This is a genomic window from Achromobacter sp. 1011791174 (assembly GCF_059760925.1).
Genome location: NZ_JCBANH010000043.1, coordinates 1 through 48,945, shown reverse-complemented (window position 1 = coordinate 48,945; position 48,945 = coordinate 1). Strand labels below are relative to the sequence as shown.

Sequence of the window (48,945 nt, the reverse complement as noted above, 5' to 3'; positions counted from 1 at the left end):
GCCGGTGCGCGTGCACGTCGTCGGCGTGGATCGGCTCTTCCAGCCAGGCAATGTCCAGCGGCTCGAAGGCGCGCGCGCAGGTCCCACAGCGCCGTGTCGATGGCGGCCAGCGCGATCGAGGTCAGCGCGCCCACCGTGGTGGCGTGCACCCGGTACATCAGCTCGCGCCACAACCCTTCCACATCGCCGGCCTCGCGGCCCGGCAGCATCGGCGCCAGGTGCTCGTCCAGCAGGCGCGCCACGGCCGAGCCGCCGGTGCCGATGGTGTAGCTGTAGCCCACCCCGACCGCGCCATCGCTGTCGGTGATGCGCACGATGGGCGTTTCCTGCCGCTCGAAGCTCTGCACCGCGTCGGTGCGCACGACCTTGGGCAACAGGTCGACCAGGAAGATCTCCACGGATGCGATGCGTGCCATGGTCGCCTCCGGCCGCTCAGCGGCTGGCCCCCTGCACCTCGGGCGGCAGGTTCACGCCATGGAATTCCTTGTAGACGGCGTTGAGCTTGCCGTTCTGCAGGTTGTCGCGCACCCAGCCGTCCAGCCTGGCCTTCAGGGCCGGCTCGTTCTTGCGCAGGCCGATGCCCAGCATGTTCAGCCGCATGACGAACTTGGACTCCATCTGCTTGGCCGGCGCCTTGTCGTTGATGGTGCGCAGCAGCGCCGGCGCCGTGGCGAAGATGTCGGCCTGGCCGCTGACCACGGCGGTGATCGAGGTGGCGTCGTCATCGAAGCGGATGATCTGCGCGTCCTTCGGCGCGATCTTGGTCAGCTCGGCGTCGTTGGTGGTGCCGCGCGTGGCTATCACCTTCTTGTTGGCGAGGTCGGCGGCGCTGGTCAGCGTCATGGACCTGGGCGCGCCCACCACCGCCAGGATGGCGGCATAGGGCACCGAGAAGTCCACCACCTTCTGGCGCTCCGGCGTGATCGACATGCTGGAGATCACGATGTCGGCCTTGTTCGTCTGCAGGAAGGGCACGCGGTTGGCGCCGGTGGTCGGCACGATCTCCAGCTCCACGCCCAGATCCTGCGCCAGCAGCCGCGCGGTCTCGACGTCCGAGCCGGTGGACTTGAGCGCGGCGTCCTTCATGCCGTAGGGCGGCACGCCCAGGTCGATGGCCACGCGCAGCTTCTTGGCGGCCAGGATGTCCTGCAACTGATCGGCGCTGGCGGCGGCGGCCAGGCCCAGGGACAGCGCGGCGGCGAGCGCGGCGCCGGCCAGGCGGACGGCGGACTTGCGGGTGTGGCGGTGTTGCATGGTGGTCTCCTGTTTATCGATCTGGGCATGCCGCGATAGGGGCATGCGGCGCATGCGCTTGCCTGTGCTGCCGGGCGCGGTCCGGCAAGCGCCGCGCCCGTCCTGCTGATTCCGTCCTGCCGACGCGCGTGCGCGCTACAGCCCGCTGCCCAGGAACTGGCGCAGCTCCGGCGTGGCGGGCGCGGCCAGCATGGCCGGCGCGCCCTCTTCCCAGACCTGCCCCTGGTGCATGAAGATGACCTTGTCGGCCACTTCCCGCGCGAAAGCCATCTCGTGCGTGACCAGGATCATGGTCATGCCCTCGGCGGCCAGCCGGCCGATCACCTTCAGCACCTCGCCGGTCAGTTCCGGGTCCAGCGCCGAGGTCACTTCGTCGAACAGCATGACCTTGGGCCGCATCGCCAGCGAGCGGGCGATGGCCACGCGCTGCTGCTGGCCGCCGGACAGCTGTTCGGGATAGTGTTCGGCCTTGTCGGCCAGGCCGACATGCTCCAGCGCCTCCATGCCCAGTTCGCGCGCGGCCTCGGCCTTGATGCCCTTGACCGAGCGCGGCGCCAGCGTCACGTTCTGCAGCACCGTCATGTGCGGGAACAGGTTGTAGCTCTGGAACACGATGCCCACGTCGCGCCGCAGCGCGCGCAGGTCCAGGCCGGCGGCGTCGTGCAGCGCGTGGCCGCAGACGTGGATCGCGCCTTCGTCGGCGGTTTCCAGCCGGTCCATGCAGCGCAGCGCCGTGCTCTTGCCCGAGCCGCTCTTGCCGATCAGGGCCACCACCTCGCCCGCGTCCACGGAAAAGCTGATGCCGCGCAGCACATGGGTGCTGCCGAAGCGCTTGTGGACCTGCTTGAGTTCAACCACGGGATGCATTGAGTTTCCTCTCCAGGTAGCGGCTCCAGCGCGACAGCGGATAGCACATGGCGAAATACAGGATCGCGGCGCAGCCAAAGTAGATGAAGGGCTGGAAGGTCGAGTTGTTGAGGATCTTGGCGTTGTAGGCCAGCTCGGAATACCCGATCACCAGCGAGGCGATCGAGGTGTTCTTGATGATCTGCACCAGGAAGCCCACCGTGGGCGGCGTGGCGATGCGCAGCGCCTGCGGCAGGATCACCTTGCCCATGCGCTGCAGGCGCGACAGCCCCAGGCATTCGGCCGCCTCCCACTGGTTCCTGGGCACGGCCTGGATGCAGCCGCGCCAGATCTCGCCCAGGAAGGCGCTGGAATAGATCGTCATGGCCAGCGCCGCGGCCGCCAGCGCCGACAGCTCGCCCAGGCCGAACAGGCTGGGGCCGAAGAAGCACAGGCCCATCAGCACCAGCAGCGGCGTGCCCTGGATCAGCTGGATGTAGCCCGCCGCCAGCAGGCGCGGCGCGCGGCGCGGCGCCACCCGCGCCAGCGCCAGCAGCAGCCCGACCGCGCCGCCGCCCAGGAAGGTCCAGAACGACAGCTTGACCGTGCCCCAGGCGCCGGCCAGCAGATACCAGGCGTGTTCCGCGGGAATGAAGGTCATGGCGCGCCTCCTACAGCGGCGTGCCGAGCTTGCGCCGGCGCGGGAAGATGAAGCGGGCCAGCAGCCAGAAGCCGGCGCGCATCAGCAGGGACAGGGCCAGGTACAGGCCCCACAGCACCACGAAGACCTCGAAGCTGCGGTAGGTGTCCGACTGGATGCGGTTGGCCACGGCCAGCAATTCCTCGGCGCCCACCGCCGACATGATGCTGGAGGCCAGCATCAGCAGCACGAACTGGCTGGTCAGCGACGGATACACGCGTTCCACCGCCGGCCGCAGCACCACGTGCCAGAACACCTGGCGCGGCGACAGCGCCAGGCATTCGCCGGCCTCCAGCTGGCCCTTGTGGATGGACTCGATGCCGGCGCGCATGATCTCGCAGGTATAGGCGCCGATATTGATCACCAGCGCCAGCACCGCGCCCGCCATGATGGGCAGCGTCACCCCGGCGCTGGACAGGCCGAAGATCAGGAAATAGCTCTGCACCAGCAGCGGCGTGTTGCGGATCGCCTCGACATAGGCGCCCGCCAGCCGGCGCAGCCAGGCCCGCCGGCTCAGGCGCGCCAGCGCGCACAGCGTGCCCAGCACGAAGCCCAGCACCGTGGCGCAGAACGACAGCTTGATGGTGACCCACGCGCCGTCCAGCAGCAGCGGCCATTGCTCCAGCACCGCCGCGAAATCGAACTGATAATTCACGGTCCCTCCCCGGATCGCGGCACGAGACCCGCTCAGGCCGCGCGCGCGGCCGGCATGCAGGCCGGGCCGATCGGCTCGAAGGACTTGTAGGTCAGGATGAACTCGCGGTGTCCCAGCCCTTCGGACTTGCTGGGCGCGCCCAGCGCCACGTCGCGGACCTGGCCGTAGATCTCCTCGGCGACTTCCTGCAGCGTGCCGCGCCCTTCGATGATGCGGCCCGCGTCCACGTCCATGTCCTCGCCCAGCTTGCGGTAGGTTTCCGGGTTGGCGCAGACCTTGATGACCGGCGACACGGCCGAGCCCACCACCGAGCCGCGCCCGGTGGTGAACAGGATCACGTGCGAGCCGCAGGCGATCAGCTCGACGATCTCGGCGTTGTCGCTGATGTTGGGAAAGCCGAAGCGCGGCTCGCCGTCGGGCACCACGTCCAGCAGGTACAGGCCGCCGAAGGGCGGCACGTCGCCCGGCTTGATGATGCCGGCTATGGGCGAGGCGCCGCTCTTGGCATAGGCCCCCAGCGATTTTTCCTCGATGGTCGACAGGCCGCCGTCGGCGTTGCCGGGCGCGAAGCTGCCATGCCCCATGATGCTGTAGTAGCGCGCGGCCTTGTTGACGCAGGCCACGATCTCCTCGCCCAGCTCGGGCGTGGCGGCGCGGCGCTTCATGTGAAACTCGCAGCCCACCAGCTCGCCGGTTTCCTCGAAGATACAGGTGGCGTCGTCCTCGATCAGCATGTCGAAGGCGCGGCCCACGGCCGGGTTGGCGCTGATGCCGCTGGTGCCGTCCGAGCCGCCGCAGATGGTGCCCACCACCAGTTCGCTCAGCGCCATCGGCACGCGCGTCTGGCGCGCCAGCGCGGCCGCCGTCTCGCGCACCCAGGCCACGCCTTCGGCGATGGTGCTGCGCGTGCCGCCGCGTTGCTGGATGGTCAGCGTGGCCACCGGCCGCCCGGAGTCGGCGATGGCCTGCTCCAGCTTGCGCTTGTTCATGCTCTCGCAACCCAGCGACACCAGCAGCGCAGCGCCCACGTTGGGATGCGTGGCGATGGCCGTCATCATGCGCTCGGCGTAGCTGTTCGGAAAACAGCCCGGAAAGCCGACCAGATGCACCTGCACGTCGCCTTCCAGATGGTGGAAATCCAGCGTGATCTCGCGCGCCACGTGATGCGCGCACTCGACCAGATAGGCCACCACGATGACATTGCGTATGCCCTTGCGGCCGTCGGCGCGCGGATAGCCGCTCAAGGCCGGGGTGGTGGTTTTCATGGGGTGCATCTCAGTTCTCCAAAATGGCTGACGCATTTCACACAACACAACAGGCGCCCCTCCCATCGGGATGCCACGGAGCCGGCTTTGCCGGGCGGTCGGCGTTCCCCTGGGGGAAAGCGCGCAGGGCTTCGGGGGGGCCACCCCACGGAGCCGCCTTTGTCGGGCCGCAGGCATGCCCCCTTGGGAGAGGTCTACCTATCGTTGAACGTATGGCCCTCTTCCAGCGTGTAGGTCGGCGTGTAGTCGCTGTCGAGGTTGTGCGTATGAATGTGGTCCCCGGCCGCGACGGGCTGGGTCAGGCTGCCGATGACGGCGCCGTACTTCAGGATCTTCTCGCCCTTGGGCATGGCATGGCGCGCCAGCTTGTGGCCCAGGCCAAGCGGCGCGCGGACCGTGGCGTCGCCCTGCTCCAGCATCACCTCGGCGCCCGCCGCCAGCGGGCTGCACACGATCAAACAGTTGTCTTCGGGGGAGATCAGCAGCAGACGCGGATCGATCATGGCTTGTCTCTCGGTGGTTTTATGTGATTTCGTTTCGTGTATGAAATCAATTTTCAAACTTGAGGTCAACCAGGGAAATCACCATTTCCGCCATTAATCGCCTGGAATTCGGGTAAACACTGCCATGATGGCCAGGATGCATTCCTCACGGCCTGCCATTTTTCCCGTATATTTGTTTTATTGATGAAATTATATTTTCAATCAACAGACGAGCACTCTTCACGGGCCGCCCATACAGGAGCAGAGACAGCATGACGCAACGTTTGCAGAACAAGCGGGCGCTGGTGACAGCCGCCGGCAACGGCATCGGCCTGGCCAGCGCCCTGGCCATGGCGCGCGAAGGCGCCGAAGTCTGGGCCACTGACATCAACCAGGACGCGCTCGCCCAGCTGGCGCGGCAGGCACAGGCCGAAGGCCTGGCCAGGCTGCGCACGCGCGTGCTGAATGTGCTGGACACGCAGGCGGTGCAAGCCTGCGCCCAGGAGATCGGCGCGCTGGACGCGCTGTTCAACTGCGCCGGCCACGTCCACGCCGGCAACATCCTCGAATGCCCGGAATCCGATTGGGACTTCGCCATGGACCTGAACGCCAAGTCCATGCACCGCACGATCCGCGCTTTCCTGCCGGCCATGCTCGAACGCGGCGGCGGCTCCATCATCAACATGTCCTCGGCCGCTTCCAGCGTCAAGGGCGTGCCCAACCGCTACGCCTACGGCGCGTCCAAGGCCGCCGTGATCGGCCTGACCAAGGCGGTGGCCGCCGACTTCGTGGCGGGCGGCATCCGCTGCAACGCCATCTGCCCGGGCACCATCGAATCGCCCTCGCTGCGCGACCGCATCGCCACGCAGGCGCGCCAGGCCGGCACCGACGACGCGACCGTGCGCGCCGCCTTCGTGGCCCGCCAGCCCATCGGCCGCGTCGGCCGCGCCGAGGAAGTCGCGGCGCTGGCGGTCTACCTGGCCAGCGACGAATCCGCCTTCACCACCGGCACCATCCAGGTCATCGACGGCGGCTGGTCCAACTGACGCCGCCGCGTTCCTGCCCCAGACTTCCCGCACCAGACTTCCCGCACCATTTTTCTACCCTATCCTTCCGTGATCCCCCATCCTCCCTTCCCTATTCAGGAGCCCGCATGAAACTCGTCCGCTACGGCCAGCCCGGCCAGGAAAAACCCGGCCTCATCGACGCCCAGGGCGCGCTGCGCGACCTGTCCGGCGTGGTCGCCGACATCGGCGGCGCCGCGCTGGCGCCTGAATCGCTGGCCCGCATCGCCGCGCTGGATGCGTCCACGCTGCCGCGCGTGGACGGCCAGCCGCGCCACGGCTGCCCGGTGGCCGGCGTCGGCAAGATCGTCTGCGTGGGCCTGAACTACGCCGACCACGCCGCCGAGTCCGGCCTGCCGGTGCCGGCCGAGCCGGTGCTGTTCCTCAAGCCCAGCTCGTCCATCACCGGCCCCGACGACGACGTCATCATTCCGCGCGGCTCGGTCAAGACCGACTGGGAAGTCGAGCTGGGCGTCGTGATCGGCAAGAAGGCGTCCTACGTCGAGGAAAGCGAGGCGCTGGAATACGTGGCCGGCTACGTGGTGGTGAACGACGTGTCCGAGCGCGAATACCAGATCGAGCGCGGCGGCCAGTGGGACAAGGGCAAGGGCTGCGACAGCTTCGCGCCCATCGGGCCCTGGCTGGTAACGCGCGACGAGATCGCCGACCCGCAGAACCTGGGCATGTGGCTGGAGGTCAACGGCAAGCGCTTCCAGGACGGCAGCACCCGCACCATGGTGTTCGGCGTGAAGCAACTGGTCAGCTACATCAGCCAGTTCATGTCGCTGCTGCCCGGCGACGTCATCAGCACCGGCACGCCGCCCGGCGTGGGCCTGGGCCAGAAGCCGCCGCTTTACCTGAAGGCCGGCGATGTCATGCGCCTGGGCATCGAGGGCCTGGGCGTGCAGTCGCAGAAAACCCGCGCCTGGTCGCGCTGAGCGGCCGGATCGCCGCGAGGCGATCGCCTATACTCGCCTCGCGCCCAGAACCCCCAGCACGCCATGCCCGCCAAGAAACAGACCGCGCCCGCCCTGCCCGATTCCTCGTCCGTCGCCGCGCCCGCCGAGGCCGACGGCGGACAGCGCTACGCGGCGCCCGCGCTGGAAAAAGGGCTGGACATCCTGGAAGCGCTGGCCGCCAGCTCGGCCGGCTACACGCTGGCCGAGCTGGCGCATCGGATCGACCGCAGCGTCAGCGAGATCTTCCGCATGGCCGTGACGCTGCAGCGCCGGGGCTACGTGCAGGTCGACGAGAACGACCGCTACACCCTCACGCTCAAGATGTTCGAGCTGGCGCACCGCCAGCAGCCGCTGAAATCGCTGGTCAGCGTGGCGCTGCCGCTGCTGCGCGAGCTGGCCAGCCGTGCGCGCCAGTCCTGCCACCTGGCGGTGTACCAGGGCGGCCGCGTGGTCGTCATCGCCCAGGTCGAAAGCCCCGAGCGCTGGTCCTTCGGCCTGAAGGTGGGCGTGAGCATGGGCCTGACCGACACGTCCTCGGGCCACGTGCTGCTGGCCTTCCGCGACGAGGTCGAGCGCACCCGCATGCTGGCCGCCCACATCAAGGTCGAGGGCGAGCTGGAATCCGACCCCGGCGAACTGTTCGCCATCCTGGCCGAGGTGCGCCAGCGCGGCTGCGCCTCCATGCCCAGCCGCCAGATCCGCGGCATCACCAACGTGGCCTACCCCGTGATGGGCGCGGCCGACCATGTGATCGCGGCCATCAACGTGCCGCACATCGAGCGCATCGACCAGAAGGTCAGCCCCGACATCGCCCAGGTCGGACAGATCGTCGGCAACGTGGCCAAGCGGCTGTCGGCGCTGATGGGGTACAGCGGGTATCTGCCCGAGGACGGTTGAGCGGCCTATTCCGGCCGCGCGGGATCGATGATGGAATGCGCCATGCCCTCGACATGCGCGTCGAACGCATCGATCCCCTGATCCAGGATGAGCGCGGCCTCCTTCTGGCTGATGGGCACCACCCATTGCAACTCGACCGTCTCGCTCCCGACCGCGATGCGCTCCAGCGCCTCGCTTTCACCGCGCAACTCATCGATGAGGATGGCCTTCGCGGTCCATTTCTCCGGCGCGAGTGGACTGGCCCCCATCACGCGCGGCGGTTCGGCGCCGTCCGTGTTCTCGATGCTGTGGGCGATCAGGTCGCACAGATATGCGCACACCCGGTCCACGCTTTCCCCGCCCAGGCCTTCTTCCAGCGCCATCATCCATTCGGCGTGAACCGCTCCGCTCCCGTGGCGAAGGCGGGATAACCCCACGGTCGCGAAGCGGGCGGGCTGGCCGCTGGCGGCCGGCGGGAAAAAGTAGATTTCAATGCGCGCCCGGCCCTGTCGCCCCGTCATCACGATCCGGTACTCCGGCATCGACCATGCTTGCAGGTAGCGGCCCAGCACGAGCGTGCGCCTCAGATCCAGGGACAGGGCTTCTTCCTGCGCGGACTCGATATGGCGCTGCGCTTCCATCGTTGATCACCTTCCGGTATTGCGAACCTGGGCCAGGCCACGCGTCTGCTGGCTCCCGCCGCGCACGCCGCCATGGTTCGAGGGCGGCCAGCGCATCGGGAGGACGCGGGAATTCTACCGGCTGATGCCTGGTCCCGGCGCCGCCACGGGGTGCCGGATGCTCAATTCTTCTTTTTGTCGACTGGAGATTGCGACCCCTGCGCGACAGTGACGGGCACCGGTGGATTGGGTGAATTTTGAGCCGATCGGCTTCGCACTGTCGGCACGACTGGCGTACTGTCTGGCGGCTCCGTCACGTTCATCGATGGGTTTCCGGAGTCAGGCACCGTTTCCATCTCCAGCCCCGTTTCTTCGTCGCCTCGGCCCGGTGCGTGAACCGCGAGCTGTTCCGCGGCGCCGCTTCCGTGCCACGGCTCGGCTACTTTGCTCGCGCCCGCCAGCGCGGACGAAATGGCGGTAAACACCAGGATGCCCTGGGTATAGCCAAACTTGCTGACCAGGACAATCGCCACCGGCGTCTGCATCAGGTCCATCAGCGCGCCATCCTTGAATGCCGCAAAATGCTCCACCAGGGCCTTTTCCGCCGACCGCGCCTCAACCCGCGCCCCTGGCTCAGCCCTGAATTTCGGATCGCATCTGTAGCTGACCAGCGTCCACAGGGCATCTGCCAGACCCGCCGTGGCGCCGCCCATCGCATGCCGGAAAGTGGGTTCCAGCACCGCCCCGAAAGCGAGTCGCGCATCCTTGATTCCCAGCAACACGCCGGCCCGAAGCATGGATTTCAGGGCTTGTCCGCCCGCGTCCAGTCCCACACTTTTCGCGAATGCCTTGCCGGCCAGCGCGGAAGTTTCCCGTTCTGGAGCCTTGGCCATGCCGTCCAGATACAGGAACTTGGCGAGCTGCGTCAAGCCAATCTGCACAACGGTCCCCGTTACCGCCCCGACCATGCCGGCAGCGCGGTCCCGCGCCTCATCGTTTTCCGAATAGTCGGCCGAGCCTCCCCCCACGGCGTACAGCGAGGCAATCGCGGTCCCCATGAATACGGCCGCCGCCGTACCGCCTCCCACCCCGGCCGCGACCAGGACGCGCATCCCCTTGCCCGCCTGCCCCCAATCGCCAAGCCAGTCCTTTTCATTGATTCGGTCGTAGGCCATCTTGCCCGCGTTCCACCCGCACACTCCGCCCGCCAGGCCGGACACCACCAAGGCCGCGAGCGGCAGCGCGCCGGCGTTCAGATCGGCGCCGGACTTCGAGGGCGGCGAGGCTTTCAACAGCGCGCTCGTCGCGTCCTGCACCGCGCCCGATACCGCGCCATAGATCGCACCTGTGACAGCAAGCGTCAGCGTCGAAGCGACGGCAGGCTTGATCGTCTCGTACCACGCCGCTTTAGGGGCGGAGGTCTGGCCACCCGCGTTGATTCCATCCATCATGATTCGCTCCCGTCCGGCTCTCAGGCCCTGTCGCGCAGGACCGCCGCTTCGGGCAATCCCATGCGCCAGGGATTGTTGAAATCGAGACTGCCGTCGCGCCAGGCCAGCGCGCAGGCGGCCAGCATCCCCAGATTGGCCGCCAGCCGTCCGGCGGACAGCCCTTTCATGTCCAGATGGCTGAGCAGCACGACTCGCCCCGTGTCGGGCGTCAAGGAAAACACGCAGGCCGACGAGCCGTTGTACATGAGCAGATTGGCCTCGAGCAGCCGCCGGCACGTCTCGTCGCCTTCTTCCGGCGCCGCCTCGCCGAAATCGCAATAGATCAGCATTTCCCGCCGCTGCCCCTGCTCCCTGGATTTCACGGTAAAGGCGACGCCGTCGAACAGCAGGTTGCCGGTCGAGATGATCTGGTCGCGATCCGCGGCCTGCACGTAATCACAAAAGCCCGCCAACAGGCTCCTGAGCGTTGCATTCATGGAATCAGTCCTTGCCAAGGATGTCTCGTGGTCTGTTTTGTGACTTTCACGCCGTCGTCGGTTCCATCCAGGCGTAGCCGCGCCTCACCGTGGCACCTATTGATCCCCCCATCTGGCCCTAGCGTTCCATCCCCAACCGGGCAAACTGGCATCACACCGCAGCGACGCGGAGCAGCCGGACGCGCCGGGACGCGGTCTCACCCACGGAGATCACCATGAACGCGAGTTTGCGCATCATCCGCCGCTGCCTGCCCGCCGGCCTGGCCGCGCTGTTGCTGGCGGCGTCCGCCCAGGCCCAGACCAAGCTGGTGGTCGGCTACCAGCTGATCGTCGGCCCCTTCCTGACCGCCATCGCCGACGGCAGCATGGATGCCGCCCTGAAAGATGCCGGCTACCAGGTCGACTGGCGCCAGTTCACGTCCGGCGGCGACATTTCCACCGCGCTGGCCTCGGGCAAGGTGCCGGTGGGCGTGCTGGGCTCGACCGGCATCACCGCCGCCGCCACGCGCGGCGTGGACCTGCAGCTGTTCTGGGTGCTGGACAACATCGGCAAGTCCGAGGCGCTGGTGGCGCGCAACGGCTCGGGCATCGCAAGCACCGCCGACCTGAAGGGCAAGCGCGTCGCCACGCCGTTCGTGTCGACCTCGCACTTCCACCTGCTGGTCGGGCTGGAGCAGGTATGGAAGATTCCGCCGCGCGACGTGCGCATCCTGAACATGCAGCCGCCGCAGATCGTCGCGGCCTGGGCGCGCGGCGACATCGACGCGGCCTATGTCTGGCCGCCGGCGTTGACCGAGATCGCCAAGAGCGGCAAGATCATCGCCGACTCCGAGCAGATCGGCAAAGCCAGCGTGCCCACCTTCGACGGCCTGGTGGCCGACCGCGCCTGGGCCGAGAAAAACCCCAAGTTCATGGCCGCCTTCACCGGCGTGATGGCCAAGTCCTATGCCGCCTACCGCGCCAACCCGGCGGCCTGGACGGCCGACTCGCCGCAGGTCAGGCACATCGTCAAGCTGATCGGCGGCAAGCCCGAGGACGTGGCCGAGGCGCTGGGCCTGCTGGTGTTCCCGACCGCCGCCGAACAGGCCTCGGGCGCCTGGCTGGGCGGCGGCAAGGAAGCCGGCGCGACGCGCGCCTTCAATGCCAGCGCGCAGTTCTTGAAGGAACAGAAGCAGATCGACAAGGCGCTGGGGGACTACAGCCCCTACGTAACGGACCAGTACGCCAAGACGGCGGCAAAATAGGCAGGCGGCCAGGCCGCGCGCGGCGCCGGCCTGGCCCGGGATCCGGCCCTGTCCGGATCCCGCCGTCATCAAGCAAGGGGAACAGGCATGCCCATGCAGTCACCCGAGGCGCGCGTGCTGTGCGCCGATCGAGTCAGCGTCACCTATCCCGGCCTGCACGACAGCGGCCCGGTGGTCGCGCTGCAGAACGTCAACCTGACCATCCAGCCCGGCGAGTTCGTGGTGGCGCTGGGAGCATCCGGCTGCGGCAAGACCACGCTGCTGAGCCTGCTGGCGGGCTTTCTATCGCCCACGGAAGGCCGCATCACGTTGGCCGGCCGGCCCATCGAAGGCCCCGGCGCCGATCGCGGCGTGGTGTTCCAGAAGCACGCGCTGCTGCCCTGGCTGAACGTGCTGGAAAACACCGAGTTCGGCCTGATGCTGCAGGGCGTGGACAAGCAGACCCGGCGCGCCCGCGCCCGCCGCAACCTGGAGCTGGTCGGGCTGCAGGACTTTCACCGCCACATGATCTACCAGCTCTCCGGCGGCATGCAGCAGCGCGTGGGCATCGCCCGCGCGCTGACCTGCGATCCCGCCATGCTGCTGATGGACGAGCCCATGGCGGCGCTGGACGCGCTCACCCGCGAGACCATCCAGGAATTGCTGCTGGACATCTGGCGCGAGACCGGAAAGATGTTCTTCTTCGTCACGCACAGCGTGGAAGAGGCGCTGTTCCTGAGTTCGCGGCTGATCGTCATGTCGCCGCGTCCCGGACGCATCACCCACACCTTCACGCCGGACTTCAACCGGCGCTTCCTGGAGACCCGCGATGGACGTGGCATCAAATCCAGTCCGGACTTCATCGCCATGCGCGAACAAGTCCTCGGCATCATCTACGGCGACGAGCGCGCCGGCGCCGATGAGCACGCCGTCCATGCCTGACACGACGCGGCCACGCCGCCGGCCGCCCTCGCCCGGCAAGGTCTACGGCGCGCCGGGCGCGGGCTACAGCGGCCACATCAGCCTGCTGACCAGCGTCGCGCTGCTGGGCCTGTGGTTCCTGGTGACCGAGGCCGGCTGGGTCAAGCCGCTGTTCCTGCCCTCGCCGCTGGCGGTGTACGGCAAGTTCGTGTCCGCCATGACCGACGGCGTGGCCAACTCGACGCTGGCCGAGCACGCGCTGGCCAGCCTGTCGCGCGTGTTCGGCGCGTTCTTCCTGGCCTGCCTGACCGCCATCCCGGCCGGCATCCTGATGGGCGTGAACCGCTGGGCGCGCGGCGTGCTGGACCCGCCGATCGAGTTCTACCGCCCCTTGCCGCCGCTGGCCTACCTGCCGCTGGTCATCATCTGGTTCGGCATCGGCGAATTCCCGAAGATCTTCCTGATCTACCTGGCCATCTTCGCGCCCATGGCCATCGCCGCGCGCGCCGGTGTGCGCTCGGTGTCGATCGAGCAGATCCACGCCGCCTACGCCATGGGCGGATCGCGCGCGCAGATCGTGCGGCACGTGATCCTGAAGGCCGCGCTGCCCGAGATCTTCACCGGCATGCGGATCGGCATCGGCGTGGGCTGGACCACGCTGGTGGCGGCCGAGATGGTGGCGGCAGACCGGGGACTGGGCTTCATGGTGCTGAACGCCGCGCAGTTCCTGGCCAGCGACACCGTCATCATGGGCATCATCGTGATCGGCGCCTTCGCCTTCGCCTTCGATCTGCTGGTGCGCTACCTGGAACGGCTGGCGATCCCCTGGAAGGGCCGGATCTGACGTTGCGTCCGCCGTTGGGTCCGTCGTTGGGTCCGCCGCTGCATCCGCTGTGCATCCGACATTGCGCCCCAGGTGGCGCCTGAACCCGCGATAAGGCGGCCGGCAGGGCAATCCCCCATTCCTTGCAGCCCCCCGCTCCTCTATGCTGAAGAACGGAACCGGCCGCCCGTCGCGGCGCGCCGGCACCGGACGCCCCGCCGCTGGCGGCCGCGTCCGCCGCCCTCAGAAGGAGCCGCCATGTCCAGCCAGGCCGCGATGCTCAAGCCTGTGTTGTGGGAACGTCTGTTCGAACGCGAAAGCGCCCCCAATCTCAGCCTGCAGGGCCGCGTGTGCCAGATGCTGGTCTCGGCCATCCTCAGCGGCCACCTGCCGCCCGGCGCGCCGGTGCCCTCCAGCCGCCACCTGGCCGACCACCTGCGCATCGCGCGCAACACGGTGGTGTTCGCTTACCAGCAGCTGGTCAGCGAGGGCTATCTGGTGTCGCGCGAGCGCAGCGGCCATTTCGTCAGCGATTCGGTCATGCAGGGGCATCTGCAAAACCCCGCGCAGGGCCATGGCGCGCCCGCCACAACAACGGCGGCCGATGACGCGCAGCGCCCCGCGCGCTGGGACGAGCGGCTGCGCTTTCGACCCTCGTTGCAACGCAATATCGTCAAGCCGCGCGACTGGCAGAAACAGCCCTACCCCTTCGTCTATGGCCAGTTCGACCAAGACCTGTTTCCCACCGCCGAATGGCGCGAGTGCTGTATCAAGGCGCTGTCGGTGCTGGACATCCGCAGCTGGGCGCCGGACCTCATCACCCACGACGACCCCGCGCTGATCGAGCAGATCCGCACCCAGGTGCTGCCGCGCCGGGGCGTCTGGGCCGACGCGTCCGAGATCGTCATCACCGTAGGTGCGCAGCACGCGCTCTACCTGCTGGCCGACCTGCTGGTCAACGACGACACGGTGGTCGGCATGGAAGACCCCGGCTATCCCGACGCGCGCAATATCTTCGCCAGCCACACCCGCCACCTGCTGCCGCTGCCCGTCGACGAACACGGCCTGATCACCGGCACCCAGCTGCTGGGCTGCGACTATCTTTTCGTCACGCCCGGCCATCAATGCCCCACGTCCGTCACGCTGTCGCGCGAACGCCGCGACAGCCTGCTGGCCCTGGCCAGCCAGGCCGACAGCATGATCATCGAGGACGATTTCGAGAGCGAAAGCCGCTGGGGCGCCGAGCCGGTGCCGGCGCTCAAGAGCCTGGACCGCGAGGGCCGCGTCATCTACGTAGGCAGTCTGGCCAAGTCCTTCGCGCCGGGCCTGCGCATCGGCTACATCGTCGCCCCGCCCGAGCTGGCGGTCGAGCTGCGCGCGCTGCGCCGGCTGATGCTGCGCCATCCGTCCGCCTACATCCAGCGCGCCTTCTCGCTGTTCATCTCGCTGGGCCACCACCATTCGCTGCTGCGGCGCCAGTCGCAGGAGTACCAGAAACGCGGCGCCGAGCTGGCGCGCGCGCTGGCGCGCCACCTGCCGGACTTCCGCGCCGCGCCCATCACCGGATCCTCGTTCTGCTGGCTGGAGGGTCCGCCCTGGCTCGACGCCGCCGAGCTGGCCGAGGCCGCGCTGGCCGATGGCGTGGTGATCGAGCCGGGCAAGGTGTTCTTCATGGACGACGCCAGCGCGCCGCGCAACTTCCTGCGGATCGGCTTCACCTCGATCCGGCTGGAGCAGATCGACCCGGGCATCGCCCGTCTGGCCGAGGTGGTGCGCCGCTACCGCATGCGGGCGGCGGCCTGAGGGGGGGCCGGCGCGCCGGCCCCCGGTCTTCACAACATCTCGTCGCGCAGGTAGTACCAGCGGTACAGCAGGCTCTGGCCGAGCCGGCGGAACGGCGCGAACAGATGGCCCGGCAAGGGCGAGTCGTAGATCGGCAGGTCCCATTTCAGGCCGTCCTGGCCCATCAGCCGCTGCGCCAGCCGGCGGCCGGCATGCGCCGAGAACGACACGCCGTTGCCGCCATAGCCAAACGCGTAATAGACCTGCTGCGCCGGATCCGGCTGGGTCACGCGCGGCATCATGTCGTGGCTGACGTCCACCCAGCCCCACCAGGAATAATCCACGTCCACGTCGCGCAGCGACGGGAACTTGCGCGCCAGCCCGGCCTTGAGCAAGGCCAGGTGGCGCGGGTTCTGCGCGTCGGCGCCATGGACCGCGCTGCGGCTGCCGATCTGCACGCGGCCGTCCGGCAGCAACCGGTAGTAAAAGCGCAGCGTGCGCGTGTCGGTGATGAAGACGGTGCTTTTCAGGCCGGCCGCCTCCAGCTCCGCCCGCGACAGCGCGCGCGTCACCAGCGAGTTGGACAGCACCGGCATGATGCGGTTGTCCAGCAGCGGATTCACGCCCTGCGCCGTGTAGCCGCCGGTGGCGAAGGCCACGCGCCGCGCGCGCACCGTGCCGCCGGGGGTCTGCAACAGGTAAGCGCCGTTCTGCGCGCGCCAGCCCCGCACCGGGCTGGACGGATGGATGCTCGCGCCCAGCGCGCGCGCCTGGCGCAGGTAGCCGTAGGCCAGCTTGAGCGGATGCACGCCCACGCCGTCCGGCTCCAGCAGCGCGCCCACGGCCTCGTGGTCGTCCACGTAGCGCTCGCGCAGCTGGTCCTTGCTCAGCATGCGCGTGTCGTAGCCGAAGACCTCGCGCATGACGCGGCTCTCGTTCTCCAGGAAGGCCATCTTCTTCTGCCGATGCGCCGTGTACAGATGGCCGCCCGGCTGCGCGTCGCAGTCCACCTGCGCCACCAGGCTCTTCCAGTATTCGAAACCCTCGCGGATCTCGGCGTCCAGCCGGCGGGCCGTGTCCAGCCCCCAGCGCTGGATCCACTGCGAGCGGTACAGCCTTCCCGAGGCGTTCTGGCCCTGGCCGCCGTTGCGGCTGGTGCAGCCCCAGACCGCGCGGTTGGCTTCCAGCACCACGGCGCGCACGCCGTAATCGCGCGCCAGCGTCAGCGCCGCCGACAGCCCGGTGAAGCCCGAGCCGACCACGGCCACGTCCACCTCCATGTCGCCATTGACCGGGCCGTCGTCCTGCGGCGGCGGCCCGGCGGTGGCGACCCAGTAGGTGGGCGCGTAGTCCTGGCCCTGCCCCGGCGGCGACACCAGCGGATCGTAGGCCGGGTCATAAGGCCGGGGGCCGGCGCGGCCCGGCGTCGAAGCGTCCATGCGGGCATTCATCCGCGCATCCATGCGAGCGTCCATGCTTGGGCTCCCTGCGGTATCGGGGCGGCGGCCGCCTCAGGCGCGCGCCGGCAAGGCCGGGCGCTGCTTGCGGTAGGCGTTCTTGACCTGGATCTTGCCGTTCTTGAAGGTGAACACGTCCACCATGTCGGCCTCGACCCGCGAGCCGTCCGCCGCCGTGCCGGTGAAGGTCGATTCCGACACGCCATGCTCGCCGCAGACCCAGTGACGGCCGTTGCGCCACTGCGCGTCCGGAAAGTTCTGCCAGGCCGCCGCGAAGGCGCGGCGCACGGCGTCGGGTCCCTCGTGCCGCGCGCCCCACTGATCCGGTCCGGCCACGGTCAGGAATACGCAGTCCTCGCTCATGAAGGACATCAGCGCATCGATGTCATGCCGGTTCCATGCGGCCGCGAATTCGGCCAGCATGTCCACGCTGACGCTCTTGTCCATGGTGGTCCCCATTGCCTGCTCTCCTCTGTGGGCCTGTAGTGGCGGAACGGCGCGCCGCCCAGGCCCGCGCGGCATGCGCCATCGTCAGGATCAAGGTACGCGGCCGCCGTTGGATGGACTAGAACCAGACGGGGGGAATCGCTTGCACCAGACGGGGCGCGCGACGCTCAACCACCCGCCGCCGCATCCAGACAGGCCGCGATCTCATCCGCGCCAACGGCCCCGCGCATGCCGATCAACACCAGTCCGGGCTCGACGGCATCGTCCGGACGCCGCGCCTGCGCGTCGAAACGCAGCCGCCGGCCCGCCCATTGCGCCAGCACCCAGCCATGCCGGTCCGTGCGCACCCAGCCCTTGGCGCGCATCAGCGGCCGGGGCAGGAGCTTCATCTGATCCGCGAAACGACGCGCGTCCAGCAGCGGCGGCGCGCGCCAGACCCAGGTGTCGAAGGGATGCGCGGGGTCATCCGGAGGAGCATGGGCGCGACGCCCCGGCGCATCCGCCTCCAGGTGGGAACATGCGGGACCGCGACCATGCGCGTGCGCCACTCCATGACCACTGTCAGGCGCGTGCCCCTGCCCGGCCACCCGCGCGCGACTCCCTGGCGCAGGCGCATGCCAATCTCCCGCCAGGCACTCCAGCCCGACGCGGCCCTCGCGCGCCTCGACCATTGCCGTGCCGCCGGTCTGGCCATGCAACCAATGCCGCAGCGCATCCAGCGCCTGCGCGGACACCAGATCGGTCTTGTTCAGCACCAGCAGATCGGCCGCGCGCAGCTGCCGCGCCACCGTGTCCGCCAGCAAGGGATCGGCCGCCGCCTCGCGGATCGCGGCGGCGTCGACCAGCACCGCCACGCCTTCAAGCTGCAGCATCGGATCGGCCAGCCCGACCTGCGCGATGCGCGCGGGGTCGGACACGCCGCTGGCTTCGATCACGATCCACTCCGGCAGCGGATCCAGCGTCAGCACCCGCGCCAGCGCCTCGTCGAGGCCGCCGGCCAGCGAGCAGCAGACGCAGCCATTGGCCAGCCGCAGCACCTGCCCGGCGCTGTCCGCCAGCAGGCCCGCGTCCACGTCCACCGGCCCGAAGTCGTTCACCAGCACCGCCGCGCGCCGCCGGTCCTGCGCCAGCGCATGGTTCAGCAGCGTGGTCTTGCCCGCACCCAGGAAACCGCCGACCACGGTCAGCGGGATGCGTCCGCCCTTTGCGCCGTCCATCTCAGGCGTCCGAGGCCATCGGCCGTCCGCCGACGACGGTGCCCGACACCCGCGCGTCCTTCAGGCGCTCGGCCGGCAAAGCCGAGGGATCATCCTCCAGCACGCAGAAGTCCGCATGCTTGCCGACCTCGATGGAGCCGACCAGATGATCCATGTGCAGCGTGTAGGCCGCGCCCAGCGTGATGGCGCGCAGCGCCTCGTCCACCCCGATGCGCTCGGACTCGCCCAGCACCCGGCCCGAGGATGTCGTTCGCGTGGCCGCGCACCAGGCGGTGAACAACGGCCCCAGCGGCGTGATCGGCGCGTCGGAGTGGATGGCGTAGCGCACGCCCTCGCGCGCCGCCGTGGCGCAGGCGTCCATGCGCTCGGCCCGGTCCGGCCCCATGGTCTGCGCATAGTGCGCATCGCCCCAGTAGTAGATGTGGTTGGCGAACAGATTGGCGCACAACCCCAGGCTGGCCATGCGCCGGAACTGCGCCGCGTCCGCCATCTGGCAATGTTGCAGCGTGTGCCGGTGGTCCGGCCGGGGATGGCTCGCCAGCGCCCGCGCCACCGCCTCGATCGCCACCTGCGTGGCCTCGTCGCCATTGGTATGAATGTGCAGCTGCGCGCCGGCCTCGTGATAGGCCTGCACCAACCCGTCCAGCTCGCCCGGCGCCGTCACCCAGATGCCGTTGGGCGCGCCGTTGTGATAGCCGGGCCAGCGCAGGCGCGCCGTGAAACCCTGGATGGAGCCGTCGACCACCAGCTTGACCATGCCCAGGCGCAGCTTGTCGTGGTTCAGCGCCGTGGCGGCGCGCAGCGTTTCCAGGCAGCGCGCCGGATCGCCCGGAAAGGCCAGCGCCGAGGCCGCCGGCACGATGCGCACCGGATAGTCCGGCTCGGCCGTGATGCGCGACAGCCGCGCCAGCCCTTCCCCTTCCAGCTCGTTCACCAGATCGGTGGCGGTGGTGACGCCGGCGCGCCGCGCCACCTGCCCGAACAGCCGCAGCCCGTCTTCCGATAGACCCACGGTGCGGAAGGGATTGCCGATCAGGCGTATCACGGGAAACATGGCGGCGAATTCGCATAGCTCGCCGCTGGGGCTGCCGTCGGGCAGGCGGGTGATGCCGTCCACGTCGGTATCGGCATCGATGCCGGCCCGCGCCAGCATGGCGCCGTTCACGTTCATCAGGTGCATGCTGGCGTGCATCACCACGACTGGACGTTCACTGGACACCGCGTCCAGGTGGCGGCGGTCCATGCGCTCGCCGCCGAAGTAGATCGGATCGAAGCCCCAGCCGATCAGCGTCCGGTCCGCGGGCAGCGCGGCCTCGGCTTCGCGCAGCCGCGCCGCCACCGCCTCGAAGCTCTTGAGCCCGGTCCAGGTCCTGCCATCCGGACCACGACGATCGTAATAACCCACGTACACGAACTTCCACATGCCGCCCTCGGGCAGATGGCAGTGGCCTTCCACCAGGCCGGGCATCAGCACCTGGTCGGCGTAGCGCCGGTCCAGCTCGGCCGGCCCCCAGGTCTTCAGCTCGTCCAGCCCGCCCACGCCCAGGATGCGGCCGTCGCGCACCGCCACGTGGGTGGCGCGCGGCCGGGCCGGATTCATGGTGAGGATGCTGCGGGCCTGGTAGATCGTGGTCGGAACGGCGGGCTGGGACATGGATCGGACTCCTGTGGCGGGATAGTGAGAAAGCTGCAAAGCGGGACGCGGCCGCGAAGCCCCGCCGCCAAGGCCGGGGCCGGGCGCATCGCGCCCATGAACTTGCCGGCCACTGAACTTGTCGTCATCTACAGCGGCGCGACCAGCGCGCCGTCGCGTCGCTCGACGAAATGGCAGGCCACGTCATGACCCGGCGCCACCTCGCGCAGCGGCGGCTCGCTGGCTGAACAAAGCGGCTGCGCGGCCGGACAGCGCCCCGCGAACCGGCAACCCGGCGGCGGATCCACCGGGCTGGGCGGATCGCCCGCCAGCCGCACGCGGCGCGCGGCGGCCTCGCGCCCGCCGCTCACGGTGGGCACCGCCGACATCAGCGCCATGCTGTAGGGATGCAGCGGCCGCGTGAAGAAGGCGCGGCGCGAGGCGCGCTCGATGATCTTGCCCAGGTACATCACCGCGATGTCGTCGCAGATGTGCTCGACCACCGCCATGTCGTGCGAGATGAACAGGAAGGACTGGCCGCGCTCGCGCTGGATCCGGCGCAGCAGGTTCAGGATCTGCGCGCGGATGGCGATATCCAGCGCCGACACCGGCTCGTCGCAGACGATCAGGTCCGGCCCGCTGGCCAGCGCCCGCGCCACGTTCAGCCGCTGCCGCTGGCCGCCGGAGAACTGGTGCGGATACAGCGCCTGCTGGTCCTGCCGCAGGCCCACCAGCTCGAACATCTCGGCCACGCGCGCCGCGCGCCCGGCCGCCGGGCCGATGTCCATCAGGTCCAGCGGCGCGCGCACGATGTCGCCGGCGCGCTGGCGCGGGTTGAGCGAGGAATACGGATCCTGGAACACCAGCTGGAGCCGGCGGCGCATGCGCCGCAATGGCTCGCCGCGCAAGGCGGTCAGGTCCTGCCCGTCGAAATGGATGGCGCCGGCGGTGGGCTCGGACAGGCGCAGCACCGACAGCGCCGTGGTGGTCTTGCCGGAGCCCGACTCGCCCACGATGGCCAGCGTGCGGCCCCGCGCCAGCTCGAAGGACACGCCGTCCACGGCCTTGACCGTGGCGGTCCGGCCGCCGCCGCCCGATACGGGGAAATGCACGGCCAGGTCGCGCACCGACAGCAGCGGCGCGGAGGCGGCCGGGGCCGGAGTATGGATTGAGGCCGGGGTCGAGGTCGAGGTCTGGATCATGATTGCCCCTCCACATAAAGCCAGCAGGCCACGCCATGCTCCGCGCCGGATGCCGCGGCGTCGGGAGCCGGCGCGGCATCGACGTCCATGCGTATCGCGCCGGCCCCCGACGGCCGCGCCAGCGGCGGAAACGCCTCGCCGCAGCGCGGCATCGCCCGCTCGCAGCGCGCCTGGAACGGACAGCCCGGCCCGCGATCCCAGATCGACGGCACCACGCCGGGGATCTCCGGCAGGTCCGGCCGCGCCTCGTCCGGCTCGCGGTCCAGCTCCGGCAGGCAGGCGATCAGGCCCTGCGTGTACGGATGCAGCGGCTCGGTCAGCACGTCGCGACAGGCGCCCTGCTCGACGATGCGCCCGCCATACATCACCACGATGCGGTCGGCCATCTCGGACACCGCGCCCATGTCGTGCGTGATCATCAGCACCGCCGTGCCGCGCCGCGCCTGCTGCTCGCGCAGCAGGTCGAAGATCTGCGCCTGCACCGTCACGTCCAGCGCGGTGGTCGGCTCGTCGGCGATCAGCACGGCCGGATCGCAGGCCAGCGCGATGGCGATCATCACGCGCTGGCGCATGCCGCCGGACATCTGGTGCGGATAATCATCCACGCGCCGCTCGGGCGCGGGTATGCCCACCGAGCGCAGCATCTCGATGGCGCGCGCCCGCGCCCGCGCCTTGTCCAGGCCCTGGTGCAGCCGCAGCGGCTCGGCGATCTGCTCGCCCACCGTGTAGACCGGATTCAGCGCGGTCATCGGCTCCTGGAAGATCATGGAAATGCTGTTGCCGCGCACCTGCCGCATCGCGCCCTCGTCGCGCGCGGCCAGGTCCTCGCCGCGCAGCAGCACGCGGCCGCCGCCGATGCGTCCGGGCTCGGGCACCAGCCGCATGATGGCCAGCGCGGTCATGCTCTTGCCGCAGCCGGACTCGCCCACCAGGCACAGCGTCTCGCCCGGCCGCAGCTCGAAGCTGACCGCATTGAGCACGTCGGCGCTGCGGCCGCGCGCGCGAAAGGCCAGCGTCAGGTTCTCCACGCGCAGCACCGGATCGGCCGCGCCGGGGGCCGGCGCGTCGCCGGGCGTCATCGCCTGCAGGACGGCGGCGTTCATAGCCGTCCCCTGGACGCCGGATTGAGCGCGTCGTTCAGGCCGTCGCCGATCAGGCTCACGGCCAGCACCGTCAGGAAAATCGCCGCGCCGGGCAGCGTCACCGCCCACCACGCGGTCAGGATGTAGGGGCGGTTGCTGCCGATCATCAGCCCCCAGCTCATGACGTTGGGATCGCCCAGCCCCAGGAACGACAGTCCGGCCTCGAACAGCACCGCCGTGCCCACCGCCAGCGTGGCCGACACGATCAGCGGCGCCAGCGCGTTGGGCAGGATCACGCGCCAGATGATGCGCGCGTCGCCCGCGCCGATGACGCGCTCGGCCAGCACGTACTCGCGCCGCTTGAGCCGCAGGAACTCGCCGCGCGCCAGCCGCGCCGTGCCGGTCCAGCTGACCACGCCGATGGCGATGGCGATCGTCGCCAGCGACGGCGAGAACAGCGTCACCAGCACCATGGCGAACAGCAGCGTGGGCAGCACCTGGAAGAACTCGGTGACGCGCATCAGCGCCTCGTCGATCCAGCCGCCGTAGTAGCCGGCCAGCGCGCCCACCGTCACCCCGATCAGCACCGACAGCACCGCCGCCACCACGCCCACCAGCAGCGTGGCGCGGCCGCCGTGGACCAGGCCGGTCAGCACGTCACGCCCCAGGTAGTCCGTGCCCAGCAGGAATTCGGCGCCGGGCGGCTCCATCGGCGCGCTGACGATCTCGAAGGGATCGGCCGGCATCAGCGCCGGGCCGAACAGCGTCACCGCCAGCACGGCGGCCAGCAGCAGCAGGCCGACGACGGCCGAGGGATTGCGCAGGAAGGCGCGCAGCGCCTCGCGCGACTGGCGGACCGGCGCGCGGCCGGGCGCGGCGGCAGCGCCCGTCGCCACGGCGGCTGCGGATGAAACGGACGAGACGGATACAGCGGATACGGCGCCCGGCGGCGCGGCGGGAATCTGGCTCATGATGTCTTGATCCGGGGATCGACCAGCCGATAGGCCAGATCGGTGAGCTGGTTCATCACCACCACCAGCAGGGAGGCGAACAGCAGGATGCCCAGCAGCGTCGGATAGTCGCGCCGCAGCACCGAGTCGAAGGCCAGCCGGCCCAGGCCGGGCCAGTTGAAGACCGTCTCGACCAGGATGGCGCCGGCCAGCACGTTGCCGAACTGCAGGCCCAGCATCGTCACCACCGGCAGCACGCCGTTGCGCAGCGCGTGCTTGTACAGCACCGTGCGCTCGGGCAGGCCCTTGGCGCGCGCGGTGCGGATGTAGTCGGCGGACAGCGCCTCGATCACGCTGGCGCGCGCCAGCCGGCTGTATTGCGCCAGGTAGACGAAGCCCAGCGTGCAGGCCGGCAGTACCAGGTGATGCAGCACGTCCAGCGCGCCGGACCAGCCCAGCTCGGACGCGCCCGCCGTGCGCATGTCGGACACCGGGAAGATCGGCAGCATCGACGCGAACAGAATGATGAGCAGGATGCCGGTCCAGAACACCGGCGCCGAGTACCCGACGATGGACAGCAGCGTGATGCCCTGCGACAGCGGCCCGTTGGGCTTGCGCGCGGCCAGCGTGCCCAGCAGCGTGCCGGCCAGGAAAGCGCCCAGCACCGAGGTCACGACCAGCAGCAGCGTGGCCGGCACGCGGTCCCAGATCAGCTGCGTCACCGGCAGGTTGAAGAAATAGGAATGGCCCAGGTCGCCGCGCAACACCTGCCCCAGGTACAGCCCCAGCTGCGCGATGAAGGGCTTGTCCAGCCCGTATTGCGCGCGCAGCTGGGCGCGCAGTTCCTCGCTGATGCCGCCCATCGAGCCAGCGATGGTCTCGACCGGATCGCCCGGCGAAATGTGGATCAGCAGGAAATTCAGCGTCACCACCGCCAGCAGCAACGCCAGCGCATAGGCCAGCCTGCGTCCCAGGTATCTCAACATGGCGCCCTCCTCGGCCTTATTGCAGCCAGGTCTCGTCCAGCGGCGACAGCACGCCCCAGATGCCATCGGGCAGGCCGTGGACCTTGCGCGAGGCCAGGGTGTGGTACGGGATCACGGTCAGGAAGTCGATCGGCAGGTCTTCCGTGACCAGCTTCTGGAACTCGGCGTACAGCGCGCGGCGCTTGCCCTCGTCGGTTTCCACGCCCGCCTGCTCCAGCAGCGCGTCGACCTTGGGGTTCCTGTACGACTGGGTGTTAGTCCAGACGATGTCGCGGATGTTGCTGGACAGATAGGTCCGGTGCACGCCGATCACCGGGTCGCCCCAGTTGAAGACGATGTCCGTGGTCAGGTCGAAATCATGGCTGGCGATGCGCTTGGCCCAGGTCGGAAAGTCCGGCGAGGCGCGCACCTGCACCGCGATGCCGACCTTCTTGAGCTGGCTGCGCAGGTATTCGGCCACGTTCTTGCCCTGCACGTCGCTGCCCGGCATGTAGTCCACCGTCAGCGTCATGCGCTCGCCCTTGCCGTCCTTCTTCAGGCCGGCCTCGTCCAGCAACTGCTCGGCGCGCTTCAGGTCCAGCGGATACTTCTTCAGGTCGGCCGAGGCATAGGGGCTGGTGGCGATGATGGGGCCGTCGGCCACCGAGGCGAAGCCGCCATTCAGCGCCTTGGCGATGAAGTTCTTGTCGATGGCGTAGGCGATGGCCTGGCGCACCCGCGCGTCGTCGAAGGGCTTGCGCGCGGTGTTGAAGGCCAGCCAGCCCAACCCGCCGATGCCCTCGTAACCCTTGCTGGTCATGGACAGCGCGGCATTGTCCTTGGCGCGCCGCAACAAGGTCGGCTCGCTCATGTAGGGCAGCGCCTGCACGTCGCCGCGCTCCAGCCCGATCAGCAGGTTGGTGGCGTCCGGGTTGATCTTGACCACCACGCGGTCCAGGTAAGGCTTGCCGGGCAGGAAGAACTTGTCGAAGCGCTCCAGAACGATTTCCTGGCCGGGCTTGAATTCCTTGAGCCGGTACGGCCCCGAGCCAACCAGATCGGCCGAATTGCGCGGATGCGATTTCAGGTCCTGGCCGTCGCCGTAGATGTGCTTGGGCAGCACCGGCATCAGCGCCGGCGACATGGACAGCAGGATGGCCGGATGCGGCCGGGACATGCGCAGCACCGCCGTGTGCGGGTCCGGCGTCTCCACGCTGTCGACTGGCGCCAGCATGGTCTGGAACGGATGGTTCTGCTTGACCGCCATGACCGAGAACGCCACGTCCTCGGACGTCACCGGCTTGCCGTCATGGAACAGCGCATCCTTGCGCAGATGCAGCGTCAGCGTGCGCGCATCGGGCGACAACTCCCAGGATTCGGCCAGATATGGCTGCGGCTTCCAGTCCGCGTCAAAGCGCAGCGGGCTGGCGAAGAGCTGCGCGCTGGGCAGCGCCGTGGCGACGCCGGACTGCACCGCGCCGTTCAGGTGGCGCGGCACCTGCGTCGAGCCGATCACCAGCGTGCCGCCCGTCTTGGGCGTTTCCGCCGCGCCGGCCGAGCCGAGCGCGAACGCGGCGAGCAAACCAGCCAGGATATGTTTTGCGCTGCGCATGTCGCTTCCCCCTTGGAATCGTGGTCCATCGGCCGCTTCGTGCATGCCGACGGCCTGGGGTCAAGCGTAGCCACGCGCCGGAGCCGGGCTTAGTACCAAAACGCCGCTGTCGTTGGTGCCAGTAAAAGATTGCAGGGCGCGCCCGGGACGCCGGCTGATGACACAGCGCCCCGGACCGCCGTCAGAACTTCCAGTTCAGATTGCCGCGCACCGCGTGTTCCGAGCCGTTCCCGGCAAGCAGGCCGCCATAGGACAGCCCGGCGCTGAACCGCTCGTTCACGACCAGCTCCGCCCCCAGGTCGATCAAGGCGCTGTTGCGCTCCAGCGCGGCGGTCGCGACGCGAAAGGACGCCCCGCCCGCCACGAATCCCAGGCGCGCCTGCTGCGTGGCGCCGGTCAGCACATACTGCCAACCCAGCCCCGCCGATAGCTTCAGCTGCCCGGCCCGGCCCATGTCCAAGGCGGTCTGGCCGCGCAATCCCAGCGTGGACAGCGCCGCATGCGTCCCGCCGCCACGGTCCTCGAGCGCCGCGCCGCCGCCGCTCTCGCGCTTGCGATGGGTCTGCTGGCTCACATAGGCCAGGCCCGCATAGGGTTCGAACACCGTGGTTTCGCCCAGGAAACGGCGATAGCTCGTTTCGGCGAAGAACTGCTGGGTATCGCCGCTGAAGCGGCCTTTCAGCTCGTCCGACGCGCCCTCATAGGCGACGCTGCGCTTGACCTTGCCATCGTGCCAGCTATGCGCCGTGCCCAGCAGCAGCCCCCAGGCGCCCGGCCGCCAGCTCGCATAGGCGCCCAGGTGATAGCTGTCCACATCGGACGAGGCGCTCATTCCCGGGACGCGCACCTGGTTGCGTCCGTAGCCCGACACCAGCCCCGCGCGCAGCGTCGGCGTCAGGCTGGCGTCGCCGCCCGCCCAAAAGCCGGTGACGCGGCTGCGGTAGCCATCCACCCCGTCGCCGCTGCCGGCCCGGCTCCATGCCCCCAGCGGCTGTACCCAGACTCGCGGTCCGTCCGCCATCCCGACGCGCTGTTGCTGCGTGATGACGGCCTCGCGCAGCAGGCGGCTGTCGCGCATCAGCGCCGCCTGGGTCGCCGGATAGATCTCGCCGGCAAGCTGCCGGAACGCGCCGCTGGCCTGTTCGGCGCTGGCCAGGCCCAGCACGCTTTCATAGAGCGGCGTGCCGGCCTCCAGCGTCTCGAGCGCGGCGGCAACCCGGCGTTCGTTCGGCGTGCGGGCCACGCTGGCGAAGGGAGTCGCGTTGCGATCCAGCCGCAAGCTCAGGCCTTGCGCGCCGTAGCTCGGCACGGCCCCCAGGAACAGGAAGTTCGGTTCGACCACGTCAAAGCGGCCTGTCAACCCTCCTGCCGCCGTCAGCACCTCTAAAGTGCGGCCCTTCAGTGACCGCGCCTGCGCCAGGTCGAGCAGACCGGGAGCGAATTCAAGCCGCAAGCCCAGCGCGCCGCCTGTGACCGTGGCCTTGCCCCCGGCGATGATCCGGTCGAAATCCGAGCCGTCGGCCTTGATCTCGACGTCGTAGCGCGAGCCCGGCGCGAAGCTGACATCGCCGGCCACCCGCAAGGTACCCACCGAATGGCCGGGCGATACGGTGCCGCCGGCATTGACCGCCAGCGCTTGCAGCCTGCCATTGCCGCCCAGCATCCCGCCTTGATTGATCGTTACCTTGCCGCTGACGCCGTCGACGGACGCCGCTCCGCCATTCAGGGTGATGTCGGCGCTGACACCCCGCACCGTGAACATGCCGGTCGCGTTGACCAGCGTAGGCGAAGTGATGGAGCCATTCGCGTCGATCACCAGCTCGCCGCCGTTGACGCGCGTCTCGCCCATGTAGGTATTCCTGCCGGCCAGGATCAAGGTGCCGCCGCCGCTCTTGGTCAGGCCCGCCTCGTAGGCCGCGGGATCGGCCAGCTTGCTGGTGAGCCGGGCAATACGTTCTTCCGTGATCCTGTATTCGAATTGCAGGGCGGCCTTGACCGCATCGACATCGCCGTCGGCAATGCCAAACGTCGTGGCGTTGACCTTGGACTGGAGTTCCCGGCTGATGCTGACGGCAACCCACTGGTAATTGGGATTCGCCGCGTAGCTCGTCAGATACTGGCCATTTTGTATACCCGCAAGGAGCTTAGACAACACGGAAGCCGCCACGGGATTGTCCTGGACCGCCTGATACTCGGACGAGAATTTCTGCGTCCCGATAGCGACCGCGAGCTTTTGCAATGCCGAGATTGCGCCGCGACGCAATCCGTCGAAGTAAGCGCGCTGCCTATCGTCCGGATACCCGCCAGGCATGCTCGCCTTCCTGGCCTGCCAGCCATCGACCTCGGCCTGATCCTCCTTTTTTCTTTGGACGATGGCCTCCTGGGAGATATCGTTGGTCCATGTATCCTTCTGCCCGCTGGGCAGGTTGAAATCGCCGCGACCCAACAGCTGGGCAGGACCGTTCATGGCCTTGCGCAGGTCCACCAGCCCCCAGCCGCCGAATTCGTTGGGATACTTGGCGGAACCCGCCATGGCCGGCCGGACATCGCTATACAGCGTATCGTCATAGTCAACGCTGCGGCTTGGATCGGGCACCATGGTCCGCGCCGTGGTGAACATCACCATCAAGGCCTGCTCATTGCTCATGTACGGAAACCGCTCCATGATCAGAGCCAGGGCGGCCGATGCGTGCGGCGCGGCAGCCGAGGTGCCATTGAAAGTCTGGTAGCTGGCACTGGATGGCTTGGGGGCATTTCCGTCGAATGAAGGGGATTCGACCCCGGTGGGCGCCATGACGCACCACCACTTCGCGATTCCACACTGGTTGTAGACCTGCCCAACCGTCTGGCTATAGCCCGTCGTCGTCAACCAATTGCCTTCGAGCTCGGGGTGAAAATACGGATAGGCGCCGCGCATGCTGGCATTGCCATAACCGGAGTTACCCGCACTGAAATTATTCACCACGCCGCCACGCGACGCCTTGGCGGCGGCATCCAGCCATGAACCCGCGCCCGACTTGGCGCGCACCTCTTCATGCTGGCGGTAGGCATCGATCACATTCGCCAAGGTATCGTACTTTTCGGACGGCGGCTGCGAGCCCCAGCTGTTGCTGATGATGCGCACGCCGCTTCTTGCCAGCGCGCCATACACCTCGGAGAGATACTTGGCGTCCGATGCCGGGTACTTGGGATCGGCCACCCCAAACAAAAAGCCATCGCTTGCATTGGTATTGGCGACAAGCACCCTCGCATCCGGCGCCACGCCATGCATGCCCAGGCCATCGCGAGACGCCCCGATCACTCCGCTCACCCGGGTACCGTGCGTGTCATTCCTGGCGTTCAGCACGCCCGGTATGCCGGCCGCAAGGATGGGAGAAAACCGGCTTGGCGCAAGCTCGGGATGCTTGTCGTAGTAGCCGGAATCCAACACCCCGATGACTGCGTTCTTCCCCGTATAGCCGGCGGCATAGGCGTACTCGGCATTCATCGCGCCCAGCCCCCATTCCTCCATGAATTCAGGCGTTCTCCAGCTGTCCGGCTTGCCGGGCTGTCCCGGCTCTACATACGGAGAACCCGACACCCCTGATCCCGGGATCGATGGACTCTGCGCCATCACGGACGGGCCCGCCAACTGCGCGCTCATGCCAGTCCAGAATATTCCCTTCAGCACCCCTGAACGTGCTGTCCTTCCCCATGATTTTTTCTTCATCGCTCTCGCTTCCCGTCGGTGCCATGCATGCGAAATGGAACTTCTTTGAAACAGCGCATGCGAGGCTAGCACCGGGGCGTGCGTAGCGATTACTCGTCTCGATAATCCGGAATCATCTGATCGTGTTAACCCTAGCGGGTCGATGACTTGCGGGCGCGCGCAAGCTTTCCGGGCGCGGTGCACGGCCAAGTGCGACGCCCAGGACCCGCGCCCGAGGCGCGCAAGAGACAGACGGATCAGGCCGCGGCGGCCACCGCGGCGTTTTTCGGAAAGAAGATGGCGCGGCTGGGATCGAAGTCGTACAGGCCTTCGAAATCGGCCGCGTCCGAGGCCAGTTCCAGCACCGACGCCAGGATGAAATCGGCCTTGGCGTCCGACAGCAGCGCGCTGAAATTCAATCGGACGAATCCGGGCTTTTCGATTTCGCGGCCGTCAAGAATGGCCTGCCGCATGAGCAGGGACTGCTCTTCGCCGATGTCCAGCAGGCGATGGACATAGGGCCCGGCGCAGGCGCAGCCGCCCCGGGCCTGGATGCCGAATCGGTCGCTCAGCATGCGCGTGACCAATTGCTGGTGTACAAAACCACCCCTGCCGTTGCGCACGCGGAAAGAGAATACCGGCAGACGGTTGGCCGTCAGCGACCCCAGCAGTTCCAGTTGCGCCGCGTCTTTCCAGGCGCCCAACGCCCGCCGCACGAAGTGCGCGTTGCGTTGCCGCATGAAGTCGTCGCCCAGCGCTTCCTTCACCAGCAGGACCAGCGCGGCGCGGATATCGCCCACGACGTTCGGGGTGCCCGCCTCTTCGCGCGATTCCAGGCTGCCGCTGTAATCGTGGCCGGCCGGCGACACGAACTTGACGGTGCCGCCGCCCGGCCAGGCCGGCGTCGTCTCGGTCACGGCGTCGCGCCGGACAATCAGCACGCCCGAGGCGCCGGGACCGCCGATGAACTTGTGCGGCGAGAAAACGATGGCGTCGATCTGCGCATCGGCGGCGGGCGACATCTGGATGGACAGGTACGGCGCGCCGCCGGCGTAGTCCCACAGCATTTTCGCGCCCGACTGCTTGACCAGCCGCGTGATGGCCGGGACGTCCGCGACGATGCCGGTCACGTTCGAGGCCGCCGACAGCGCGCAGATGACGAGCGTGCCGTCCGGCGCTTGCAAGGCGGCGGCCAATTCGGCCAGGTCCGGTCCGCCTTCGGGGCTTTCCCCCAATTCGATGACGTCGGCGCCGCATTCGCGCCAGGGCAGGATATTCGAGTGATGCTCATACGGGCCGATGATCACGCGGACCTTCCGGCCCGCCGCGAGGGCCGCGCGCACGCCGAAAAGATGGACCAGCCGGTTGATGCCGGCCGTCGCGCCCGAGCCCGCGAAGATCACCGCATGCGCTTCGTCCGCGCCGCAGCACCGGGCGATGGTGGCGCGCGCTTCGCGGCGCAACCGGGTGATGAATCCACCGCAATAGGACGCTTCGGTATGCGAGTTGGCGTAGTACGGCAGCACTTGCTCGAGGATGAAGCGTTCCACCTGCATCAGGGCGCGGCCGGACGCGACGTAATCGGCGTAGACCAGCGGCTTCGCGCCGAACGGGCCGTCGATGGCGGCGTCCTTGCCGATGAGCCCGTCCGCGAGCGCTGCCGCGACGTCGCCGCTCTTCAGGCTCTCTTGAAACTGCTGCAAGGGGGTGGTCTTGGCGGGGCTGGTCGCGGTGGGGGTATTCATGGTGGCGCGGGTTCCGGTAAATAGCGAAATATCATACGATGGAATACCCTGATGAAACATCACCTATATTCTGCGTAAATCAACCAAAAACAGATCAAATGAACGACAAATTAGAAAAAATAGATAAGTTCGATCTCAGCATCATCAGCTGCCTGCAAAAGGACGGCGCCTTGTCCCAGCGCGAGCTGGCCGATCGGGTGGGCCTGTCGCAGAACGCCTGCTGGCGCCGGCTGCAACGCTTGAATGCCTGCGGCATCATCCGTGGCACGCGGGCCGAGGTCAGCCTGGTGGCGCTGGGCCTGGACCTGACGGTGTTCGTCATGATCCGGACCAGCCACCACGCCAAGGCCTGGGCCGACGGCTTCCGCCTGCACGTCGAGCGCCTGCCGGAAGTCACCGAGTTCTATCGCATCGGCGGAGACTGGGACTACCTGATTAAGGTGGTCTGCCGTGGCATGGCGGGCTATGACCGCTTCTATCAAAAGCTGATCACGGATTTCGAGCTGTCGACGGTGACCGGGTTCTTCGCCATGGAAGCGATCATCGAGAACCGGCCGCCGGATCTGCGCGTGCTGGAAGGCTGACCCGGGCTGTCGGCCCGTCATCATCTGGCGGATCCGACCCGATCATCTTGCGCCGGCCAAGGCCGGCAGGGCTTTTGGGTATCATCCGGCATCGCCATTCATGTCGCGCCCCATGACCACCCTGCCCGCCCCCATGCCCGAAGCCCGGTTCTGGCAACTGATGACGCATATCGACCGCCCGCTGCTGCTGTCGGGGCAAGACGACGAGAGCCTGGCGCCGCTGCGCGCGGCGCTGACCCAATTGCCCGCTGATGACATCATTGCCTTTGCCCTGCGGCTGGCCGACAGGCTGGCGGCCTTGCTGACCGCCTCGCGCGCCAGGACGGGACCGTTTGGCGACGACGGGCTGCTTTACGCGGCGTGCCACGCCGTCGCGCGCGGACAGGCGTGGTTCGAAGCCTCGATGCGCTGGCCGGCGATGTTCGACGATGCGGACGCCGATCCCGACACGAGCTGGTGCGAGTCGCTGCTGTACCTGCCTCGCGAGGCCTGGAGCCAGGCCACCGGTGCCGGCGAGGACGATTTCCCGGTCTGGACGCTGGAGGAAGGTCTGGCGCCGTTCGCCGGCAAACTGCCCGCGTCCACCGCCGGCGACGCCGTGCGCCGCCCCGCCACGTCGCCGACCGCCTACACCGTCTACGCCAGCTTCGAGCAGCATCCCGGCATCGCCCGCCACGTGGAGCCGGAGGAAAACGTCCGCGTCACGCTGGCCGGGCTGCTGGACGACTACTTCTGGTGCCTGCTGGATCTGGACGACTATCTGGGCATCGTCAACGAACAGGGGCAGAGCTTCCAGATCCTGCATGACGCCAGCAAGAACCTGTACTGGGCCGAAGTGCCGTGCGAGGCCGACAAGGCCTCCTATGGCCAGGAATTCTCGCGCGAAGCCCTGCTGGACCTGCTGCACCGGCTGCCCGTGAACTTCGACCGGGCGATGTTCGAGGCCCCGCAGAAGCTCGCCTGGGACGAGTAGCCCCGACGCACACTAGGCCGCCAAGGCGCGCGCGTGCAGGGCCGCGATCGCGCAGCTGTCCACCCGCGCCTGCACCGAATCCGCGCGGCTGGTCAGCAGGACCGGCACGCGCGTGCCCAGCACCAGCCCGGCCGCGCCCGCGCCGGCCAGCCAGGTGAGTTCCTTGTAGAGCATGTTGCCGGCCTCGATATCGGGCGCCAGCAGGATGTCGGCCTGCCCCGCCACCGGCGAGGCGATGCCCTTCAGCTCCGCCGCCTCGCGCGAAATGGCGTTGTCCAGCGCCAGCGGCCCGTCCACCAGCGCGCCGCGTATCTGCATCCGGTCGGCCATCTTGGACAGGGCCGCCGCGTCCAGCGTGGCCGGCATGGACGGATTCACCGATTCCGTCGCGCACAGCACCGCCACCTTGGGCCGGTCCACGCCCAGCGAGCGCGCCAGGTCGATGGCGTTCTGCGCGATGTCGGCCTTCTCGGCCAGCGTGGGCGCGATGTTGACCGCCGCGTCCGTCAGGATGAACAGCTTGGGATAGGCCGCGACCGACATCACGAAGGCATGGCTGATGCGCCGCGCCGTGCGCAGGCCCGACTCGCGCGCCACCACCGCCGCCATGAAATGATCGCTGTGCAGGCTGCCCTTCATCAGCATGCCCACGACGCCGTCGCGCGCCAGCGCCGCCGCGGCCCGCGCCGATTCCAGCTCGTCGTCGGGCGCGTCGATGATTTCCAGCCCGCCGGCCGGCAGGCCCGATTCCTCCAGCAGCCGCGCGATGCGCGCGCGCGGCCCCACCAGCACCGGCTCGATATAGCCGGCCGCGCGCGCCTGAACCGCCGCGCCCAGGCTGGACGCGGACAAGGGATACGCCACCGCCGTGCGCAGCCGGCCCGCCGACAACGCGGCATCGCGCAGCGGCGCGAACAATCCATCGCTCGCCATCTTTCTCGCTCCTGCTGGCGCCGCCCCGCGCGGCGCGCTGGCATCGGCCCGGCGCCGCGCCGGATCCCCGCTCCCGGATCCTCTAGACCGCATCCGTACCTCTGGATCCGGCGCGCGCCCGTCCTCGCGCCTAGTGTCCCGCCGGCTCGATCGACAGCGGCGTTTCCCCCGACGCGAAGGGCTGGTTGACGTAGGGCTGGTACTTCTTCAGGAAGCGCACCGGCTGCTTGAGCGCGTCGCGGCGGAACGGATCGCCCAGTTCCTGGCTCACCATCATCTCCAGCACCGTGGTCTTGCCCTCGGACTGCGCCTTGCAGGCCGCGCGCAGCGCGTCGCCCACCTGGTCGGCGTGCTCGACCCGCAGGCCCTCCGCCCCCATCGCGCGCGCCAACTCGGCGAAGTTCGGGTTCTGCAGATTGCTGCCGACGAAACGGCGACCGTAGAAGTCCACCTGGTTCTTCTTTTCCGCGCCCCACTGGCCGTTATGGAACACCACCGCCGTCACCGGAATGCGCTCGCGCACGCAGGTCAGCAGTTCCTGGAAGCTCATGCACCAGGCGCCGTCGCCCACATAGGCCACGGCCGGACGATCGGGCCGGCCCAGCTTGGCGCCGATCAGCGCCGGCAGCGCGTAGCCGCAGTTGCCGAAGCTCATGGCCGCCAGCATGGAATTCGGTTCGTCGAAGCGCAGATAGCTGTTGGACACCGAGCAGATATTGCCGATGTCGGTGGACACCATCACATGCTCGGGCATGGCCAGTTCCAGCTCGCGCAGCATGCGGCGCGGATGCATGCGGCCGCCGCCCCGGCTGATGATGTCCAGGCTCCAGTCGTCGCGCTCGTGCGACCAGCCGTCCAGTTCCTTTTCCCAGGCGCTCTTCTCGGAAATGATGCGGTCGGCGCGCGCGCTCAGCGTGGCCGAGCAGGCCAGCTCGCGCGCGGCCAGCTTGGCCGCCAGCGCCGCCGCCGCCGGCTTGGCGTCGCCGCAGATGCCCACCGACACCGGGCGCACCAGCCCCAGCATGCGATGGTCGGCGTCCACCTGGATGATGCGGGCGTTCTTGGGCCAGTAATCCAGCCCGTGCTGCGGCAAGGTGCCGAAGGGCCCGAGCCGCGTGCCCAGCGCCAGCACCACGTCGGCCTCGGACAGGAGCTTCATGCCGGCCTTGGCGCCCTGGTAGCCCAGCGGGCCGCACCACAGCGGATGGCGCGACGGAAAAGCGTCATTGTGCAGATAGCTGGTCACCACCGGCGCGCCCAGCAGCTCGGCCCGCGCCACGCACTCGGCCTGCCCGTCCGAGAACAGCACGCCGCCGCCGGCCACGATCACCGGGAAGCGCGCCTCGGCCAGCAGCCTGGCCGCCGCCTCCAGGTCTTCCTCGGCGCCCGGACCGCGACGCACGCGGCGCGGCTCGGGAATCGCCACGTCGATCTCGCCATAGAAGTAGTCGCGCGGGATGTTCAGCTGCGCCGGGCCGCGCTCGGCCATGGCGTTGTCGAAGGCCTTGGCCGTGAACTCGGCCATGCGGTCGGCGCGGTTGACGTGCGCCTGGTACTTGGTGATGCGCGAGAAGATCGGCAGTTGCTCGGTTTCCTGGAAGCCGCCCAGGCCCATGCCGGACGTGCCGGTCTCGGGCGTGATCGCCACCACCGGGCTGTGCGCCCAGTAGGCCGCCGCCACGCCCGTCACGAAATTGGTGATGCCCGGGCCGTTCTGCGCGATGCAGACGCCGTGCCGGCCCGTCACCCGCGAATAGCCGTCGGCCATGTGCGCCGCGCCCTGCTCGTGCACCGTCGGCACGAAGCGGATGCCCGCCGCCGGAAACAGGTCGAGCGCGTCCATGAAGGCCGAGCCGACGATGCCGAAGACGTCCTTCACGCCCTGGGCGACCAGGGTTTCCACAAACGCTTCGCTGGGGGTCATGTGTTGCTTGCTGCTCATGTCTATCTCCTGGCGGGCCGGCGCTGGACGGGTGGATTCTGGATTGCATATCGGCCGGGCTACGCCGATACTGCACCCGAAGCGCCGTCATTCCCATCCCGCCTCGTTCCACTTTCCGCAAAATCCGTCACGGGGCGGACCGCCACAGGCCAGATCTTCATTTTTTGAAAGATGAAAGACGAATCCTCCGCCGCGCTGCGCGCGCTCACCCTGCTGGAACTCGTGGCGCAATCCGAACGCCCGGTGTCGCTGGCCGCCCTGACCGAGGCCTCCGGCCTGCCCAAGCCGTCCGTGCTGCGCATCCTGGACAGCCTGGTCGACGAGATCGGCGAGACCTGCAACTGCACCATGCTGGACGGCGACGAGGTCGTCTACCTGGACCGCGTCGAGACCGCCTGGCCGCTGCGCGTCAACCTGCAGCCCGGCTCGCGCGTGCCGCTGCACTGCAGCGCCAGCGGCAAGCTGTTCCTGGCCCACATGCGGCGCGAGGCGCGCGAACGCCTGCTGGCCGCCGCGCCGCTGCCGCGCTACACGCCCAACACCTTGTGCGACATGCAGGCGCTGGATCCCGAATTCCGCAGCATCCGCAAGGAAGGCGCCAGCTTCGACCGCGAGGAGTACCTGCTGGGCATCGTCTGCATGGCCGTGCCGATCCTGCACGGCAACCGCGCCGTGGCCGCCGTGGCGCTGCACGCGCCGCTGGCGCGCCTGTCCATCGACGCGGCCCGCGCCTGGCTGCCGCGCATGCAGCAGGCGGCGGCGGCGCTGGCGCGGACGTACGAGGCGGATGCGCAGATGCCGGGCGATTGAACGCGCCCCTGTCTCGAACCCGGCCCTGTCAGAAGCCGATTTGCCCTGGATGACTGCATCAACATAAAATTGACAGCATTGACTGCAATCTCAAGCGATTGACAATGGCGATCCTGACCGTCCGAAACGTGCCCGACGAAGTCCACCGCGCCCTGCGCCTGCGCGCGGCCAACCACGGCCGCAGCACCGAGGCCGAAGTGCGCGAGATCCTGGAACACGCGGTGAAGGCCGAGCAGCGCCCGCGCCTGGGCGACCTGCTGGCGGAACTCGGCCGCAAGGCCGGCCTGCGCAACGAGGACTTCGCCGTCCTGGAAGACACGCGCGACCGCAAACCCGCCAAGCCGATGAAAATCGCATGATCGTCCTGGACACCAACGTCGTCTCCGAAGCGATGAAGCCCGAGCCGCATCCGGCGGTCAAGACCTGGTTGAACGACCAGGTGGCCGAGACCCTGTACCTGTCCAGCGTCACGCTCGCCGAGATGATGTACGGCATCGGCGCCCTGCCCGAAGGCCGGCGCAAGCGCGGCCTGGGCATGGTCTTCGACGGCATCGTCGCGCTGTTCGGCGAGCGCGTGCTGGCCTTCGACGCCGACGCCGCCCATCACTACGCGGCGCTGGCCATCAAGGCGCGCGCCGCCGGCAAGGGCCTGCCAATGGCGGACGGTTATATTGCCGCCATCGCCGCCGCCCGGGGATACGCCGTCGCCACCCGCGACGCCGCGCCCTTTCAGGCAGCGGGCATTGCCGTCATCAATCCCTGGGACGCGTCCTAGCCTCCATCCGTGACCGGACCAATATCGTGACCGAAACCGCCTTCTCCTCCCTGCCCCTGGCCCCCGCCCTGCTCCAGAACCTGGAAAGCCTGGGCTTCACGCAGATGACTCCCATCCAGGCGCAGAGCCTGCCCCTGATCCTGGAGGGCCGCGACCTCATCGCCCAGGCCAAGACCGGCAGCGGCAAGACCGCCGCCTTCGGCCTGGGCCTGCTGCAGAAGATCAACCCGCCCTGGCTGGCGCCGCAATGCCTGGTGCTGTGCCCCACCCGCGAGCTGGCCGACCAGGTGGCGCAGGAACTGCGCCGGCTGGCGCGCCAGATCTCCAACATCAAGGTGCTGACCCTGTGCGGCGGCGCGGCGGTGCGCCCCCAAGCCGAGTCGCTGGCCCACGGCGCCCACGTCGTGGTCGGCACGCCGGGCCGCATCCAGGACCACCTGGCGCGCGGCAGCCTGGATCTGGCCGGCCTGAACACCCTGGTGCTGGACGAGGCCGACCGCATGGTCGACATGGGCTTCTACGACGATATCGTCGCCATCGCCTCGCACTGCCCGACCAAGCGCCAGACTCTGCTGTTCTCGGCCACCTACCCCGACAACATCCGCAAGCTGGCCGCCCGTTTCCTGCGCAATCCGGCCGAGGTCAAGGTCGAGGCCCAGCACGACGCCAGCCGCATCGAGCAGATCTTCTACGAGATCAAGCCCGAGGAACGCCTGGACGCCGTCGCCCGCCTGCTGGCGCATTTCCGGCCGGCGTCCACGCTGGCCTTCTGCAACACCAAGATCCGCAGCCACGACCTGGTCGAGGCCCTGAACCAGCAAGGCGTCAGCGCCCTGGCGCTGAACGGCGACCTGGAACAGCGCGAGCGCGACGAGATCCTGATCCAGTTCGCCAACAACAGCTGCTCGGTGCTGGTCGCCACCGACGTGGCCGCGCGCGGACTGGACATCCAGAACCTGGGCGCCGTCATCAACGTGGACGTGACCAAGGACACCGAGGTCCACGTCCATCGCATCGGCCGCAGCGGCCGGGGCGAACAGAAGGGCCTGGCGCTGAGCCTGTGCTCGCCCGACGAGATGCGCTGGGCCACCCTGATCGAGCAGTACCAGGGCGTCCCGCTGGTCTGGGGCGACCTGCAATCGCTGCGCCCCAAGGCCGACCGCCCGCTGCGCGCGCCCATGATCACGCTGTGCATCCAGGGCGGCAAGAAGGACAAGCTGCGGCCCGGCGACCTGCTGGGCGCGCTGACCGGCGACGGCGGCCTGACGTTCGAGCAGGTCGGCAAGATCAACGTCACCGAGTTCAACACCTACGTCGCGCTGGACCGCCGCATCGCCAAGCAGGCGTTCTCGCGCCTGTCCAACAGCGCCATCAAGGGCAAGCGCTTCCGCATGCGCTACCTGGAAGAGCTGTAAGCGTTGGTTAATACACCGCCGAATGCTTGATGGATTTGCTCGGGTTTTGCCATAATGGCCGCGCCTGTCCGGACCCCCGGGGAAAAAGGGGGCCGGACAGAGGAACCATAGGCTCGCGGTGCGCTCCAACCAGCCCACTGTTCTTCTCAATCTGAATAAGAGAACCCCAACATGATCAAATCCGACGACACCGGCAAGCTGATCCTGCGCCTGACCCTGGGCATCCTGATCCTGCTGCACGGCCTGTTCAAGCTCTCGGGCGGCGGCGTCAGCGGCATCGCCGGCATGCTGTCCTCGCACGGCCTGCCGGGCTTTCTGGCCTATGGCGCCTACATCGGCGAGATCCTGGCCCCGGTGCTCATCATCGTAGGCATCTACACCCGCCTGGGCGGCCTGATCATCGCCATCAACATGGTGGTCGCCATCCTGCTGGCCCACACCGGCCAGCTCGGCAGCCTGACCAACAACGGCGGCTGGGCGCTGGAACTGCAAGGCATGTTCCTGTTCACGGCGCTGGCCATCGCCTTCATGGGCGCGGGCCGCTTCAGCCTGGCGGGCAATGGCGGGCGCTGGAACTGAGGCGCGCGTGATCGTCCGGCATGAAGACTGACGGCGCGAGCCGCCGGTCGATGGAAACAAGGGTCGCCGGCAGGCGGCCCTTGTTCTTTTAGGATCGCGCTCGCTGGGCGTTTGATCGTGATCCGGCCATTCTTCAAGATTCGTCCGATTGATGATTCCCCGGGGTTACAGTCCGATATTCGTCCGATTGATGACTCCCCGGACAGTCCGAGTGATGACCTCCCAGATGAAGAAATCGCCGACCTCTCCCGCCGACAACGTGGTCGCGCTGTACCAGGAACATGCCCGCGCCTTTGAGCGGCAGAGAAGCCGGGATCTGTTCGAGCGCGGCTGGCTGACGCGCTTTCTGGCGCTGCTGCCGGCATCCGGCAAACCGCGCGTGCTGGACATCGGCTGCGGCAACGGCGTGCCCATCGCCCGCCACCTGATCGAACAGGGCTGCGAGATCATGGGCGTGGACACGTCCCTGCCCCTGCTCGCAGGCGCGCAAGCCGCGTTCCCGGATCACCGCTGGATCGCCGCCGACATGCGCCGCATGCCCTTGAACGAGACCTTCCACGGCCTGATCGCCTGGCACAGCCTCTTTCACCTGAGGCCCGAAGACCAGCGGCCCCTGTTCGCCACCTTCGCACGCCTGGCCGCGCCAGGCGCGCCGCTGATGTTCACCAGCGGGACCACACTGGGGGAAGCGATCGGGGAACTCGAAGGACAGCCGCTGTATCACGGCAGCCTGGACCGCCAGGAGTATCGCGATCTGCTGGAAGCCAACGGTTTCGAAGTGGTGCGATATGTCGAGTGGGACGAGGAATGCGGCCGCGCGAATGTCTGGCTGGCCCGGCGTGGCGGCGCCGTCGAGGGCGAGACGCGTCAGCCGCGCATCACGGCAGTCCCGGGCGGGATCAGTCGCGGTTGATGAAGTCCTGCGTATCCCGGATGAACCAGGGAAGATTCAGCCTTTCTCCCTCGCCGGACTGGATGGTCAGGCGCCGGTCCGAGGAAGCCGGCGCGCTGTTCAGGCTTTGTGCCGAGGGAGATGGCCGGCTGCGGTAGTCCATGTCGGCGCGCCGGGGCGGGGTGTCCGCGCAGGCGGTGAGCGTTGCGACTGTGACTGCGGCAAGAATGGGGCGCAATGCCTGGCGTGGGGTCTTCATGGTCTTCTGATCCTGCTCGTGGCACGGGCTGGCGTGCCGGATGGTCATGGATTATCTCCACACCTTACTCGCAATGCGCAACGCGCGGCAGTATCAGGTCTCCAGGGAAACGCCTGTTTCGTTGAATGATCGCAACCGTTCGTCCACCTCAATTCCACATACCAGTAAACGAACGGGAGCCGGCTCTCCCTGTCTTGGATGGCGATAAACAAGTCAGACGTTTCTTAATATGAAATATTTTTTCAAAACGTCTCGAGATTGAGTTAAATTGCCTCACCCAATCAGACCCTCTTCTCCCTCGCTGACGGATTAAAAAAATGCGCCTTTTGCCGCCTTTGGTTTTGACAATGGCCGTTCTTGCAGCTGGTTGCGCTCCCGCGCTCAAGATAACGACGCCTCCTGCCGTTCAGGCCGGAATGCAGTCGGCAGTCTCTGTTTCCGCCAATATGCCTGAGAAAAAGTATCTGCCGAATCAGGCAGGCTACATCGAAGGCACGCGCTATATCTTTATGCAGACTGGCGGCGGCAGCATTCTGTTAGGACCGATTTTTGGCAGCATGAACGTTTCCCGTCTGTCCCAGGAAATGGCCAAGCAATACAAGGACTCGGTCATACAGGTTGATCCGCTGCCAGCCTCGACTGCCGCCTTGGAAGCCGCCGGCATCAAGGCATCTGGAGAAGCCGCGGCTTTCAATCTCAAGCCATTTGTCTTCGTGCAGCGTTGCGACGACGAGAGATTCAGGCTGGCCCTGGTCTTCCATGTCGACAACGCCAACACCAAGTGGACTGGCCGCTACACCTACCATCTGCAATCGGTATACCCCGAGAAGGAATTGGCCCAATTGTCCGAAGGGCAACTGGACCAATACAAGAAAGAGCTCACCACTGCGGCAACTGCGCTCGCAGGCCTCGTCAAGCGAGACCTGAAGGGCGATTTGCCCGCCACCGGCAAGCGGGTCAATCTCGGTAGCCTGCATCTGCTTGGCAGCAAGATGGGCGGGCTGGGGATGTATACCAAGCCGGAAGACATGTACTTCGCCAACTCGCAGATTCTTGAAGAAACGGATGAATACGTGATCGCACGGGTTCCCGGAATGATGGAGTCCAATGTGTTCGGCGGAGCCATCGCCTACGGCGTCCAACGACTGGCCAAGAACCAGATCCACACGATGAAACCGTATTAACGCTTGAACCCGAAAACTCCCCGGTTTCCACATCACATCGACCCCAGCCATGTTCATTCTGATTGAAGACCGCGCCGAGATTCGCAGGGCCCAATCTCAACTCGAAGCAACGCTACGCCGCGAATTTTCAATAAAGGAAGTTCGCGACATCGGCTGGCAAGGCGGCCGACGGCCGGCCGCGAAGCTGCACTCGAATGGTGAATACTGGTACTGGTCGCAGGATCACAAGAACACATCCAATCCGCGACGATTGAATTGGTTTGGCCGGATCTATGAAGGCCCCGGTGTCGCCATCGCCGTTGAAATCAATATTCCCTACGAAGGACGCAACGATTCCGTTGCAGGCTTTTTCGCCAAGCACGCGTCCAGCGGACAGATCTATCTTTTCCATTCCGGACGAGTAGGCGGCGGAGCAACGGGGGTCAAAAAGGACGCGTTCGTGGCCTGGTCGGATCTTCAAACTCATCCGGTATATGCCCGCGATGGGTCGCAGAAGGAAGGTCTGCTCGTCATGCCTATCGCTGCGCGTGGCGCCGCCCTTGCAGCCGTAGCCTACGTAGAGGCCATCATCGATTTCAAGGCTGCCGTCCGGGAGGGCAGGACGGAGACCACGATCGCCAAGGAAAAGGAACACCAGTATCGCGCGTACTTTGATGAATCCTTCGGCCGCAGAAAGGGACGGGCCTCGGCCCGCGACATCGACTACGTATCCAGGCATGGCGAAGTAGTGAAAAGCCTGAGCGAATGGCGTCAACGCAAAGGCCTTGCCAGGAATCAACAAATCGTCAAGTCCGTATTGCTCGATCTTGGCGTATCCAGGGGAACCGAGCTGGTCGAGGCCTATGAAGTCAAAACCTCGACCATGCGCGGCGATATATACACCGGCATCGGGCAGTTGACCGTTCACGCCAAACGTGTTGACTGCCTGCGCACCCTGGTGCTGCCAGCGGACGAGAGCTTGGCCACAGACCTAATCGCCGCCCTAAAGCGAAACAATATACAGCTGCAACGATATCGACTCACGGAAACGGGCGTTACCCTGCTTTGAATTTTTCAACTCTCTCGTGACTTCTATTGTCCAATAAATAATAAACAAATATAGATAGCACGACCTCTCCTCAGAAATAACCAGCACCAGCCAGGCACCCTGCATCTCTTCACAACGCCCCTCTTGCCTCGCTGATTTCGATGCCATCTTCGCCTGTTCTTGGCACGCAATCTAACAAACACTGACAAAATAGTTATCTTCAAGGGAATGGCCACCTTTTCTCAAGGAAATCACATGAGTTCCTTGGGCGCCTCCTGGCGTTCCCGAAAACCCCCGACCACACGAAGCCCAACGTGAAACAATGCTATTTCATTAGCATTCAATTTGTCATTTTTCGCCAATCTAATCATAAAGATGGTATCCAGCGAACTATTTTTATAACAATGGCTGGCACCCTCTTTATCAAATACCACAACCTGGATGGTATCCATTTTTTTATTCTTTTCCCTGCAAAAAAACTGGTTTAAATTTCGTCCTTTTTTCAATAACCGGCTCCGTTCGCGCACCTTGCATCGCCTCCCTGGCAGCACTTTCACAGCGATTCAGTAACGATCGGACATAAGGTTATTAATCGACCCAAAAGGACTCACGTTTTGATCTATGGCAAGAAAAAATGGCTGACAACGACGGTCGCGCTTAGCGCGACCTATTGCGCGGGCGTCATGGCCGCCGACCTGACGATTGCGCCAGGCAATACGCAGGTATTCGACGGCTCGGCCAGCTTCCCCGGCGGCGTCGACGTCAACGGCGGCACGCTGGTGATCGGCGGCAACGGCGGCGGCGCGGGCGTCACGCTCGGCGGCAACGTCAACGCAACCGCGAACTCAACCGTCTCGGGCTTCGGCGCGATCAACGGCAACCTCAACGTCTCGGGCAACTCGCGCGTCGCGCCGGGCTATCCCGTCGGCACCCCCACCGGCGTCTCCAACGGCAACCTCATCGTCAACGGCAACCTGTCGATGAACAACGCCGTGTACGACTTCGAGACCGGCTACGCCGGCCTGCCCATCACGCAGCCCGGTACCGGCGACAACATCACCGTGCGCGGCGACGTGGCCCTGAACAACACCACGCTGAACGTCTCGGTGAACACGCTGGGCGTCAACGCCGGCTACTACCGCATCCTGTCGTACACCGGCAACCTCAGCGGCAACGGCCTGACCCTGGGCTCGGTCACCGGCGACTCCGTGCCCGCCGCCAATATCCAGACGCTGACCGGCGACAAGCACATCAACCTGATCCTGGGCCCCAGCACCACCAACCTGTGGAACGGCAACGGCGCGGCGTCCGCGACCCGCGCGGGCGGCGGCGACGGCACCTGGACCGCGAGCAGCGCCAACTGGAACAGCCCCAGCAACGCCACGGGCGCCCTGCCCGACGGCGGCTACGCGATCTTCACCGGCGCGGCCGGCACGGTCACGGTCGACGGCGGCGCCGGCCCGGTGCGCGTGTCCGGCATCCAGTTCGCCAGCGACCGGTATCGCGTGCAAGGCGCGCCCATCACCCTGGTCGGCAGCGGTGGCAATCAGCCCGTCATCGTGGTCGGCGACGGCACCTATGCCTCGGCCCAATACGTCGACACCATCACCAACCCGCTGCAAGGCACGCAGGGCTTCGTCAAGACCGGCCCGGGCTCGGTGATCCTGACCGCCGACAGCAGCGGCCTGTCCGGTCCCATCCTGATCGCCGACGGCGCGCTGGAGATCGACGGCAAGCTCAACGGCCCCGTCGACATCGGCCGCGAAGTCGTGCTGGCCGGCGTCGGCCAGCTGGGCACCACCACGCTTTACCCCACCGCCGTCATCGCGCCGGGCAACGACGGTTCGCCTATCGGCACGCTCACGATCAACGGCAACCTGAACTTCGGCCAGAACACCATCTACCGCGTGCACGCCGACCCCGCCAGCACCGCGAGCGACCGCATCCACGTCACCGGCGTGGCCACGCTCGACGGTACCGTGGAGCACATCGGCCCCAACGGCAACTACGCGCCGCGCACCACCTACAACATCCTGACGGCCGACGGCGGCGTGCAGGGCCGCTTCACCGGCGCGTCCAGCACCTATGCCTTCCTGACCCCCACGCTCAGCTACGACCCGAAGAACGTCTACATGACGCTGACGCGCAACGACGTGCCGATCGGCAGCATCGGCGGCACGGGCAACGAGAGCAGCGTCGGCGGCGCGCTGGACAAGCAGGATCCGCCCGCGACCGGCAGCGGCTCGTCGTCCACCGGCAACGGCCTGTCCGGCGTCGGCATCGGCAACGGTGGCGGCAACGGCGGCAACACCTCGACTCAGGCCAGCGGCGCCAGCCAGGTCACGCAAGCAGTCCTGACGATGACCCAGGACCAGGCGCGCACGGCGCTGAAGCAGCTGTCCGGCGAAGCCTACGCCAGCAACGCCAGCGTGCTGCTGAGCCAGGGCGACACCGTCCGCACGCTGTCGCTGGACCGCCTGCGCGGCAACCTGGACGCACCCATGCGCGCCGGACGCCCGACGGCCCAGGCTGGCGGCGCGCCCTCGCCCGACGCCCTGCCGCAAAGCGGCGCCTATCCGGTCTGGACGCAGGTCGTCGGCAACTGGAGCAAGTTCAAGGGCGACGGCAACGCGGCCAGCGTGAGCCAGTCGTCCGGCGGACTCTTCGTCGGCGGCGACACCGAAGCCGGCAAGGGCTGGCGCGTGGGCGGCGCGGTGGGCTATCTGGACAGCCGCAACACGATCTCCGACAGCGCGTCGCGCAGCAAGGTCGACAGCTACACCGCGACCGTCTTCGGCGGCCGCAACTTCGCAGCCGGCCCGGGCCAGCTGCGCTTCATGGCCGGCGCGGCCTACACCTGGCACAACATCGACGCCAAGCGCGATGTCGCGGCCGGCACGCTGAACCAGCAGCTCAAGTCGTCCTATCGCGCCACATCGACGCAGCTCTACACCGAACTCGGCTACAAGCTGCCGCTGGGCGATGCCTACAGCATCGAACCCTACGCCGGCCTGGCCTGGAACCAGCTGCGCACGCGCGGCTTCAAGGAGTCGGGCGGCAGCGCCGCGCTGAGCGGATCGGCCAGCACCAATGACGTCGCCAGCAGCACGCTGGGCCTGCGCGGCGCATGGGAGTTTGGCGCCGAGCGCAGCAACCGCCTGACCGCGTCGGTGGGCTGGCGTCATGCCTCGGGCGACCTGAAGCCGCGCCAGGAACTGGCGCTGGACGGCGGCAGCAACTTCTCGGTGACGGGCGTGCCCATCGCGCGCAACGCGGCGGTGCTGGGCCTGGGCGCCGAGATGGCGGTCGCGCGGAACACCACGGTGGGCGTCGGCTACGACGCGCAATTCGGCGGAGGCAACCGGCAGCAGTCCGGGCAGCTGAAGCTGGCCGTGCGCTTCTAAGCAGGCACGGCCAGGGCGACGGGCGGCCCCTCAGCCCGTCCGTTGCCCGCCTTCGGGGCTGACGCCGCACCACTGCGCGATGAACAGCGCAATGGTCTTGGTGACGCGGCGCAACGATTCGAGATGGACGCGCTCGTCGAAGCCATGAATGTCCAGCGACTTCGGGCCGTATACCAGCGTGGGCATGTTGCCGTATATCACGAAGACGCGGGCGTCGAGATAGCCGGGCGTGGTGAAGCTCTCGAGGTCTTCCTGGAAGACCTGCCTGTGACACGCGCGCAGCGTATGTTCCGCGTCACTGCCCGGCTCCAGGACATAACCTTCAGCGTAAAAGCCCGTATAGGTCACTTGCGGCGGCCTGCCGCCCAGCCTGGGATCGGACGCCGCGTCGCGCAGGCAGTCATCGATTTGCGCGCAGGCCTGGTCGGCCGTGATGCCGGGATAGATGGCCGCGCGCACGTCGAATTCGCACCAGGACGGCACCGACGACGGCCAGTCCCCGCCTTCGATTTTGCCGATATTGAAGTTGATGGGATGCTCCAGGTGTTCGAAATGACGATGGCAATGACGCTGTTCGTTCCACCTGGCTTCGATGCCCCGCAGCGCCTCGATCGCGGCATAGGCGGCATCGATCGCGTTGAAGCCATTGGCCATTTCGCGCGTATGCGTGGGGTGCCCCTGGACGCGCACCTTGAACCAGAGCACGCCCACATTGGCGCGCACCAGCATGTTCTCTTCGGGCTCGGGAATGATCACGGCATCGGCCTGATAGCCGCGCAGCAGCGCCGCCAGCGCGCCGTTGCCGGTGCATTCCTCTTCCACAACCGATTGAAAGTAAATCGGCGCGCCGGGCAGCAGGCCCGCCGCGCGCACCGCATCATAGGCGTACAGATTGGCCGCCAGCCCGGCCTTCATATCCGCCGCGCCGCGACCATGCATCCATCCATCCACGATGGCCGGCTCCCAGGGCGAGCGGCTCCAGGTCTCGACCGGCCCGGTGGGCACCACGTCGATGTGTCCGTTCAGGATGAGCGATCGGCCAATCTGTTGCCCGGGACGATAAGCGCCGACCACGTTGAAGGCATTCTCGTATGACACCGTCACCGGGCCAAACCCTGGATGCGATTCGATGTCCTTCACGTCGATCTTCCAGCGGTCCATCGAAAAACCGCGCTGGCGCATCGCTTCGTACAGAAAGTCCTGCGCCGTGTGCTCCTGCCCGCGCAGCGACGGAAACCGCACAAGATCCTGGGTGAATGCGAGCTGAGCGTCGAACCGCGCATCCACGGCCTGCAGGATGCGCGCGGCCAGCGCCTTGTCGAGCGCGGCCGGAGGGGTGCTTGGCGTCATGTCGTCTCCTTCGAGAATGGGTATGACCGGGGGATGATCAACGGGCGTCCGTCCGCGCGGCCCCTTCGCCCGCGACGCCGGAAGCCACGCGCGCAAGACGGCGCTTGTGGCCGGCCAGCGCCCAGATGGACAGCAGCGAGATGGCCGAGAGGATGGAATAGAAGATCGCCAGGGGCAGCCACTGGCCGGGGTAGTGAAAGGCCAGCCACGTGCCAACCAGCGGCGTCATGCCGCCGGCAACCGCTCCGCACAGTTGATACGACAGCGAAATGCCCGAATAGCGCACGGGCGCGGCGAAGGCCGAACTGAGGTATCCGGCCATGGCCGAGTAGATCGCCGCCATGAAGACCAGCGCGATGGCGATGCCGGCGATGATGCTGTAGGCCGTTCCCTGCGTGACCAGCATGAACATCGGATAAGGCGCCAGCACCGAACAGAAGGCCGCCGTGAGCAGCACCCGCGCCGGTCCCAGCGCATCGGCCAGCCAGGCCGCCAGCGGCTGGACCAGGAACTGAATGATGGCCACCACGAACAGGCAATCCAGGATCAACGCGCGGTTCAGCCCCAGTGTCTGGGTGGTGTAGGACAGCATGAAGGTGTTGGTGAAATAGATGCCGCCAATCGCCACCGTGCACACGCCCATGCATAGCAGCACGGTGCGCCAGGCGGTTCGCAACACCTCCTTGGCGGGCATCTCGGCGCGTTCCCGCCGCTCGAGCACCTGCGCGAATTCGGGCGATTCGTTCACGCCGATGCGGATGACATAGCCCACCAGCAACAGCACGGCGCTGATCAGGAACGGAATGCGCCACCCCCACCTGATGAAATCCTGCTCGTCCAGGGTCGTGAGCAGGCGAAAGGCCAGCAGCGACAGGATCAGGCCCGCCGGACTGCCCAATTGCGCGAACGACGCCGCGAAGATACGCCGGCGTTGCGAGGCGTGTTCGCCCGCCATCAGCACCGCTCCGCCCCATTCTCCGCCCACGGCCAGCCCCTGGGCCAGGCGCAACAGCAGCAGGAGCGCCGGGGCCCAAATGCCCGCGGTCGCATGGCTGGGCAGCAGGCCGATGCCCACCGTGGCGACGCCCATGATGACCAAGGTCGCCATGAGGGCCTTCTTGCGGCCGACGCGATCGCCCAGATGACCGAAGATGAGGCCGCCCAGCGGCCGGGCCAGGAATCCGGCGGCGAACGTGCCGAACGAAGCCATCGTGCTGACGAAGGGATCGGCGGCGGGAAAAAAAACCTTGCCGAACACCAGCGCGGCGGCCGTGGCGTAGATGTAGAAGTCGTACCACTCGATCGTGGTGCCGATGAAGGCGGCGGTCGCGGCCCTGAGGGGTTGCGGGGCGGGTCTGACATTGGGGGTTGCGGCCATGGCGTCCTCCTCGCTTGATGTCATGAATGGCAGCCGCCTTTATCC

The 48,945-nt window shown here is 67.5% G+C and carries 44 protein-coding genes and 1 pseudogene; 18 read left to right on the top strand and 27 right to left on the bottom strand.

Annotated features, from left to right (window positions below; translation table 11 throughout):
- From AC6LJ5_RS16395 to AC6LJ5_RS16365, 7 genes and pseudogenes are all read right to left on the bottom strand, one after another.
- Nucleotides 1-416 (bottom strand): annotated as a pseudogene (locus tag AC6LJ5_RS16395) (mandelate racemase/muconate lactonizing enzyme family protein); the annotation flags it as partial.
- A 16-nt stretch (nt 417-432) separates the two neighbouring features.
- The gene (locus AC6LJ5_RS16390) at nt 433-1,254 is read right to left on the bottom strand and encodes a transporter substrate-binding domain-containing protein (RefSeq protein ID WP_392412959.1); all 822 of its coding nucleotides are present in this window, start codon (nt 1,252-1,254) and stop codon (nt 433-435) included.
- 135 nt (nt 1,255-1,389) lie between these two features.
- Nucleotides 1,390-2,121: an amino acid ABC transporter ATP-binding protein gene (locus tag AC6LJ5_RS16385; protein ID WP_498141025.1), complete on the bottom strand. Its 732-nt coding sequence runs from the start codon at nt 2,119-2,121 to the stop codon at nt 1,390-1,392.
- A complete protein-coding gene (locus AC6LJ5_RS16380; protein WP_103274189.1) occupies nt 2,105-2,761 on the bottom strand; it encodes an amino acid ABC transporter permease in 657 nt (218 codons plus the stop codon). Before AC6LJ5_RS16380 ends, AC6LJ5_RS16385 begins: the two co-directional genes overlap by 17 nt.
- Nucleotides 2,762-2,771: 10 nt before the next feature.
- Entirely contained in the window at nt 2,772-3,455 is a 684-nt protein-coding gene (locus AC6LJ5_RS16375; RefSeq protein ID WP_498141024.1) for an amino acid ABC transporter permease, read from the bottom strand.
- 32 nt (nt 3,456-3,487) lie between these two features.
- On the bottom strand, nt 3,488-4,720 hold the full coding sequence (locus AC6LJ5_RS16370) for a UxaA family hydrolase (protein ID WP_498141023.1): 1,233 nt from the start codon (nt 4,718-4,720) through the stop codon (nt 3,488-3,490).
- 194 nt (nt 4,721-4,914) lie between these two features.
- Nucleotides 4,915-5,223 carry a UxaA family hydrolase gene (locus AC6LJ5_RS16365; RefSeq protein WP_103274187.1) on the bottom strand — a complete coding sequence of 103 codons (309 nt, stop codon included), beginning with the start codon at nt 5,221-5,223 and terminating at the stop codon, nt 4,915-4,917.
- 251 nt (nt 5,224-5,474) lie between these two features.
- Here AC6LJ5_RS16365 and AC6LJ5_RS16360 point away from each other — a divergent pair, with 251 nt between their 5' ends.
- The 3 genes from AC6LJ5_RS16360 (at nt 5,475) to AC6LJ5_RS16350 (ending at nt 8,122) form a co-directional block, all read left to right on the top strand.
- Complete coding sequence (locus AC6LJ5_RS16360) at nt 5,475-6,248, top strand: SDR family oxidoreductase (RefSeq protein ID WP_498141022.1); 774 nt, start codon at nt 5,475-5,477, stop codon at nt 6,246-6,248.
- Nucleotides 6,249-6,355: 107 nt separating this feature from the next.
- Nucleotides 6,356-7,204 carry a fumarylacetoacetate hydrolase family protein gene (locus AC6LJ5_RS16355; RefSeq protein ID WP_392412963.1) on the top strand — a complete coding sequence of 283 codons (849 nt, stop codon included), beginning with the start codon at nt 6,356-6,358 and terminating at the stop codon, nt 7,202-7,204.
- Nucleotides 7,205-7,267: 63 nt separating this feature from the next.
- The gene (locus tag AC6LJ5_RS16350) at nt 7,268-8,122 is read left to right on the top strand and encodes an IclR family transcriptional regulator (protein WP_103274184.1); all 855 of its coding nucleotides are present in this window, start codon (nt 7,268-7,270) and stop codon (nt 8,120-8,122) included.
- Between the two features lie 5 nt (nt 8,123-8,127).
- On the opposite strand, the gene AC6LJ5_RS16345 is transcribed toward AC6LJ5_RS16350, so the two are convergent.
- From AC6LJ5_RS16345 to AC6LJ5_RS16335, 3 genes are all read right to left on the bottom strand, one after another.
- Nucleotides 8,128-8,742, bottom strand: a complete 615-nt coding sequence (locus tag AC6LJ5_RS16345; protein ID WP_103274183.1) for a suppressor of fused domain protein — start codon at nt 8,740-8,742, stop codon at nt 8,128-8,130.
- 161 nt (nt 8,743-8,903) lie between these two features.
- Nucleotides 8,904-10,172, bottom strand: a complete 1,269-nt coding sequence (locus AC6LJ5_RS16340; RefSeq protein WP_498141021.1) for a hypothetical protein — start codon at nt 10,170-10,172, stop codon at nt 8,904-8,906.
- A gap of 20 nt (nt 10,173-10,192) precedes the next feature.
- Nucleotides 10,193-10,648 carry a CesT family type III secretion system chaperone gene (locus tag AC6LJ5_RS16335; protein WP_392412966.1) on the bottom strand — a complete coding sequence of 152 codons (456 nt, stop codon included), beginning with the start codon at nt 10,646-10,648 and terminating at the stop codon, nt 10,193-10,195.
- A 215-nt stretch (nt 10,649-10,863) separates the two neighbouring features.
- Between AC6LJ5_RS16335 and tauA the strand changes: the two genes are divergently transcribed.
- The 4 genes from tauA (at nt 10,864) to pdxR (ending at nt 15,418) form a co-directional block, all read left to right on the top strand.
- Entirely contained in the window at nt 10,864-11,892 is a 1,029-nt protein-coding gene (gene tauA / locus AC6LJ5_RS16330; protein ID WP_392412967.1) for a taurine ABC transporter substrate-binding protein, read from the top strand.
- A gap of 87 nt (nt 11,893-11,979) precedes the next feature.
- Nucleotides 11,980-12,813 carry a taurine ABC transporter ATP-binding protein gene (locus AC6LJ5_RS16325; protein WP_498141020.1) on the top strand — a complete coding sequence of 278 codons (834 nt, stop codon included), beginning with the start codon at nt 11,980-11,982 and terminating at the stop codon, nt 12,811-12,813.
- On the top strand, nt 12,806-13,636 hold the full coding sequence (locus tag AC6LJ5_RS16320) for an ABC transporter permease subunit (protein WP_103274178.1): 831 nt from the start codon (nt 12,806-12,808) through the stop codon (nt 13,634-13,636). The genes AC6LJ5_RS16325 and AC6LJ5_RS16320 overlap by 8 nt, the downstream gene beginning before the upstream one ends.
- Nucleotides 13,637-13,873: 237 nt before the next feature.
- Nucleotides 13,874-15,418, top strand: coding sequence for a MocR-like pyridoxine biosynthesis transcription factor PdxR (pdxR, locus tag AC6LJ5_RS16315; RefSeq protein ID WP_498141019.1), 1,545 nt, complete (start codon nt 13,874-13,876; stop codon nt 15,416-15,418).
- Nucleotides 15,419-15,447: 29 nt separating this feature from the next.
- Here pdxR and AC6LJ5_RS16310 read toward each other — a convergent pair whose 3' ends face one another.
- From AC6LJ5_RS16310 to AC6LJ5_RS16260, 11 genes are all read right to left on the bottom strand, one after another.
- Nucleotides 15,448-16,836, bottom strand: coding sequence for an NAD(P)/FAD-dependent oxidoreductase (locus AC6LJ5_RS16310; RefSeq protein WP_498141030.1), 1,389 nt, complete (start codon nt 16,834-16,836; stop codon nt 15,448-15,450).
- 72 nt (nt 16,837-16,908) lie between these two features.
- The gene (locus AC6LJ5_RS16305; RefSeq protein ID WP_498141029.1) at nt 16,909-17,301 is read right to left on the bottom strand and encodes a nuclear transport factor 2 family protein; all 393 of its coding nucleotides are present in this window, start codon (nt 17,299-17,301) and stop codon (nt 16,909-16,911) included.
- 167 nt (nt 17,302-17,468) lie between these two features.
- The gene (locus AC6LJ5_RS16300) at nt 17,469-18,518 is read right to left on the bottom strand and encodes a CobW family GTP-binding protein (RefSeq protein ID WP_498141018.1); all 1,050 of its coding nucleotides are present in this window, start codon (nt 18,516-18,518) and stop codon (nt 17,469-17,471) included.
- A 1-nt stretch (nt 18,519) separates the two neighbouring features.
- A complete protein-coding gene (locus AC6LJ5_RS16295) occupies nt 18,520-20,172 on the bottom strand; it encodes an amidohydrolase (RefSeq protein ID WP_498141017.1) in 1,653 nt (550 codons plus the stop codon).
- A gap of 128 nt (nt 20,173-20,300) precedes the next feature.
- A complete protein-coding gene (locus AC6LJ5_RS16290) occupies nt 20,301-21,353 on the bottom strand; it encodes an ABC transporter ATP-binding protein (RefSeq protein WP_498141016.1) in 1,053 nt (350 codons plus the stop codon).
- Nucleotides 21,350-22,432 (bottom strand): ABC transporter ATP-binding protein, encoded by a 1,083-nt coding sequence (locus AC6LJ5_RS16285; RefSeq protein WP_498141028.1) that lies wholly within the window; start codon nt 22,430-22,432, stop codon nt 21,350-21,352. The genes AC6LJ5_RS16290 and AC6LJ5_RS16285 overlap by 4 nt, the downstream gene beginning before the upstream one ends.
- A gap of 20 nt (nt 22,433-22,452) precedes the next feature.
- The gene (locus AC6LJ5_RS16280; protein WP_498141015.1) at nt 22,453-23,406 is read right to left on the bottom strand and encodes an ABC transporter permease; all 954 of its coding nucleotides are present in this window, start codon (nt 23,404-23,406) and stop codon (nt 22,453-22,455) included.
- Complete coding sequence (locus AC6LJ5_RS16275) at nt 23,403-24,371, bottom strand: ABC transporter permease (protein WP_103274171.1); 969 nt, start codon at nt 24,369-24,371, stop codon at nt 23,403-23,405. The genes AC6LJ5_RS16280 and AC6LJ5_RS16275 overlap by 4 nt, the downstream gene beginning before the upstream one ends.
- Before the next feature lie 16 nt (nt 24,372-24,387).
- The gene (locus AC6LJ5_RS16270) at nt 24,388-25,962 is read right to left on the bottom strand and encodes an ABC transporter substrate-binding protein (RefSeq protein WP_498141014.1); all 1,575 of its coding nucleotides are present in this window, start codon (nt 25,960-25,962) and stop codon (nt 24,388-24,390) included.
- Between the two features lie 181 nt (nt 25,963-26,143).
- Nucleotides 26,144-29,605 (bottom strand): autotransporter domain-containing protein, encoded by a 3,462-nt coding sequence (locus AC6LJ5_RS16265; protein ID WP_498141027.1) that lies wholly within the window; start codon nt 29,603-29,605, stop codon nt 26,144-26,146.
- A 302-nt stretch (nt 29,606-29,907) separates the two neighbouring features.
- The gene (locus AC6LJ5_RS16260) at nt 29,908-31,395 is read right to left on the bottom strand and encodes an aminotransferase class V-fold PLP-dependent enzyme (protein WP_498141013.1); all 1,488 of its coding nucleotides are present in this window, start codon (nt 31,393-31,395) and stop codon (nt 29,908-29,910) included.
- A gap of 98 nt (nt 31,396-31,493) precedes the next feature.
- On the opposite strand from AC6LJ5_RS16260, the gene AC6LJ5_RS16255 reads away from it, so the two are divergent.
- On the top strand, nt 31,494-31,979 hold the full coding sequence (locus AC6LJ5_RS16255) for an Lrp/AsnC family transcriptional regulator (protein WP_103274168.1): 486 nt from the start codon (nt 31,494-31,496) through the stop codon (nt 31,977-31,979).
- 100 nt (nt 31,980-32,079) lie between these two features.
- Complete coding sequence (locus tag AC6LJ5_RS16250; RefSeq protein ID WP_498141012.1) at nt 32,080-32,952, top strand: DUF4240 domain-containing protein; 873 nt, start codon at nt 32,080-32,082, stop codon at nt 32,950-32,952.
- A gap of 12 nt (nt 32,953-32,964) precedes the next feature.
- Here AC6LJ5_RS16250 and AC6LJ5_RS16245 read toward each other — a convergent pair whose 3' ends face one another.
- On the bottom strand, nt 32,965-33,885 hold the full coding sequence (locus AC6LJ5_RS16245) for a bifunctional enoyl-CoA hydratase/phosphate acetyltransferase (RefSeq protein WP_103274167.1): 921 nt from the start codon (nt 33,883-33,885) through the stop codon (nt 32,965-32,967).
- 130 nt (nt 33,886-34,015) lie between these two features.
- Nucleotides 34,016-35,827 (bottom strand): sulfoacetaldehyde acetyltransferase, encoded by a 1,812-nt coding sequence (xsc, locus tag AC6LJ5_RS16240; RefSeq protein ID WP_498141011.1) that lies wholly within the window; start codon nt 35,825-35,827, stop codon nt 34,016-34,018.
- A gap of 171 nt (nt 35,828-35,998) precedes the next feature.
- Here xsc and AC6LJ5_RS16235 point away from each other — a divergent pair, with 171 nt between their 5' ends.
- From AC6LJ5_RS16235 to AC6LJ5_RS16210, 6 genes are all read left to right on the top strand, one after another.
- On the top strand, nt 35,999-36,637 hold the full coding sequence (locus AC6LJ5_RS16235) for an IclR family transcriptional regulator (protein WP_498141010.1): 639 nt from the start codon (nt 35,999-36,001) through the stop codon (nt 36,635-36,637).
- Nucleotides 36,638-36,741: 104 nt separating this feature from the next.
- Complete coding sequence (locus tag AC6LJ5_RS16230; RefSeq protein WP_103274164.1) at nt 36,742-36,996, top strand: FitA-like ribbon-helix-helix domain-containing protein; 255 nt, start codon at nt 36,742-36,744, stop codon at nt 36,994-36,996.
- On the top strand, nt 36,993-37,412 hold the full coding sequence (locus AC6LJ5_RS16225) for a PIN domain-containing protein (RefSeq protein WP_103274163.1): 420 nt from the start codon (nt 36,993-36,995) through the stop codon (nt 37,410-37,412). Before AC6LJ5_RS16230 ends, AC6LJ5_RS16225 begins: the two co-directional genes overlap by 4 nt.
- A gap of 26 nt (nt 37,413-37,438) precedes the next feature.
- The gene (gene dbpA, locus AC6LJ5_RS16220) at nt 37,439-38,827 is read left to right on the top strand and encodes an ATP-dependent RNA helicase DbpA (RefSeq protein ID WP_498141009.1); all 1,389 of its coding nucleotides are present in this window, start codon (nt 37,439-37,441) and stop codon (nt 38,825-38,827) included.
- 171 nt (nt 38,828-38,998) lie between these two features.
- Nucleotides 38,999-39,406 carry a DoxX family protein gene (locus AC6LJ5_RS16215; RefSeq protein WP_103274161.1) on the top strand — a complete coding sequence of 136 codons (408 nt, stop codon included), beginning with the start codon at nt 38,999-39,001 and terminating at the stop codon, nt 39,404-39,406.
- 214 nt (nt 39,407-39,620) lie between these two features.
- On the top strand, nt 39,621-40,319 hold the full coding sequence (locus AC6LJ5_RS16210) for a class I SAM-dependent DNA methyltransferase (RefSeq protein WP_498141008.1): 699 nt from the start codon (nt 39,621-39,623) through the stop codon (nt 40,317-40,319).
- Here the strand turns inward: AC6LJ5_RS16210 and AC6LJ5_RS16205 are convergent.
- The gene (locus AC6LJ5_RS16205) at nt 40,306-40,557 is read right to left on the bottom strand and encodes a hypothetical protein (protein ID WP_498141026.1); all 252 of its coding nucleotides are present in this window, start codon (nt 40,555-40,557) and stop codon (nt 40,306-40,308) included. The two genes, AC6LJ5_RS16210 and AC6LJ5_RS16205, sit on opposite strands and share 14 nt — an antisense overlap.
- A 317-nt stretch (nt 40,558-40,874) precedes the next feature.
- Here AC6LJ5_RS16205 and AC6LJ5_RS16200 point away from each other — a divergent pair, with 317 nt between their 5' ends.
- Both AC6LJ5_RS16200 and AC6LJ5_RS16195 read left to right on the top strand, forming a co-directional pair.
- Nucleotides 40,875-41,741, top strand: a complete 867-nt coding sequence (locus AC6LJ5_RS16200) for a hypothetical protein (RefSeq protein ID WP_498141007.1) — start codon at nt 40,875-40,877, stop codon at nt 41,739-41,741.
- Nucleotides 41,742-41,790: 49 nt separating this feature from the next.
- On the top strand, nt 41,791-42,789 hold the full coding sequence (locus AC6LJ5_RS16195) for a hypothetical protein (RefSeq protein WP_498141006.1): 999 nt from the start codon (nt 41,791-41,793) through the stop codon (nt 42,787-42,789).
- A 230-nt stretch (nt 42,790-43,019) separates the two neighbouring features.
- Here AC6LJ5_RS16195 and AC6LJ5_RS16190 read toward each other — a convergent pair whose 3' ends face one another.
- Entirely contained in the window at nt 43,020-43,220 is a 201-nt protein-coding gene (locus AC6LJ5_RS16190; RefSeq protein WP_498141005.1) for a hypothetical protein, read from the bottom strand.
- Nucleotides 43,221-43,451: 231 nt separating this feature from the next.
- Between AC6LJ5_RS16190 and AC6LJ5_RS16185 the strand changes: the two genes are divergently transcribed.
- Nucleotides 43,452-46,172: an autotransporter family protein gene (locus AC6LJ5_RS16185; RefSeq protein WP_498141004.1), complete on the top strand. Its 2,721-nt coding sequence runs from the start codon at nt 43,452-43,454 to the stop codon at nt 46,170-46,172.
- 30 nt (nt 46,173-46,202) lie between these two features.
- On the opposite strand, the gene AC6LJ5_RS16180 is transcribed toward AC6LJ5_RS16185, so the two are convergent.
- Entirely contained in the window at nt 46,203-47,522 is a 1,320-nt protein-coding gene (locus AC6LJ5_RS16180; protein ID WP_498141003.1) for an ArgE/DapE family deacylase, read from the bottom strand.
- Nucleotides 47,523-47,559: 37 nt separating this feature from the next.
- The gene (locus AC6LJ5_RS16175; RefSeq protein WP_498141002.1) at nt 47,560-48,900 is read right to left on the bottom strand and encodes an MFS transporter; all 1,341 of its coding nucleotides are present in this window, start codon (nt 48,898-48,900) and stop codon (nt 47,560-47,562) included.
- Nucleotides 48,901-48,945: the final 45 nt, after the last annotated feature.

Bases quoted from the DNA above. Each gene is read 5' to 3' on its own strand.
- AC6LJ5_RS16390 (WP_392412959.1), bottom strand. From the start codon at position 1,254: ATGCAACACCGCCACACCCGCAAGTCCGCCGTCCGCCTGGCCGGCGCC.
- AC6LJ5_RS16385 (WP_498141025.1), bottom strand. From the start codon at position 2,121: ATGCATCCCGTGGTTGAACTCAAGCAGGTCCACAAGCGCTTCGGCAGC.
- AC6LJ5_RS16380 (WP_103274189.1), bottom strand. From the start codon at position 2,761: ATGACCTTCATTCCCGCGGAACACGCCTGGTATCTGCTGGCCGGCGCC.
- AC6LJ5_RS16370 (WP_498141023.1), bottom strand. From the start codon at position 4,720: ATGAAAACCACCACCCCGGCCTTGAGCGGCTATCCGCGCGCCGACGGC.
- AC6LJ5_RS16365 (WP_103274187.1), bottom strand. From the start codon at position 5,223: ATGATCGATCCGCGTCTGCTGCTGATCTCCCCCGAAGACAACTGTTTG.
- AC6LJ5_RS16360 (WP_498141022.1), top strand. From the start codon at position 5,475: ATGACGCAACGTTTGCAGAACAAGCGGGCGCTGGTGACAGCCGCCGGC.
- AC6LJ5_RS16355 (WP_392412963.1), top strand. From the start codon at position 6,356: ATGAAACTCGTCCGCTACGGCCAGCCCGGCCAGGAAAAACCCGGCCTC.
- AC6LJ5_RS16350 (WP_103274184.1), top strand. From the start codon at position 7,268: ATGCCCGCCAAGAAACAGACCGCGCCCGCCCTGCCCGATTCCTCGTCC.
- AC6LJ5_RS16345 (WP_103274183.1), bottom strand. From the start codon at position 8,742: ATGGAAGCGCAGCGCCATATCGAGTCCGCGCAGGAAGAAGCCCTGTCC.
- AC6LJ5_RS16340 (WP_498141021.1), bottom strand. From the start codon at position 10,172: ATGATGGATGGAATCAACGCGGGTGGCCAGACCTCCGCCCCTAAAGCG.
- AC6LJ5_RS16335 (WP_392412966.1), bottom strand. From the start codon at position 10,648: ATGAATGCAACGCTCAGGAGCCTGTTGGCGGGCTTTTGTGATTACGTG.
- tauA (WP_392412967.1), top strand. From the start codon at position 10,864: ATGAACGCGAGTTTGCGCATCATCCGCCGCTGCCTGCCCGCCGGCCTG.
- AC6LJ5_RS16325 (WP_498141020.1), top strand. From the start codon at position 11,980: ATGCCCATGCAGTCACCCGAGGCGCGCGTGCTGTGCGCCGATCGAGTC.
- AC6LJ5_RS16320 (WP_103274178.1), top strand. From the start codon at position 12,806: ATGCCTGACACGACGCGGCCACGCCGCCGGCCGCCCTCGCCCGGCAAG.
- pdxR (WP_498141019.1), top strand. From the start codon at position 13,874: ATGTCCAGCCAGGCCGCGATGCTCAAGCCTGTGTTGTGGGAACGTCTG.
- AC6LJ5_RS16310 (WP_498141030.1), bottom strand. From the start codon at position 16,836: ATGGACGCTTCGACGCCGGGCCGCGCCGGCCCCCGGCCTTATGACCCG.
- AC6LJ5_RS16305 (WP_498141029.1), bottom strand. From the start codon at position 17,301: ATGGACAAGAGCGTCAGCGTGGACATGCTGGCCGAATTCGCGGCCGCA.
- AC6LJ5_RS16300 (WP_498141018.1), bottom strand. From the start codon at position 18,518: ATGGACGGCGCAAAGGGCGGACGCATCCCGCTGACCGTGGTCGGCGGT.
- AC6LJ5_RS16295 (WP_498141017.1), bottom strand. From the start codon at position 20,172: ATGTCCCAGCCCGCCGTTCCGACCACGATCTACCAGGCCCGCAGCATC.
- AC6LJ5_RS16290 (WP_498141016.1), bottom strand. From the start codon at position 21,353: ATGATCCAGACCTCGACCTCGACCCCGGCCTCAATCCATACTCCGGCC.
- AC6LJ5_RS16285 (WP_498141028.1), bottom strand. From the start codon at position 22,432: ATGACGCCCGGCGACGCGCCGGCCCCCGGCGCGGCCGATCCGGTGCTG.
- AC6LJ5_RS16280 (WP_498141015.1), bottom strand. From the start codon at position 23,406: ATGAGCCAGATTCCCGCCGCGCCGCCGGGCGCCGTATCCGCTGTATCC.
- AC6LJ5_RS16275 (WP_103274171.1), bottom strand. From the start codon at position 24,371: ATGTTGAGATACCTGGGACGCAGGCTGGCCTATGCGCTGGCGTTGCTG.
- AC6LJ5_RS16270 (WP_498141014.1), bottom strand. From the start codon at position 25,962: ATGCGCAGCGCAAAACATATCCTGGCTGGTTTGCTCGCCGCGTTCGCG.
- AC6LJ5_RS16265 (WP_498141027.1), bottom strand. From the start codon at position 29,605: ATGAGCGCGCAGTTGGCGGGCCCGTCCGTGATGGCGCAGAGTCCATCG.
- AC6LJ5_RS16260 (WP_498141013.1), bottom strand. From the start codon at position 31,395: ATGAATACCCCCACCGCGACCAGCCCCGCCAAGACCACCCCCTTGCAG.
- AC6LJ5_RS16255 (WP_103274168.1), top strand. From the start codon at position 31,494: ATGAACGACAAATTAGAAAAAATAGATAAGTTCGATCTCAGCATCATC.
- AC6LJ5_RS16250 (WP_498141012.1), top strand. From the start codon at position 32,080: ATGTCGCGCCCCATGACCACCCTGCCCGCCCCCATGCCCGAAGCCCGG.
- AC6LJ5_RS16245 (WP_103274167.1), bottom strand. From the start codon at position 33,885: ATGGCGAGCGATGGATTGTTCGCGCCGCTGCGCGATGCCGCGTTGTCG.
- xsc (WP_498141011.1), bottom strand. From the start codon at position 35,827: ATGAGCAGCAAGCAACACATGACCCCCAGCGAAGCGTTTGTGGAAACC.
- AC6LJ5_RS16235 (WP_498141010.1), top strand. From the start codon at position 35,999: ATGAAAGACGAATCCTCCGCCGCGCTGCGCGCGCTCACCCTGCTGGAA.
- AC6LJ5_RS16230 (WP_103274164.1), top strand. From the start codon at position 36,742: ATGGCGATCCTGACCGTCCGAAACGTGCCCGACGAAGTCCACCGCGCC.
- AC6LJ5_RS16225 (WP_103274163.1), top strand. From the start codon at position 36,993: ATGATCGTCCTGGACACCAACGTCGTCTCCGAAGCGATGAAGCCCGAG.
- AC6LJ5_RS16215 (WP_103274161.1), top strand. From the start codon at position 38,999: ATGATCAAATCCGACGACACCGGCAAGCTGATCCTGCGCCTGACCCTG.
- AC6LJ5_RS16210 (WP_498141008.1), top strand. From the start codon at position 39,621: ATGACCTCCCAGATGAAGAAATCGCCGACCTCTCCCGCCGACAACGTG.
- AC6LJ5_RS16205 (WP_498141026.1), bottom strand. From the start codon at position 40,557: ATGAAGACCCCACGCCAGGCATTGCGCCCCATTCTTGCCGCAGTCACA.
- AC6LJ5_RS16200 (WP_498141007.1), top strand. From the start codon at position 40,875: ATGCGCCTTTTGCCGCCTTTGGTTTTGACAATGGCCGTTCTTGCAGCT.
- AC6LJ5_RS16195 (WP_498141006.1), top strand. From the start codon at position 41,791: ATGTTCATTCTGATTGAAGACCGCGCCGAGATTCGCAGGGCCCAATCT.
- AC6LJ5_RS16190 (WP_498141005.1), bottom strand. From the start codon at position 43,220: ATGGATACCATCCAGGTTGTGGTATTTGATAAAGAGGGTGCCAGCCAT.
- AC6LJ5_RS16185 (WP_498141004.1), top strand. From the start codon at position 43,452: ATGGCCGCCGACCTGACGATTGCGCCAGGCAATACGCAGGTATTCGAC.
- AC6LJ5_RS16180 (WP_498141003.1), bottom strand. From the start codon at position 47,522: ATGACGCCAAGCACCCCTCCGGCCGCGCTCGACAAGGCGCTGGCCGCG.
- AC6LJ5_RS16175 (WP_498141002.1), bottom strand. From the start codon at position 48,900: ATGGCCGCAACCCCCAATGTCAGACCCGCCCCGCAACCCCTCAGGGCC.